The sequence below is a fragment of the Pleomorphomonas sp. T1.2MG-36 genome, assembly GCF_950100655.1.
GTDB lineage: Bacteria > Pseudomonadota > Alphaproteobacteria > Rhizobiales > Pleomorphomonadaceae > Pleomorphomonas.
The window spans coordinates 115,344-173,014 of sequence record NZ_CATNLY010000012.1 but is presented as its reverse complement, the minus strand read 5'-3'; the positions used below and the strand labels follow the sequence as shown (position 1 = coordinate 173,014).

Here is a 57,671-nt window from a genome sequence, read left to right as displayed (position 1 = left end):
CTGGAGCGCCACGACGACGAAGACGGCACGCTGCGCCTCACGGTGCGGGTTGCCGACAAGTCGATGACGGCCTTTCACCAGCGATACGGCGAACGCATCCTGCATCCGGTTCCGGAAAACTGATATCTACTGGATAAGTTTATCAACCCGGCTGGATTAGTGGGCGTTCATCGGGTTGCCTGAAGTGCCACCGCCGAATCGACAGAAAGTGGAGATTATGAACCTACCGTCCAGGCGAGCCTTTCTCGCCGCGCTTCCCCTTGCACTCGCCGCCTGCGTTTCCGCCCCAGGAACACCGGCGATGCCGCCGCTGATCGACCCGACCAAGCCGAAGCGCTATCCTCGGCCGTCCGCCGAGTATCTGGCGATGTATGGTGAAGTTCGGGATGGCGGATTCACCGTTCCGGCCGTCGACCTGACGCAGGTCAATCCGGCCTTCCTGCGCCGGGAAGTCGGTTACGACACCGATGAGCCGGCTGGCACCATCATCGTCGATACTCCGGCGCGTTATCTCTACCTTGTGCTCGGTGACGGCAGGGCCATGCGCTACGGCATCGGTGTCGGTCGCGAGGGCTTCGCCTGGTCGGGCAGCGCCGTCATCCGCCGCAAGGCGAAGTGGCCGTCATGGCACCCGCCGGTGGAGATGCAGGCGCGCGATCCAAAGGCCAAGAAGTGGGCCGGTGGCATGCCCGGCGGTCCGGACAATCCGCTCGGCGCCCGTGCGCACTACCTTTATCAGGGCAACGTCGACACGCTCTACCGCATTCATGGCACGGTGGAGCCCTGGACGATCGGCAGCAACGTCTCTTCCGGTTGCATTCGCCTCATCAATCAGGACGTCATGGACCTGTTCGAACGCGTGCCGGTCGGCACCGTCGTCAAGGTTTTGGAGCGTCCGGCGGCGCCCGCCGTCTGAGTCCCGCGCCGCCCCGCAACGGATGCGGGGCGGCCGTCCGCACATGGTCGTAGTGCTGTTTCTTCAAGGGTTTGAATTCCTTCGCAGCCGAAATAGGGGGAAGACAAATTAACCTTGCCGCGCCATAGTACCCGTGCGTCGAGCCATCATGGCGAGCGGGCGGGCGGGGAAGAAAGCGCCGACCGATTCGCCTCTGGTTCCGTTCCGGGCTGGCAATGCCGGCTGCGCCATCGACGGAACCGGGCCGACGGCGGACAAGTCGGGAGGACAGCATGATTGACAATTCTCACACTAATCGGCGGTTGGCGCGCGAAGCGATGGCGTTCGTGCTGGCCGGAGGGCGGGGCAGTCGCCTCAAGGAGCTCACCGATCGCAGGGCCAAGCCGGCGGTCTACTTCGGCGGCAAGAGCCGCATCATCGATTTCGCGCTGTCCAACGCGCTCAACTCGGGTATTCGCCGCATCTCCGTGGCGACCCAGTACAAGGCGCACAGCCTCATCCGGCACCTGCAATACGGCTGGAACTTCTTCCGCCAGGAACGCAACGAGAGCTTCGACATCCTCCCCGCCTCGCAGCGTGTCGCCGAGGACAAGTGGTACGTCGGCACCGCTGACGCGGTCACGCAGAACATCGACATCATCGAAGCGCACCACATCGAATACATCATCATCCTGGCCGGCGACCACATCTACAAGCAGGACTACGAGATCATGCTCGACCAGCATGTCTCGTCCGGCGCCGACGTCACCGTCGGCTGCATCGAAGTGCCCCGCATGGACGCCACCGGCTTCGGTGTGATGGCCATCGACGAGAGCGCCCGGATCATCGCTTTCGTCGAGAAGCCCGCCGATCCGCCGCCCATGCCCGGTCGTCCGGATCTGGCGCTGGCCTCCATGGGCATCTATGTTTTCAAGACCAGCTTCCTGATCGACCTGCTGCGCCAGGATCAGGACGATCCGAACTCCAGCCACGATTTCGGCAAGGATATCATCCCGGCCATCGTGAAGGGTGGAAAGGCGATCGCCCACAAGTTCTCGGACAGCTGCGTCCGCTCGTCGTCGGAGGCCGAACCCTACTGGCGCGATGTGGGAACGATCGACGCCTTCTGGGAGGCCAACATCGACCTTACCGACTTCGTTCCGTCGCTTGACCTCTACGACACGAAATGGCCGATCTGGACCTATACCGAGCTGACGCCGCCCGCCAAGTTCATTCACGATGAAGATGGCCGGCGTGGCGCGGCCACCAGTTCGCTGGTGTCGGGTGGCTGCATCATCTCCGGTTCCCGCGTCGACAAGTCCTTGCTGTTCACGGGCGTGCATGCCCACTCCTATTCCGAAGTGGAGCATTGCGTCATATTGCCCTACGTGTCGGTCTACCGGGGGGCTCGCCTTACCAAGTGCGTCGTCGACAAGGGCGTGACCATTCCGCCCGGTCTCGTCGTCGGCGAGGATCCGGAGCTGGATGCCAGCCGCTTCCGTCGTAGTGAAGGCGGCGTCTGCCTGATTACCCAGGACATGATCGATCGGCTGCAGCTCTGACTGTGGCGTTGAAAATACGTCGGGGGCGTGGCAAAACCCGCGCCCGATCCATTCTCGGGATTGGCGCCGCTGCCGGCAAAACCGCTGAAGGCGGCGCCTCCGTGTGAAAGGATCGGTCGCAATTCCCTCTCCCGCGCGCGGACGATATCGAACGTCAGTCGACCGGTGCTCGATCCTTCAGTCCCGAGTTTCCCATGTCTTTGGCTGGGATGAGAAAATCGTGATGACTTCAACGAGCGGATGCGTCAGCATCCTCGCGAGTTGGCATAACCTGTCGGGGTGATCAAGTGCGCGTCCTTTTCGTTGCCTCCGAATGCTATCCGCTGATCAAGACGGGCGGTCTCGCCGATGTCGCGGGGGCTCTTCCGCTGGCGCTCGCCCGCCTCGACTGTGATGTCCGCGTGCTCATGCCTGCCTATCCCGGCGTGGTCGGCCATCTTCGGGGCGTCGAGGAAGTCGCAACCTATCCGGATGTGTTCGGCGGGCCGGGACGCCTGCTGGCGGGCGAGACGGCGGACGGCTTGAAGGTGCTGGCCCTTGATGTCGCTCACCTCTACGACCGCCCCGGCAATCCCTATCTCGGAGCGGACGGCAACGATTGGTGGGACAATACCCGCCGCTTCGCCGCGCTGTCGGCGATTGGCGCCGCCGTCGGCCGCTCGGGTGTGGGCGACTGGAAGCCGGCCGTCGTCCATTGTCACGATTGGCAGGCCGGCCTCGTTGCCCCCTATCTTCTGGCCGGCCCCGCCGAGGGGCGGCCGAAGACCGTTTTCACCATTCACAACGTCGCTTTCCAGGGCATCTGCGGTCGTGCCGATTTCGACACCTTCGGATTGCCGTCGAGCTTCTACACGCCGGCCGGCCTTGAGTATTATGGCTACTGCTCTTTCCTGAAAGGTGGGCTCGTGTTCTCGGATCGGCTGACGACCGTCAGCCCCACCTATGCGCGCGAGCTGCGTACGCAGGAGTTCGGCTTCGGCATGGAAGGCGTGCTCAACGAGCGCGCCAACGTGCTGAGCGGCATCGTCAACGGGATCGACACGAAGAGTTGGGATCCGGCGAACGATCCGCTGATCGCTTCCAACTACAGCGCGCGCAAAATGGCCGGCAAGGCGATCTGCAAGACGGAGCTGCAAACCCGCATGGGGTTGCGCGTCGATCCGGATGCGCCGCTGATGATCGTGGTGAGCCGGCTCACCGGCCAGAAGGGCCTGGACATGCTGCTGCCCAACCTTGAGGGCATTGTGCGGCGCGGTGGGCAGCTCGCCATCCTTGGTGCGGGCGAACAAGGCATGGAACGCGCCTTCGTCGAAGCGGCCGCCGCCAATCCGGGCGCCGTCGCCGTTCACATCGGCTATAGCGAGCCGCTCAGCCACGCCATGCAGGCCGGTGCCGACGCGATCCTCGTTCCGTCGCGCTTCGAACCGTGCGGCCTTACCCAGCTCTATGGTCTGCGATACGGGACCATCCCGGTGGTGGCGCGGACGGGCGGGCTCGCCGATACGGTGATCGACGCCAACGACGCTTCGGTGCGGGCGGGAAGCGCGACGGGCATTCAGTTTGCTCCGGTCTCGGCCGCCGGCCTCGGGTTTGCCATCGAGCGTCTGTTCGATCTCTTCCACAACAAGAAGGTCTGGCGAGCGCTGCAGGCGCGGGCGATGGCTCATCCAGTCGGTTGGGAGGATTCGGCGCCTGACTATGTCGCGCTCTACCGCGAGCTGACGGCCGTGGGCGTCTGAAGTCCGATGACGCTGTCGATTCGGTCCGGGCGACCGTATCCCTTGGGTGCACAATTCGACGGGAATGGCGTCAACTTCGCCATCTTCTCGGCCAATGCGACACGCGTCGATGTCTGTCTCTTCGAGCCGCTCACTGGTTTCGAGCATGCGCGCCTGACGTTGCCCGAATGCACCGACGAGGTGTTCCATGGTTACGTTTCGGGGATAGGGGTCGGCACCGCCTACGGCTTCCGCGTTCACGGGCCCTACGATCCGGAGCGTGGCCACCGGTTCAATCCGCACAAGCTGGTGATCGACCCCTACGCCAAGGTCCTGACGGGTCGACTTCGCTCGAACGACCTGATGGCCGGCTATCAGCCGGTGACGCTCGACGATGCCAGCTTCGACACCCGCGACAGCGCCCGGGTGGTGCCGAAGGCGCTGGTCACCGATTCCAAGGTGCCGCCCTGCGTCAGCTTCCGGCCGGCGCGCCCGTGGCGCGACACCGTGATCTACGAGGCCCACGTGCGTGGGCTGACCATGCAGATGCCGAGATTGCCGCGTGCCAAGGCCGGCACCTACGAAGGGCTCGGCGCGCCAGAGACCATCGAGCATCTCACGAAGCTCGGCATCACGGCCATCGAGCTGATGCCCATCCAGGCCTTTCTCGATGACGGCTTTTTGACCCGCAAGGGGCTGGTCAACTACTGGGGCTACTCGCCGCTTTGCTATTTTGCGCCCGAACCACGCTACGATCACAGTGCTCGGGACGTATCGGTCATCGGCCGCGTGCGGGACATGGTGCGTGCCCTGCACGAGGCCGGCATCGAGGTTCTTCTCGACGTCGTCTACAATCACACCGGCGAGGTCGACCAGTTCGGACCGACCCTCAGCTTCCGCGGCATCGACAACGCCAGCTATTACCGGCTCAATCCCGATCGGCCCCGCTGGTACATCAACGATACTGGTACCGGCAACACGCTGAACGCCGGCCATCCGCGCGTGACGCAGATGATTCTCGATTCGCTCCGTTACTGGGTCGAGGCGATCGGCGTCGACGGTTTTCGTTTCGATCTCGCCACTTCGGTGGGGCGCGAACCGCATGGGTTCGATCCCGAGGGCAGCTTCCTGACGGCTTTGAGGCAGGACCCGCTGCTGTCGACCGTGAAGCTGATCGCCGAACCGTGGGACATCGGCCCCGGCGGCTACCAGCTCGGCAATTTCCCCCCGGGTTTTTCCGAGTGGAACGATCGCTTCCGCGACACGGTGCGCGCCTTCTGGCGCGGTGACGAACTGGTGGCGCCGGAGCTGGCGGCGCGGCTGCTGGGCTCGCCCGACCGTTTCGACCGCTCCAACCGGCGTCCGTCGGCGTCCGTCAACTTCATCACGGCGCATGACGGCTTCACGCTGAGAGATCTGGTTTCCTACGCGTCCAAGCACAACGAGGCCAACCTCGAGGACAACCGGGACGGTCACTCCGACAACCACTCGGCCAACTACGGTGTCGAGGGGCCATCTGCCGATCCGGGCATCGTCGCCACGCGCAAGCGGCAGATGCGCAACATGCTGGCGACGCTGCTTCTGTCGCAGGGCACGCCGATGTTGCTGGCCGGCGACGAGTTGGCCAACAGCCAGTTTGGCAACAACAACGCCTACTGCCAGGATAATCCGGTCGGCTGGGTGACATGGGGGCAGGCCGACGACGCGGAACTGGCGAACTTCGTGGCCTATGTCGTCCGTCTGAGGCAATCCCATCCGGTGTTCCGGCAGACTCGCTTCCTGCATGGAACGCCAAGGGCGCAGGACAACCTTTCCGATGTCGAATGGATTGCCGTTTCCGGGCGCCCGATGACGAGTGGCGACTGGAACAGCCATGAGTGCAAGGCGTTCGGCGTATTGTTGCGCGACTCGGCATTGCCGCACGCCGAGGCTGACGGCGAGGCTGTCTATCTCATGTTGAACGCGCACCGCGCCAATCGCCGCTTCCACCTGCCTCCGACGCGCGACGAGCACAGCTGGAAGCCCGTCCTGACGTCCGACATGCCGACCGGGCGCCCCGCCGCCGCGACGCCGCGTCGCGCCTGGCAGGCGGTGGAAGTGCCGGGTCGCACCTTCCTCGCTTTCGTGGAGGTAAGGGCTTGAGTAATTGGTATAGAATGACATTGCCTCTCGGGGAGTGACAGGGAATGCAGATCAAGACAATCGCCACCAAGCCGATCGACGGCCAGAAGCCTGGGACCTCGGGCCTCCGCAAGAAGACCAGGGTCTTCATGCAGCCGGGCTATCTCGAAAACTACGTCGAAGCGATTTTTGCCGGGGTCGGCGGCGTCACCGGCAAGGTGCTGGTGATCGGCGGCGACGGCCGGTTCTTCAACGACAAGGCCATCCAGGTCATCATCAAGATGGCGGTCGCCCATGGCGCCAAGAAGCTGGTGATCGGCAAGGGCGGCCTGTTCTCGACGCCAGCCGCCTCCAACGTCATTCGCAAGCTCGGCGCCTTCGGCGGCATCGTTCTGTCGGCCAGCCACAACCCGGGCGGTGAAGAGGGCGACTTCGGCATCAAGTTCAATGGCTCGAACGGCGGGCCGGCACCCGAGACCGTCACCGATGCCATTTTCGCGGCGACCAAGACCGTCACCGAGTATCGCGTCGCCGACATCGCCGACATCGATCTCGATCGACTCGGCATCTCCACGGCGGGCGAGACGGAGATCGAAGTGGTCGATCCGGTCGCCGACTACGTCGAGTTGATGGAGAAGCTGTTCGACTTCGACAAGATCGCCGCGCTGATCAAGTCGGGCTTCACGTTGCGCTTCGACGCCATGCACGCCGCCACCGGCCCCTATGCCAAGGCGATCCTCGAGGGCAAGCTCGGCGCTGCGCCGGGCAGCGTCATCAATGCCGTGCCGCTGCCCGACTTCGGCGGTGGTCACCCCGATCCGAACCCGATCTACGCCAAGGATCTCTACGACTTCATGGCATCGCCCGGCGCGACCGATTTTGGTGCGGCCTCGGATGGTGACGGCGATCGCAATATCGTCATCGGCAGGGGCGCCGTGGTGACGCCGTCGGACAGCCTGGCGCTGCTTGCCGCCAACGCGCATCTCGCCAAGGGCTATGCCAAAGGGCTCGCCGGTGTCGCCCGTTCCATGCCGACGTCCTGCGCCGTCGACCGTGTCGCCGCCAAGAAGGGGCTTGATTGCTACGAGACGCCGACCGGCTGGAAGTTCTTCGGCAATCTTCTCGACGCGGGCAAGGTGACGCTGTGCGGCGAGGAGAGCGCCGGTACCGGTTCCGACCATGTGCGCGAGAAGGACGGTCTGTGGGCGGTGCTCCTGTGGCTCAATATTCTCGCCGTGCGTGGCGAGAGCCTGAAGGCCATCCAGGAGAAGCACTGGGCCGAATACGGCCGCACCTTCTACACGCGACACGACTATGAGGCAGTGGATACGGCTGCTGCCGAAGGGCTGGTGAGCAGGCTGCGCGACATGATGCCGACATTGCCCGGCACCAAGGTGGCCGGCCTGGAGGTGGCGAGCGCCGACGACTTTGCCTACAACGACCCGGTCGACGGCTCTGTGACCAAGAAGCAGGGCCTTCGTATTCTGTTCAAGGGCGGCGAACGCGTGGTGTTCCGCCTGTCGGGCACCGGTACCGAGGGGGCGACGTTGCGCGTCTACCTTGAAAGCTTCGAGCCGGATGTGAGCAAGCATGGCCTCGATGCGCAGGTCGCGCTGGCCAAGGTGATCGAAGCGGCCGACAAGCTGGCCGAAATCAAGGCTCGCACCGGCCGGCAGGCCCCGGATGTCATCACCTGAGGGATGGCATTTTCTAGTGAGTGCATTTTCGGCGAACTGTGTTTGCCCGAAATGCTCCGAGACGAAGCCCGGGGCCGTAGCTCCGGGCTTTTTCGTCAGTGCGACAGGAAGACGCCGTCGGTCGTTGTCGTTGTCGTCGTCGAGCCATTGGGAATGGCCGTCGCATGGGGGGACAGATTCCAGGTCGTCTGGTTCAGGATCAGGGAGTCGGCGACGATCGTGACCTTGTCGAGCGAGGCCGTCATGCCCGAGTTCATGGTCAGTTGACGGGTCGTCAGGTGGATGAGGCCCGACAGTTCATGCCCGGGGCTGTCGTTCCACGGCCATTGCGACACGCCGCTGTTGGAGGGGTTCTCGTACATCAGGATGTTGGCATAAGTGCCGCTCGTCGGCGCGGTGAGATAGGTACCGGCTCCGGAGTTGAACTGGAACTTCGACTTGTCTGCGAAATAGAAGGTGACGCCGGTTCCCTTCAGCGTTCCCTGGATATTCCAGTCGCCACCCTTGATGATGTAGAGGCCGGGGCTGAACGTCGAGACGGTCTTGGAGCTGTTGAAGTTGACGCCACCGCAATGGACCCCCGGCTCGAACGAATAGGTGGCGGTGTCGATGTTGCGGCTGTTGAAGTTGCAGGCGCCGACCGTGACGGCCGGCAGGGTTGCGGCGTAGGGATCGTTCGCCGGCGAGCAGCTCTTTTCGAGGTTGGGGTGGGTGCCGCCATTGTCGATGATGCTGGCGCTCTTGATGCAGATCTTCTTCGAGTTGATCGTCGTTCCGGAGTTGAATATTGCCGCGCCGCTCGCGCTCGACTGCACGTGAATTTCACAAGCCGTGGCAAGGACCGTGGCTCCGGAGTTGACCAGCAGTGCCTGCGAGTTCTTCGAGGTGAGCAGGATGCAAACCGTGCCGGCCGGCGCAGTCGCCGTGGTCGTCTTCGGCGTGGCCTTGGCGGTAACGCCGACCGACATTTCGTTCTTGCCGATGATCCCCATGAAGGAGAGCGGCACGGTGATGGTTGCCGTGCCGGAAACGCTGCCATCGGCGTTGCGGGTGAAGCTGGATCCGAGATTCTCCTCGGCGACGCCGGTATCCGTCAGATTGACGGCAAGGGTTGCCCGACCGGCTTCCACATAGCCAGAGCCGGTCGTCAGCGCGGCGCGGATGGTTGCCTGGTCGAGGGCGCCTTGCAGGATTTCCCTTGCGCGCAGCGTTTGGGCCAGATCGACGGCGGCGCCGACCGCTACCAGGAGCGCCACCAGGGCGATCGCCATGACAATGCCAATGGAGCCGCGGATGTCCGCGACGAATGCACCCGGATCGAGACGCTTAGCGGACCGGTCGCAAGTGCGGTGGCCAGACATCATTCAACCTCATGCAGGTCTCGGCTGCGGTATGTAGTTTACGCAACCCCTAGGATATCGTTGCTGATCTCGCGGATAAAACCGCACGGAGCAGCCTTTTGTGACATCTTGAACGTTACGATATGAATAACTCGCCAGCCAAACTCCTAAAATTCTACACAATTGCGAATAAACAGGAAACGCTCGGCGGGGAGGGCGCGATGCTCGCATTTCTCGACCGCCTTTTTGCCCTCCTGCCTAATTCTTGGGTGACAAAGCGTTTTTCACGGCATTAAAAGGGCGCACCAAGCGAATGCCGCTGGAGGGAAGATTGCCGCTGGAAACCGTGACCACGATTGCCGGGCTCCGCGATCGGCTGAAGCCGGCGCGGCGGGCGGGGAAAAGCGTCGGTCTGGTGCCGACCATGGGCTATCTTCATCGCGGCCACGCCAGCCTCGTCGACCGGGCAAGGGCCGAGAATGACGTCGTCGTGACGTCGGTGTTCGTCAATCCGTTGCAGTTCGGGCCCAACGAGGACTTTGCTCGTTACCCGCGCGACCTCGATGCCGACCGCAAGCTGCTCGCCGCCCACGGCGCCGACATCGTGTTCGCGCCGTCGGTCGAGGAAATGTACGCGCGTCCTATCGTCACCCACATAGAAGTGGAAAGTCTCTCGGCTTGCATGGAGGGGGAGCGCCGGCCCGGCCATTTCCGTGGTGTCGCGACCGTGGTCGGCAAGCTGTTCAATATCGTCCAGCCGGACCGTGCCTATTTCGGCGAGAAGGACTATCAGCAGCTTCAGGTGATCCGGCGCATGGTCGCCGATCTTTCCTTCCAGCTGGACATCGTCGGCGTGCCGACGGTGCGCGATGCCGACGGTGTCGCGCTGTCGTCACGCAACGTCTATCTGTCGGCGGACGAACGCGCCGCCGCGCCCGTTCTCAGTCGCTCGCTCGCCGCGGCCGCCAAGGCCATTGGCACCGGTCTCGCGGACCCAGGCAAGATCGAGGCGATCATTCGCGGGGTTCTCGACGCCGAACCGCTCGCCGAGCCTGACCTCATCGCCATCGCCGCGGCGGACACGCTTGAGCCGATCGACCCCAAGACTCCGCCTCCGGCGATTGCACTGATGATCGCCGTTCGTATCGGTCGCACGCGCCTCATCGATCAGCGCGTTGTCGCCGTTTCCTGAAGAGACACAGCCCGGACCCCGTTCCCGGAGGTTTTGAGATGAGTGCTCCCGTCCGCTCCCGCCGTACCTCGGTCGCCGATATCAAGGCCCTCAAGGGTGTGCGGCCCATCGTCAGCCTGACCGCCTATACGGCGCCGATGGCCGCGCTGCTGGACCCGCATGTCGATTTCTTGCTGATCGGCGACTCGCTCGGCATGGTGGTCTACGGTTTCGACACCACGCTACCGGTGACCCTCGATCTGATGATCGCCCACGGCGCCGCCGTGGTCCGCGGCTCGACGACGTCGCTGGTGGTCGTCGACATGCCCTTCGGCTCCTACCAGGAAGGGCGCGAGCAGGCATTTCGTTCGGCGTCGCGCGTTCTCGCCGAGACGGGCGCCCAGGCGGTGAAGCTCGAAGGTGGCGAGGAGATGGGCGAGACCATCCGCTTCCTCACCGAGCGCGGCGTGCCGGTGCTCGGCCACATCGGCCTGACGCCGCAAATGGTCAACGTCTACGGCGGCTACAAGACGCAGGGGCGCAACCAGTTTCAGGCCGCCAAGATCAAGGCGGACGCCCGCACGGTGGCCGAAGCCGGCGCCTTCGCTTTCGTGATCGAGGGAACGATGGAGCCGCTTGCCCGCGAGATCACCACGGAGGCACCGATTCCTGTGATCGGCATCGGTGCATCGCCCCAGTGCGACGGCCAGATCCTGGTCAGCGAGGACATGCTCGGCCTCTACAACGAGTTCATCCCTCGTCACGTCAAGCGTTTCGCCGATCTCGGAGCCGAAGTGTCCAAGGCGGCGGCCGCCTACGCCGAAGAGGTCAAGGCGCGCAGCTTCCCTGGCCCGGAGCACACCTTCCAGCCCAAGGCCTGAGCCGGATTGGACAAAGTGATGAGCTTCACCCCCGACCTTGCGGGGCGGGGTGGAGTCTCATGTGCGTCCATCATTGACGCAACGTGGCGGCGCGCCGCGTGTCAGACTCCGTAAAAACGCGAAATCATGAGCGTCTACGTGGAAACGCGTGGCGATGCCGTCGCCTTTTTCAGAATTCGCCGGTGAGGTTTTTGATCTGTGTTGAGTAGGTGTTCCAGATCTTCTTAAGTAACCTGATGCTTGGACAAAAAATAATCTATTTGCTCATTTCGTAGGCGATGTTTCGATTATCATTTGCGCATGTGTAGTTCGTGTTCATTTCAAGGCGCTTTACGATTGACCATCGGCATAATTTGTAATCTAGTAATTGAGAAGCCTGTCGGTTTGGCGGGCGTGGAGCGGCTTCCAACGGTTTCTATGCCTCCGCTTTGCTGGCGAAGGATCGATCGACGGGAGTTGCTTCAGGAACGGGCTTGGCGGATTGGGTGCGCTCCGGCGCTCTGGCAATCGAGGCGGGTGTCGAAAAAAACAAAAGCACCTACACGCCGGGTCTCTTTGGTCATCAGGGGAGACATTCATGCGTTCCAACACACTCAAGACTCTTCTGCTCGGTGCCGCTTTCGTGGGGAGCGGCGTTCTTGCCGCTTCGGCCGGTACCCTTGATGAGGTCAAGGCCAAGGGTTTCGTGCAGTGCGGCGTCAATGGCACCGGCCTTGCCGGCTTTGGCGCGCCCGATGACGCCGGCAACTGGAAGGGCCTCGATGTCGATGCCTGCCGTGCCGTCGCCGCCGCCGTCTTCGGCGATCCGTCCAAGGTGAAGTTCACCGGCCTTTCCGCCAAGGAACGCTTCACGGCCCTGCAGTCGAAGGAAATCGACGTGCTGGCCCGCAACTCGACCAACACCATGAGCCGCGACACGCAGCTCGGCATCACCTTCACCGGCACCAACTACTACGACGGCCAGGGCTTCATGGTGAAGAAGGCGCTCGGCGTCTCCTCTGCCAAGGATCTCAATGGCGCCTCGGTCTGCGTGCAGTCCGGCACCACGACCGAACTGAACCTTGCCGACTACTTCAAGTCGAACGGCTTGACCTTCAACGCCGTGGTGTTCGAAAAGCAGGAAGAGGCCGATGCGGCCTATGACGCCGGCCGGTGCGACGCCTATACCACCGACGCCTCCGGCCTCTATTCGATCCGTCTCAAGATGACCAACCCGGACGACAGCATCGTGCTGCCGGAAATCATCTCCAAGGAGCCGCTCGGGCCGGCCGTTCGCCAGGGCGACGACCAGTGGGAGTCCATCGTCCGCTGGAGCCACTACGCCATGTTGATCGCCGAGGAATTCGGCGTGACCCAGGCCAATGTCGACGAAATGAAGAAGTCGGAAAACCCCGAGGTGCAGCGTCTTCTCGGCGTTGGCGAGGGCGTCGACTTCGGAACGCCGATTGGCCTCAACAAGGACTGGGCCTACAACATCATCAAGGGTATCGGCAATTACGGCGAGTCCTTCGAGCGCAATGTCGGCGAGGGTTCGCCGCTCAAGATCGCTCGCGGCCTGAACGCTCTTTGGACGAAGGGCGGCCTGCAGTACGCTCCGCCGATCCGCTGATCGGGTAGGCGAGGGGAAGCGCCCGGAGTGGGCGCTTCCCATCTTTCGTATCAATGGGATGCGTCGGCTCATGCCGCGCCTGGCATGGTCGTCTTCGGCCGGCGAGGCGGAGGTGTGCCTGCTCGACCGCTCGACCAATCGTGGCACGACCGCGGGCGGCGCTCCTTGCGTGTGATAAAAAGTGCTTTCGGCGCCTGCCTGGCGCCCACTCTCGAGGCCTGACATGACGCTCCGAGACAAGACGGCTGGCGAACCGCCTCGATCCTGGGTTCGTGCCGTTCTTTACGATGAGACGATCCGTGGCTGGGTGTTCCAGGGGCTGGTGCTGTTGGCCCTGATCCTGTTCGCCATATGGGTGGTTCACAATACGGCCGCCAACTTGCGGGCCGCCAACATCCCGTTCGGCTTCGATTTCCTCAACATGCGGGCCGGCTTCGACATCTCGCAGAAGCCCATCGACTACACGCTGGACTCCTCGCACGCCCAAGCCTTCAAGGTCGGTCTTCTCAACACGATCATCGTGTCGGTGCTCGGTATCGTCTTTGCGACGATCATCGGCTTCGTCGTCGGCATTTCCCGCTTGTCCAGCAACTGGATGCTGGCGAGAGCCGCCACGGTCTATGTCGAAACGCTGCGCAACATCCCGCTGCTTCTCCAGCTTCTGTTCTGGTACAAGGCGGTGCTCTCGGTCCTGCCGGGGCCGCGGCAAGGCTATATGCTGCCGTTATCGACCAATCTCTCCAATCGCGGCCTGACCATGCCGCGGCCGATCGTCGGCGAGAGTTTTGACGTCGTCATGTGGGGCCTCCTGGCGGCTGTCGGCATAGCTTGGGCCTTGGCGCGCTGGGCCCGGCGCCGACAGGCGGCGACCGGTCGGCCCTTCCCGGTCTTCCGGGCTTCGCTTGGTATCGTCATCGGGCTGCCGTTGGTTGTTTTCCTCGCTCTCGGCGCGCCGCTTTCGTTCGAACTTCCCGAACTCAAGGGCTTCAACTTCGTCGGTGGCATGGTTGTCCACCCCGAACTGATCGCCATGCTGCTCGGCATCTCGCTCTACACCGCGTCCTTCATCGCCGAGACGGTGCGCGCCGGCATCCTCGCCGTGTCCTCCGGGCAGACCGAGGCGGCGGAGTCCCTCGGTCTTCGCAACCGGCAGACGATGCGCCTCATCGTCGTTCCCCAGGCCATGCGGGTCATCATCCCGCCGCTTACCAGCCAGTACCTCAACCTCACCAAGAACTCGTCGCTTGCGCTCGCCATCGGCTATCCGGATCTGGTGGCGGTGTTCGCCGGTTCCACGCTCAACATCACCGGCCACGCCATCGAGGTCATCGCCATCACCATGGCGGTCTATCTCGCCCTGAGCCTCATCACCGCTGCACTGATGAACTGGTTCAATGCCCGCGTGGCGCTGGTGGAACGCTGAGGGAGACGGTCATGAGCCGCATCGAAACAGATACCGTCTTCGTCCGCCGCGACTTCCTGGAGCCCGAAGCGCCGCCGGCGTCGCTTGGCGGTTTCCCCGGCTGGGCACGCAAGCACCTTTTCTCCTCGCCCCTCAACATCGTCATCAGCCTGTCGATGCTGCTTCTGTTGGCCTGGCTGCTGCCGCCGCTCATCCGCTGGCTGTTCGTCGACGCGGTCTGGACGGGCACCAACCGCGAGGCCTGCCTGCCGAAGGATGGCGAGACGGTGGGGGCCTGCTGGGCCTTCGTCAACGCCAAGCTGGCCCAGTTCACGTTTGGCTCCTACCCCGCCGATCAGCGGTGGCGACCGTCGTTGGTGATGATCGGCTTCTTCCTCGGTCTCGCCTGGGTGGCAATCCCCAGGATGCCGCGCCGACGCGAAGGCGTGTGGCTGATGCTGACCGCCTTCCCGGTTGCCACCTTCTGGCTGCTCTACGGTGGACTCGGGCTGCCGGTCGTCGAGACGTCCAACTGGGGCGGCCTTTTGGTGACGCTGGTCGTGGCGATCACCGGCATCGTCGCTTCTCTGCCGCTCGGCATCCTGCTGGCGCTCGGTCGGCGATCGAAACTGCCCTTCATCAAGATCGTGTCGGTGGTGTTCATCGAGGTCTGGCGCGGCGTCCCGCTCATCACTGTGCTGTTCATGGCGTCGGTGATGCTGCCGCTGTTCCTGCCCACCGGCGTCAACTTCGACAAGCTTCTGCGCGCCCTGATCGGCGTCGCCCTGTTCACCGGCGCCTACATGGCCGAAACCATTCGCGGCGGCCTTCAAGCCATACCCAAGGGGCAATATGAAGGCGCCGCCTCGCTCGGCCTGGGCTACTGGCAGTCGATGCGCCTGATCATTCTGCCGCAGGCCCTCAAGATCGTCATTCCCGGCATCGTCAACAGCTTCATCTCGCTGTTCAAGGACACCTCGCTGGTGATGATCATCGGCCTTTACGATCTCCTCGGATCGATCCAGCGGAACTTTTCCGACGCAAACTGGTCGACGCCGTCGATCGCCCCGACGGGCCTGATCTTCGCGGCTGCCGTTTTCTGGGTTTTCTGTTTCTCGATGTCACGCTATTCCATGTACATGGAGAGAAAGCTCAACACCGGACGCAAGCGATAGCCGGCCATCTTTTTCGCCGCCCGCCTGCCGCCAAAGGGACCTATTCATGGCCGACACTGCCTTAGCCTCCACGCCTGCTTCCGAGACCGCCGTTGAAATGATCGGCGTCAACAAATGGTTTGGCGAATTCCATGTGCTGCGCGACGTCAATCTCTCCGTCAAGCGCGGCGAGCGCATTGTCATCTGCGGCCCGTCCGGTTCGGGCAAGTCGACGACCATCCGCTGCATCAATCGCCTGGAGGAGCACCAGAAGGGCAAGATCACCGTCGATGGCATCGAGCTCACCAACGACCTCAAGCGCATCGACGAAGTCCGGCGTGAAGTGGGCATGGTGTTCCAGCACTTCAACCTGTTTCCCCACTTGACCATTCTCGAAAACTGCACGCTGGCGCCGATCTGGGTGCGCAAGATGCCGAAGAAGGAAGCGGAGGAGGTGGCGATGCACTTCCTCACCCGCGTCAAGATTCCCGAGCAGGCGCACAAGTACCCCGGCCAGTTGTCGGGCGGCCAGCAGCAGCGTGTCGCCATCGCCCGCTCGCTGTGCATGCGGCCGAAGATCATGCTGTTCGACGAGCCGACCTCGGCCCTCGACCCCGAGATGGTCAAGGAGGTGCTCGACACCATGGTCGGCCTCGCCGAGGAAGGCATGACCATGATCTGCGTGACCCATGAGATGGGCTTCGCCCGTCAGGTCGCCAACCGCGTCATCTTTATGGACCAGGGGCAGATCGTCGAGCAGAACGAGCCCGAGGAGTTCTTCTCCAATCCCAAGCACGAGCGCACCAAGCTGTTCCTCGGCCAGATTCTGCACTGATTTTTCGGCGGGCGTCGGCGGCTTTTTCGCTCCGGCGCCCGTTTCGTATCCTGATTCTTCACTTTAAAAAGTCGTGCGACAGGTTTGGTTTATCATACTATTTTCTGTCCGATCCTCCGTGGTTTCCGACTGGAAAACCCGCGATCGGCCGGTCTGTTTCCGGAAATGGGCCTTCCTAAAGGCCGCAAGTCGTGCCAGACAAAACGTCTGCGACAGAAGCCGGCTTTCTGCCGGCGCCAACAGGGAAGGGCTGAGCGTTGGCTGAGGGGCGTCTGACGACCCATGTGCTCGACACGGCGGCCGGCCGCCCGGCTGCCGGCTTGAGGATAGAGCTCTGGGCGGTTCGTCCGGATGGTGCTCGCGACCTTGTTCGCGAGGCGATCACCAACAATGACGGTCGTATCGATGGCGCGCTGCTCTCCGGCGCCACGTTCGTCATTGGCACCTACGAATTGGTCTTTCACGCCGGCGACTACCTGCGCGCGGCTGGCCATGCCCTTGCCGATCCTGCTTTTCTTGACATCGTCCCCATCCGTTTCGGTATCGCCGACGCCTCGGCCCACTATCATGTGCCGCTGCTGATCTCGCCTTACGGATATTCAACCTATCGCGGGAGCTGAGCCCATGCGCGACTCCATCCGCATCGTCCGTCGGGGGCGGATCGTCGAAATCGACGATATCGGGCCGACAGAGACGTTGCTTGACTACCTGCGCCTCCGGGAACGCGCCACCGGCACCAAGGAGGGCTGCAACGAGGGCGATTGCGGCGCCTGCACCGTCGTTATCGGGGACTGGAAGGATGGCCGGGTCGTCTATCGTCCGGTCAATTCGTGCATCCAGTTCCTCGGTGCGATGGACGGCAAGGAAATCGTCACCGTCGAGGACATCGCCTGGCCAGACGGCCGGCTGCATCCCGTGCAGCAGGCGATCGTCGATGCCCATGGCTCACAGTGCGGCTTCTGCACGCCCGGCATCGTCATGAGCCTTTTTGCGCTCTACCATCAGGAGGGCCGCGACGGCCCGCTGCCGCGCGACGAGATCGTCACCGCGCTCGCTGGCAATCTCTGCCGCTGCACCGGTTACCGCCCCATCGTCGATGCCGCGCTTGCCGCCATGGCTGACCCGCCGGCCGATCGCTTCGTCGAGGCCATGCCGCAGACCGCCGGTCTCCTGCAGTTTCTCGCCGATGGCCAAGACGTGTTCATCGGTTCCAACAACGCCTTCTTTGCTGCGCCGGCCAGCCTCTCGGCGCTGGCGCAACTGGTCGTGAAATACCCCGAGGCGACGCTTCTCGCCGGTGGCACCGACGTCGGGCTCAAGGTCACCAAGGGCATGCGCCCGATCTCGCAGGTGATCCATGTCGGCCGCGTTTCGGCGCTCCGGCAGATCGAGGATGTCGGCGACGCACTGATTCTCGGCGCCGGCGTGACCTACGAGGACGCTGCCGGCGTCTTCGCCGATCTCGATCCCGACCTCGGCGAGCTCATCCGTCGCGTCGGCTCGCGGCAGGTGCGCGCGGTCGGTACCATCGGCGGCAACATTGCCAACGGTTCGCCGATCGGCGACATGCCGCCGGCGCTAATCGCCCTTGGCGCCACGCTGGAACTGGCCCATGGCGAGGATGGCCGGGCGTTGCCGCTCGAGGACTATTTCATCGCCTATGGCAAGCAGGACCGTCAGCCGGGTGAGTTCGTTGCCGGCCTCCTCGTGCCCAAGCTGGCGCCGAACCAAGTGTTTCGCGCCTACAAGATTTCCAAACGCTTCGACGAGGACATCTCGGCGGTGATGGGAGCATTCCGCTTCACCATCGACGATGGCGTCATCACCGAAGCGCGCATCGCCTTTGGCGGCATGGCGGCGACGCCCAGGCGCGCCCTCAACGCCGAGGCGCGCCTGACCGGCGCTCAGCCGGCGCGGGCGGCGAGCTGGGGGGCGGCCATCGAGGCTCTTGGCGAGGACTATGCGCCGATTTCGGACATGCGCGCCTCGTCGGCCTACCGCATGGAAACGGCGAAGGCGTTGCTTGCCAAGGCACTGGTCGAATGTGCCGGCGCGCCGACGAGCCGCACCCGCGTCATCGGCCGCCGCGAGGCCCCGGAATCGGAGGTTGCCTGATGAACGCGCCGGAGTCCGAGATTCCCGAGGCGGCCGTCGAACGAGTCGTCCATCGCTCGACCGCCCATGACAGCGCCGTGCTGCATGTCACCGGTCGCGCCATCTATATCGACGACATGGTCGAGCCGACCGGTACGTTGCACCTTGCGCCGGGCTTCTGCCCGGACATGGCGCGCGGCCGCATCCGCGACATCGATCTGTCCCGCGTCCGGCAGGCGCCGGGCGTCGTCGCCGTGCTGACGGCGGCAGATATTCCCGGCCGCAACGACTGGTCGACGTCGATCGGCGGCGACCCGATCCTCGCCGACAAGGAGGTGGAGTTCTGGGGCGAGGTACTGTTCTGCGTCGTGGCCGAGACGCGCGACGCTGCCCGCCGGGCGACGCGGCTGGCTCTGTTCGAGGGCGAGGCGGAGCCGCCGGTGCTGACGGTCGAGGAGGCGAAGGCCAAGGGGCTGCGCGTGCTCGATGACTACGGCTATGGCCGTGGCGACGTCGCGCGCTCCTTCGCCAGCGCCCAGCGGCGATTCGACGGCGTCATCCGCAACGGCGGGCAGGAGCATTTCTACCTCGAAGGGCAGGTCGCCCTGGCGATTCCCGGCGAGACGGGCGACGTGCACGTCTATTCGTCGACCCAGCACCCGTCCGAGGTCCAGCATTGCGTCGCCCACATGCTCGGCCTGCCGAGCGCCATGGTGACGGTGGAAGTCCGGCGCATGGGCGGCGGCTTCGGCGGCAAGGAAAGCCAGGCGAGCCAGTGGGCGTGTCTTGCCGCGCTGGGTGCGAGGGTTACGGGGCGGCCGTGCAAGCTCCGGCTCGACCGCGACGACGACATGGTGATGACCGGCAAGCGGCATGACATGACGACGGCCTTCTCCGTCGCCTACGACAGCTCGGGCAAGATCCTGGCCGCCGACATCGATTTCATGGCCCGCTGCGGCTACTCGGCCGACCTCTCGGGGGGCGTCAACGACCGCACGCTGTTCCACGCCGACAATGCCTATTTCTATCCCAACGTCGCGCTGAAGTCGGAGCGGCTGAAGACCAACACGGTGACCAACACCGCCTTCCGCGGTTTCGGCGGCCCGCAGGGCGTCCTCGCCGCCGAGCGCATCATGGACACGCTCGCCATCGTCACCGGCATCGATCCGCTGGAGATCCGAAAGCGCAACTTCTACGGCCCCGGCCGCGATGTGACTCCCTACGGCCAGAAGGTCGAGGACAACATCCTGCCCGAACTGGTGGCCGATCTCGAGCGCTCCTGCGATTACTCCAAGCGCCGGCAGGAATGCCGCGCCTTCAACTCGAAGAATCGCATTCTTCGCAAGGGCATCGCGCTGACGCCGCTCAAGTTCGGCATCGCCTTCACGCTGACCCATCTCAACCAGGCGGGAGCATTGGTGCACGTGTACGCCGACGGTTCGGTCCATCTGAACCATGGCGGCACCGAGATGGGGCAGGGGCTCAACACCAAGGTGGCGCAGGTGGCGGCCGAAGCGTTCGGCATACCGCTCGACCGGGTGCGTATCACGGCCACCAACACGTCCAAGGTGCCGAACACGTCGGCGACGGCCGCCTCGTCCGGCTCAGATCTCAACGGCATGGCGGCGCTCGCCGCCTGCGACGAGATCAAGCAGCGGATGATCGCCCATCTGACGGCGACAACCAATGCGCCGCCGGAGAGCGTGGTGTTTGCCGACGGCCGTGTTAGTCATGCCGGCGGCTCGCTGTCCTTCGCCGATCTGGCCAAGTCCTGCTACGAGGGCCGCGTCCAGCTTTCCGCTTCCGGGTTCTATTCCACGCCCAAGATCCACTGGGATCGCCAGAAGGCGGAGGGGCGTCCGTTCCTGTATTTCGCCTACGGAGCTGCCTGCGCCGAGGTGACCATCGACACCATGACGGGCGAGATGAAGGTCGATCGGGTGGACATCCTCCACGACTGCGGCCGATCTCTCAATCCGGCGATCGACATCGGTCAGATCGAGGGCGCCTTCGTCCAGGGCATGGGCTGGCTGACCACCGAGGAACTGGTGTGGGACGACAAAGGCCGGCTCGCGACGCATGCGCCGTCCACCTACAAGATCCCGACGGCCGGCGACGTGCCGACCGTCTTCAACACCCGCCTCTGGGAAGGCGCCAACCGCGAAGAGACCATCCATTCCTCCAAGGCGGTTGGCGAGCCACCGCTGATGCTGGCTTGCTCGGTGTTTTCGGCTGTCTTCGACGCGGTCGCCAGCCTGAAGCCCGGCGCGGTTCCGCCACTTGACGCGCCGACGACGCCCGAGGCGATCATGCGGGCCGTGTCGGTCATGCGGCGGGGCGAGGCATGAAAGAGATCTTCGCCCCGCTTCATCGTCTCCTGACCCGTGACGGCGTCGCGGCTCTGGTGACGGTTGTCGGGGCGAAAGGGTCGACGCCGCGCGAAGCCGGCGCTCGCATGGTGGTGTCGATCGCTGGCGCGATCTCCGGTACCGTCGGCGGCGGCAGGCTGGAACTCGATGCGATGGAGCGCGCCATCGCAGCCCTGCATGCGGGGCAAGACGGCAGCGAGCGTCTCGATCTGGCCCTTGGTCCCTCCATTGGCCAGTGTTGCGGCGGCGCCGTCAGCGTGATGATCGAGACCTTCACGATTGCCCGGCTGGCCGCTGTCGCGGAACTCGCGAGGGCCGAGACAGCGGGGCCTTTCCAGACGACCGGCCGTTGCGTCGGCAGCGCCCCGATCGAGCGGGCCGTGATCGGGGCCGAGCGACGCGAGCCGACAGCCATCATCGACGATGGCCGGATCGACGAGAGTTTTGGCGAGCCCTTGCGCGAGTTGCTGCTGTTCGGCGCCGGACACGTGGGGAGGGCCGTGGTGCTGGCGCTGGCGCCGCTGCCGTTCCATGTCCGCTGGATCGACGAACGGCCGCACGCTTTTCCCAATCTGCCGCTTGCCCGGCTCGACCAGGTGGTCGCCGGCACGCCGGCGGCGGAGCTCAAGGCCGCTCCCGCCGATGCCTTCGTGTTGATCATGACCCACGACCACGGCCTCGATCTCGATATTCTGCACGCGGCCTTGTCGGAGGACCGATTCCCCTACGTCGGATTGATCGGCTCGCGCACCAAGCGTGCTCGCTTCGAGCACCGCCTCGCCGAACTCGGCCATCCGGAAACTCATATCAGGGCTTTCACCTGCCCGATCGGTGTACCGGGGATAACCTCGAAAGAACCCGAGCATATCGCCGTTTCCGTTGTGGCAGAGCTGTTGATTGTCGACGAGAAACTGCGTAGGACCCCCGACAGGACGTTCGTTGCCGGAGGGGCGGTCGTTAGCTCAGAAATTAAGCAGCCTGCCCATTTATTCGGACATTCCGGCTGAATCTTTTGGCGCGTCCGATGGGCGAAATCGTGCTTCTATGCTGCACAGAAAATAGACAAAGCGCGGTGAAACGGGGACGACGGCTCTGATGGGCGAAGGGACTGGGGACAGCACCGGAAAAATGCTCCGCCGGGTGGGGGGTGACACGCCGCTTCTTGAGGTCCGTCACGTTACCAAACGTTTTGGCAACTTTACCGCCAACGATGGCGTATCCCTGAAGATCATGCCCGGCGAAATCCATGCGCTGCTCGGCGAGAACGGCGCGGGAAAGTCGACGCTGGTCAAGATCATCTACGGTTCGCTGCAGCCCAACAGCGGCGCAATTCTGTGGAAGGGGCAGCCGGTGACGGTGGGCTCTCCGGCCGAGGCCCGTTCGCTCGGCGTCGGCATGGTGTTCCAGCATTTCTCCCTGTTCGAGGCGCTGACGGTGGCCGAGAACATCGCCCTGGCGCTTCCCAATTGCAGGGCGACGGGCGAACTTGCCGACACCATCGCCCGCGTTTCCAGCAATTACGGCCTGCCGCTCGACCCGAACGCCCATATCGCCGACCTGTCGGTGGGCGAAAGGCAGCGCGTCGAGATCGTTCGCTGCCTTTTGCAAAATCCCGAACTGATCATCATGGACGAGCCGACGTCGGTGCTGACGCCTCAGGAGGCCGACCAGCTGTTCGTGACGCTGCGGCGCCTTGCCGAGGAAGGTTGCGCCATTCTCTACATCTCGCACCGCCTGGAGGAGGTGAGGGCGCTCTGCCACCACGCCACCATCATGCGCCGCGCCAAGGTGGTGGCCGAGGCGGACCCGGCCAACGAGACGGTGAACACGCTCGCTCAGCTGATGGTCGGCAACGAGATCACGCGCGTGACCCGCGAGAAGGGCAAGCTCGGACCGGAAGCCATCCTGCTCAAGGGCTTGACGCAGATCTCGCAGGAAGCCTTCGGCGTGTCGCTTCAGGGCATCAACCTGTCGGTTCGTGCCGGCGAGATCGTCGCCATCGCCGGTATCGCCGGCAATGGTCAGAAGGAACTGTTCGACGCGCTGTCGGGCGAGGAACTGCTCGACAAGGAAGACATGGTCATCTTCGCCGGCGAAGCGGCCGGGCTGATGGACATCAACGAGCGGCGCCTGCTCGGCGCGGCCTTCGTGCCGGAGGAACGCCTCGGCCATGGTGCCGTCCCAGCACTGAAGCTGTCCGAAAATGTCGTGCTCACCCGGCATGGTACCGGCGAAGGCATCGCCCGGCGCGGGTTCACCCGCTTCGGCAAGGCCGGTCGCATCGTCGAGACGGTCACCAGTCTGTTCGACGTCCGCAAGGGCGTGGTCGACCCCGAGGCTCGGTCGCTGTCGGGCGGCAACCTGCAGAAGTTCGTCGTCGGGCGCGAGGTGGAGCGTACGCCGAGGATCCTGATCGTCGCCCAGCCCACCTGGGGTGTGGATGCCGGCGCGGCGGCCGTGATCCGGCAGTCGCTGATCGATCTGTCGCGCAAGGGCGCCGCCATTCTGGTCATTTCGCAGGATCTCGACGAAATCTTCGAGATCGCCGATCGCATCGCGGTCATGTCGCGCGGTTATCTGTCGCGGGCGGAAGATGCCGATACGCTGACGCCGGAAAAGGTCGGCCTGCTGATGGCCGGCGGCGCCGAGAAAAAGGGAGCGGCGGCGGCATGATGCGCCTGGAACTGGTCAAGCGGACCGAGAAGAGCCGGCTGATGAGCGTGTTGTCACCTGTCGTCGCCGTGGCGCTGACGGTGGTGTTCGCCGGGATCGTTTTTGCCGCGCAGGGGCATAGCCCCCTTACGGGCATTTGGTATTTCTTCCTGGAGCCCATCACCTCGCTCTGGGGCCTCGAGCAGTTGATCACCAAGGCCACGCCGCTCGTCATCATCGCGCTCGGCCTTTCCGTCTGTTACCTCTCCAACAACTGGAATATCGGCGCCGAGGGGCAGCTCACCATCGGTGCCATCGTCGGATCGATCCTGCCGATCCTGTTTCCGAATTTCGTCAGTCCGGTGGTTCTGCCGCTGATGCTGTTGATGGCGATGGCCGGCGGCGCGCTGTTCGCGCTGATTCCCGCCAAGCTCAAGACCGTCTTCGGAACCAACGAGATCCTGACCAGCCTGATGCTGGTCTACTGCTCGAACCTGTTCCTGGACTGGATGGTCCGTGGCCCCTGGCGCAGCCCGCAAGGCTACAACTTCCCGATCACCATCGACTTCCACGAGTGGGCGGTGCTGAATGCCGTCGACGTCGGAGGCATCTATCTCAATCTCTCCGCGCCGATCGCTCTGCTCCTCGTCGTCGTCCTGGCGGTGGTGATGCGCTCGACGCTGAAGGGGTTCGAAATTCGCGTTCTGGGGCAGAGCCCGCGCGCGGGCTCCTTCGCCGGCTTCTCCAACCGCCGCATGACGGCTTTCGCCTTCGCCCTGTCGGGCGCGCTGGCCGGCCTTGCCGGCATAATGGTGGTGATGAGCGAGATCGGCAAACTGCAGCCGGTGATTTCGCCGGGTTACGGCTTCACGGCAATCATCGTCGCCTTTCTCGGTCGCCTCAATCCGGTGGGCATCCTGATCGCGGGCCTCGTCATCGCCTCTTCCTATCTTGGCGGCGAGGCCATTCAGACCTCCTTGCAGATGTCGTCCAAGCTCGCCACCGTCATCCAGGGCGTGCTGCTGTTCTTCGTGCTGGCTGCCGATACCCTGATCCTCTACAAGGTGCGCTTGGTCACCGGTCGCGAGGGGGAGGGCGCCCATGCTTGAGGCCATCATCCTCACCATCATCACGGCGGCGACGCCGCTCCTGCTGGCCGCAATCGGCGAACTGGTGGTGGAGAAATCCGGCGTCCTGAACCTCGGGGTCGAGGGCATGATGGTGATGGGAGCCGTCGCCGGCTTCGCCGTGACCATTTCCACCGGCAGCCCTCTGCTCGGCATCGTCGGCGGCGCCATTGCCGGCATGCTGGTTTCGCTTATCTTTGCCTTCGTGACGCTGACGCTGGTTGCCAACCAGGTGGCGTCCGGCCTCGCGCTGACGCTGTTCGGCCTCGGCCTCTCGGGGCTGATGGGCGAAAGCTTCGTCGGCCAGCCCGGCATCAAGCTCCAGAGTCTCGACGTCCCCGGCCTCACCACCTTGCCGTTCGTCGGCAAGATCCTGTTCGGGCAGGATATTCTCGTCTACCTGTCCTTTGCGGCGGTGTTCGCCGTCTTCTGGTTCCTCAACCGCACGCGCGCCGGCCTGATCCTGCGCGCCGTCGGCGACAACCACACCTCGGCCCACGCCCTCGGCTATTCGGTGATCGGCGTGCGGTATCTCGCGGTCCTCTTCGGCGGTGCCATGGCCGGTCTCGGGGGCGCCTATCTGTCGGTCGCCTATACCCCGCTGTGGGTGGAGAACATGACCGCCGGCCGCGGCTGGATCGCGCTGGCTCTGGTGGTGTTTGCCTCCTGGATGCCTTGGCGGGCCGCCATCGGCGCCTACCTGTTCGGCGCGGTGACGGTGTTGCAGTTCCATGCCCAGGCGCTCGGCCTCGGCTTCCCGTCCCAGTTCCTGGCCATGCTGCCCTACCTTGCCACGGTGATCGTGCTGGTTGCCATTTCCGGCAATCGGCGAGCCACGCTGTTCAATACGCCCAGCAGCCTGGGCAAGCCCTTCGTACCCGACCGCTGAGGCGGGAGAGGTTTGCGACAAGCGTCGGCGATACGGTCGGCCGACGCCCTCATTCAAGACCGTGACAGACCGTGGGAAAACCCACACCAGGGGAGAATGAACATGAAGAAACTCGCGCTTCTTGCCGGTACGGCCCTGGCGCTCGCCGTCGGCGCCGTCTCCGGCGCTTCGGCCGCCGACAAGCTGAAGGCCTGCTGGGTCTACACCGGCCCGATCGGCGATTTCGGCTACTCCTACCAGCACGATCAGGGCCGCCTCGCCGTCGAGAAGGAACTTGGTGACAAGGTCGAGACCGCCTACGTCGAGAACGTCGCCGAGGGTCCGGATGCCGAGCGCGTCTTCGAACGCTTCGCCCGCGAAGGCTGCGGCATCGTCTTCGGCACCTCCTTCGGCTTCATGGATGCTGAACTCAAGGTGGCCAAGAAGTTCCCGGACGTGAAGTTCGAGCATGCCACCGGCTACAAGAGCGCGCCCAACATGGGTCTCTACAACGCTCGCTTCTATGAGGGCCGCTACATCCTCGGCCAGATCGCTGCCAAGGAATCGAAGAAGGGCCTCGCCGGCTACATCGTCTCATTCCCGATCCCCGAAGTGGTGATGGGCATCAACGCCTTCATGCTCGGCGCGCAGTCGATCAATCCCGACTTCAAGGTCAAGATCATTTGGGTGAACTCCTGGTTCGACCCGGGCAAGGAAGCCGACGCCGCCAAGGCGCTGTTCGACCAGGGTGCCGACATCATGGTCCAGCATACCGATTCGACGGCCGCCATGCAGGTCGCCGAAGAGCGCGGCCTGAAGGGCTTCGGCCAGTCGTCCGACATGATCAAGTTCGCGCCGAAGGCGCAGATGACCGCCATCGTCGATGATTGGGGTCCGCACTACATCAAGTCGGTCAAGGCCGTTCTCGACGGCACCTGGAAGGCCGATGACGTGTGGGAAGGCATCAAGGACGGCACCGTCCATATGGCCGAGTACGCCAACATGGCCGACGAAACCAAGAAGCTTGCCGAGGAAACGCAGGCCAAGATCGCTGGCGGCTGGAACCCCTTCACCGGCCCGATTGTCGATCAGGATGGCAAGGAGCGCTATGCGGCTGGCGTCGTTGCTCCGGATGGCGACCTCCTGGGCATGAACTGGTACGTCAAGGGCGTCGACGACAAGCTGCCGCAGTAAGCCGCAGCTTCTTCCGTTCCCTTCACATTGATCATGAGGCCGCCTCCGGGCGGCCTCTCTGTTTTGTGGAGGGCCGCCAACCTGCCGGAAATATTGGCATTTCAGTTCGCCTGCCGACTTGCGCAAGCCCGCTTGTCGGAGCTAGATTACGGCTAAATGCGTATGGATGCGCCATGCCTAGATGCTAGGCCGGCGAAGTCCGCAACGAGGCGCCGGGCCCTACATGCTGAGCTTCGCCATTGAGTGGCTTCATATTCTGGTTCGCTGGTTCCATCTCGTGGTCGGCATCGGATGGATCGGCACCAGTTTCTTCTTCATTGCTCTCGACCTCAGCCTGCGCAAGCGGGCGAAGATGAACCCCGGCGTCTACGGCACGGCCTGGCTCGTGCATGGGGGTGGTTTCTATAACGTCGAGAAATACGCGGTGGCGCCCGAAGAGCTGCCGGAAGATCTCGTCTGGTACAGGTGGGAGGCCTACCTCACCTTCGTCTCCGGCTTTCTGCTCCTGACGACGGTCTACTATTTCAACGCCCGGGCCTATCTGATCGATCCCTCCGTGGCCGATCTCGCGCCATGGCAGGCGATCGTCATTTCGGTGCTGTCGCTGCTGGTTGGCTGGCTGGCCTATGACGGCCTCATGAAGCACACGACCAACGATCATCCCGGCCTTGTCGTCTTCTGCGTCTTCCTGATGATCGTCGGCTTCGCCGCGCTGTTCAGCAACGTATTCTCAGGGCGTGGCGCCTTCATCCACGTCGGCGCTCTGGTCGGTACCATGATGGCGGCCAACGTGTTCCGGGTGATCATCCCCAACCAGAAGAAGATCGCCGCCGCGTTGATGGCGGGCGAGAGGCCGGACCCGGCGCTGGGATTGCAGGGACGGCAACGTTCGATACACAACAACTACCTGACGCTGCCGGTGCTGCTGATGATGGTGTCCAACCATTATCCGCTGCTCACCGGCCATCCGCACGGCTGGCTTCTGGTGGCGCTGATTCTCGTCATCGGCGGCACGGTGCGACACCTTCTCAACCGCCACGAGGCAGGCGATCCATTCCGGAAATACTGGTGGGCCCTGCCCGGGGCGGCCGTCGCCCTCGCTCTGGCCGTCATCGCCACGGCGCCTTTGCCGCGCTCCGCCAGTGTGGCGGATGCCTCGGCCGTCACCGATGCCGACGTGCTTCGCCTCACCGCAACGCACTGCGTGATGTGCCATTCCGCCAAGCCAACCCATGAGGGATTCACCGAGCCGCCAAAGGGCCTCGTCTTCACCGATGTCGATCACATTCGCCGCTACGCGCCGCTCATCAAGATGCAGGCGGTCGATTCGGAAGTCATGCCGCTCGGCAACGAAACGGGCATGACGCGCGAGGAGCGCGACGCGCTGGGGGGCTGGATCGCTGCCAACGGCGGCTGACGGCCGGCGAATCGGCTTACCTGTCCGTGCCGATGGTTTGCGTGGCGTACATGCCGGTGGTGCGGAACTCGGTTGGGCTGGCCCCGAAGAAGCGGCGGAACACCTTCGAGAAGTAGTTGGGGTCGGAGAATCCGGTCAGGGTCGCGACTTCCTTCACCGAGATCTCCGTATTGACGGCCAGTAGCTTGGCAGCGCGGCGCATTCGTTCGGCGAGGACGTATTCCGATGGTGGCCGCCCCTCGGTGGCGGTGAAGACGCGGCTGAAATGAGCGCGGCTGAGGCCTGCGACGCCGGCCAGCTCATCGACCGACAAGTCGCTCTGCAGATTGTTGAGGATGTGCCGGATCACCGGCGCCATCGGGCTTGCCTGGGTTGCGTCCGAATAGGTGCCGGCGAAGACGTCGTCGTAAAGCGCCATGGCGGCGCGGTAGGCTAGGGCCGATGCGGCGCCCGGCGTTTCGCCTTCGCCTTCCATCATCCGGAGGCAGCAGTCGGCCAGCGTCTCCACCGTGCGCGGCTTCAGGTGAAGCACGGGCCCGGTTACGGCCATGACCGATCTGTGCAGTCTCAGCGCCTCCTCGCCGTTCATGGAAATCCAGAAGAATTCCCAGCGTCCGCCGTCCTCCAGCCAGTAGCGATGGTTATGCGGCACGAGCACCAGCATCGCCTCGCCCTCGCCGATGCGATAGTGCTTGTCCTCGTAGCGCAAATTTCCATGCCCCGAAATTGTGTGCTGGAGAACCGTGAATGGCGTCTGCCCGCGTTTGCGTCCGTCCCAGGAATATTCCTTTGAAGTTTGAATATCATAGCCGGTACTGGTCGGCATCGTGTGGAGCAGATTGCGCCCCCGCGGCAATGACATTGTCGTCATTCCCGGGCCGTTTTGTCGCAGTTTGTCGAGCACGGAATTACCCATCGAAGCACAATCCTCGTCTGGCCTTAGCAGCCATATTACGTCTTAATGCAGCCAACAAGAAGAACGGAACGGACGGACCCAGGGACTTCCCCCAGGACAAGATATGAGGCGCAACACGACAGTGTCTGTTGTGCAGCGGCATTGTATTGTCTGGAAGTATCCTTTCCCCGATCGATTTAGGCGAGTGAACGAGGACAGCATGGCAGCCTTCAAAGTTGCGATCATCGGCGCTGGAAGCGTCGGCTTCACCAAGAAGCTCTTTACCGACATTCTGTGCGTACCGGAGTTTGCCGATGTCGAGTTCGCGCTGACCGACATTTCCGAGCACAATCTGACGATGATCGCGACGATCCTGAGAAAGATCGTCGAAGTCAACAAGCTCCCGGCCAAGGTTACCGCGACCACCGACCGCCGCAAGGCTCTCGAAGGGGCGCGCTATGTGATTTCCTGCGTCCGCGTCGGCGGTCTCGACGCCTATCAGGACGATATCCGCATTCCCCTCAAGTACGGTGTCGACCAGTGCGTCGGCGACACGATCTGCGCCGGCGGCATCCTCTACGGGCAGCGCAATATCCCGGCGATCCTCGATTTCTGCAAGGATATCCGCGAAGTTGCCGAGCCCGGCGCCAAGTTCTTGAATTACGCCAACCCCATGGCCATGAACACCTGGGCGGCCATCGAATATGGCAAGGTCGACACCATTGGCCTTTGTCATGGCGTGCAACATGGCGGCGAGCAGATCGCCGACATCTTCGGCGTCGGTCACGACGAGGTGGACTACATCTGCTCGGGCATCAACCATCAGACCTGGTACGTCGACGTCCGCGTCCGTGGCCGCAAGGTGTCCAAGGACGAGATCGTCGCCGCCTTCGAGGCGCATCCCGTCTTCTCCAAGCAGGAGAAGGTCCGCATCGACGTGCTGAAGCGCTTCGGCGTCTACTCCACTGAAAGTAACGGCCATCTGTCCGAGTACCTGCCGTGGTACCGCAAGCGGCCCGGCGAGATCATGAACTGGATCGACATGTCCGACTGGATTCATGGCGAGACGGGCGGCTATCTGCGTTTCACCACCGAACAGCGCAACTGGTTCGAGACGGAGTTCCCCGAGTTCCTGAAGGAAGCCGAGGAAAAGATCGATCCGAAGCGGCGTTCGAGCGAGCACGCCAGCCACATCATCGAAGCTCTGGAAACCGGCCGGATCTATCGCGGTCACTTCAATCAGAAGAACCGCGGCGTCATCACCAACCTGCCGGACGATTGCATCATCGAGTCGCCGGGCTTTGTCGATCGCTTCGGCATCAACATGGTGGCCGGCATCACGTTGCCGGAAGCCTGTGCGGCGACCTGCCTGTCGTCGATCAATGTGCAGCGCATGTCGGTCCATGCGGCGGTGACGGGCGACGTCGATCTGTTGAAGCTCGCCGTGCTGCACGATCCGCTGGTCGGCGCCATCTGCACGCCTGACGAAGTATGGGCGATGGTGGACGAAATGCTGGTCGCCCAGGCGCGCTGGTTGCCGCAATATGCCCATGCCATCGACGCGGCCAAGGAGAGGGTCGCCAAGTCGACCGTCAAGACCCGCGACTGGCAGGGAGCGGCCCGTCGCGAGGCGCGCGGCATCGACGAAATTCGCGAAGAGAAGGCGCGCACCAAGGTCTGAGCGACCGCACGCCTTCAACAATTGTCCGGCGTGGGCAACCGCGCCGGACGCGGCAGGCACCATGGGCCGCCGCATTGGGGAAGCCGACCAGCCATATGAGGAAGCCGGTCGGCTTGGGAAGAGAAGCGGGGGGATGCGTTCCGACGCTGCCCATCGCATTGGTCGTCCGCCGGCTTCCGCCGGTGGCCGGTTTTCCGAGGGAGGACATGACGGAATGACTTATCGGATGAAATTCACGTCGGCTTTGATGCTCGGCGCGTCGTTCTTTGCGACGGCCGCGTTTGCATCTGAGCTGACTGCCGTGCCGCAGGCACCGGTATTCCAGGGGCAAGGCAAGGTCAACTACGTCGGGCGCAGCGACCTCTACGAGTACAAGGCTCTGCCGTCCTATAGTGAGCCCGAGTACATCACCAAGAACTTCGTCGACAAGGGACGCCTTCCGCCGGTCAAGGACCGTCTGCCGAAAGAGCCGCTCGTCTTCAAGACAAGCAACATGCCCGACGGCATCGGTGTCTACGGCGATGCGCTTCGCCATGTCATTGGCGGTCGTCCCGAGGGCTGGAACTACCAGGCCGGACAGGTGCAGGGCTGGGGTGGTATCGACATCGGCATGTACGAGTGTCTGACGCGTACCGCGCAGCTGTTCCAGATCAAGGCCGAGGACATGGAGCCGCTTCCGAACCTCGCCAAGAGCTGGGAGTGGTCCGAAGACGGTCACAAGCTGACCATGCACCTCATCGAGGGTGCCAAGTGGTCGGATGGCGTGCCCTTCACCTCCGAAGACGTCATGTTCTACTGGGAGGACAACGTCCTCGATCCGAACGTTTCGCCGACCAACGGCGCCACGGCCGAAACCTTCGGCGCGGGCACGACGCTGAAGGCGATCGACGACTACACGATCGAGTGGACGTTCAAGGACGCCTTCCCCAAGCAGTACCTTTACAACATGGCCTACGGCACATTTTGCCCCGGCCCCGCTCACATGCTGAAGCCGCAGCATCCCAAGTATTCCAAGAATACCTATGAGCAGTACAAGAACGCCTTCCCGCCGGATTTCCTGAATTGGCCGGTGATGGGTGCGTGGTCGCCGGTTCTTTACCGTCCGGATGACATCATCGTCCTGCGTCGCAATCCCTACTACTGGAAGGTCGACGAGAAGGGCAATCAGCTGCCGTATCTCGACGAAGTCCACTTCAAGCTGTCGACCTGGGCGGACCGCGACGTGCAGGCCGTGGCCGGCTCCGGCGACATCTCCAACCTCGAGCAGCCCGAGAACTTCGTCGAGTCGCTCAAGCGCGCCGCCCAGCCTACCGCTCCGGCTCGCCTCGAGTTCGGCCCGCGTCTCATCGGCTACAACCTCTACATGAACTTCTCGGCCAACGGCTGGGGTGGTCCGGATGAACGTGGCCAGGCAGTGCGCGATCTGAACCGCAACGAGCACTTCCGCAAGGCCGTGACCATGGGTCTCGACCGGCAGAAGCTCGGCGAGGCGCTGGTGAAGGGGCCGTTCACGGCCATCTATCCGGGCGGCATCTCGTCAGGTTCGAGCTTCTATGACCGCGAGAGCACCTTCTACTATCCCTTCGATCTCGACGGGGCCAAGAAGGAGCTTGAGGCTGCCGGTCTCAAGGACACCGACGGCAACGGCGTCGTGAACTACACGGACGGCCCGATGAAGGGCAAGGACGTCGAGATCACGCTGCTGGTCAGCGCCGACTACTCCACCGACAAGAACCTCGCCGAAGGCGTGATCGGTCAGATGGAGAAGCTCGGTCTGCGCGTCGTCCTGAACGCCCTCGACGGCAAGCAGCGCGACAACGCCAACTACGGCGGCAAGTTCGACTGGACGATCAACCGGCATGGTCCGGAACTGACGGCCGTCGTGCAGAACACCGAGCAACTCGCGCCTGTCGGCCCGAAGACCTCGTGGTTCCATCGCGCCCCGGAAAGCGGACAGCTTGATCTGATGCCCTTCGAGCAGCAGCTCGTCGACATCGTCAACAAGTTCATCGCCACCCAGGACGTGACCGAACGCGCCAACCTGATGAAAGAGTACAACAAGGTCGCGACGACCAACGTGAACAGCGTCGGCCTGACCGAGTACCCCGGTGCTCTGATCATCAACAAGCGCTTTGCCAACGTTCCCCCGGGAACCCCGATCTTCATGTTCAACTGGGCTGAAGACACGGTTCTCCGTGAACGCCTCTACGTCCCCGCCGACAAGCAGGGCGACTACGAGCTGGCCAAGGACTCCCTGCCCGGTAAGCCGGGTGAGAAGGGCCCCGCCGAGTAATCTTCCCACTCGAACGGTCCGAGCATTCGCCGACCAGATGAATATCTGGTCGGCACCAAGAGAGTGCTTCAGAGTCCTTGGCTGAGCAGCCGATTGTCGATTGGGTCAACCCGATCGGCGGATGCTGCAGCGTCCCGGCGGTGCCCCCCGCCGCCGGGACACTTCTTCCGAGACCTCCGCAGAATTGTCCGGGAGTCCGAGGGAGCCTAAGATCTCCAGCCATCACCGGCCGCCGGCCGATGGCGATCCAAGCCAGCCCGTTTTGCGAGAGACGGGTCCTTCAAAATCCATGACAAAGAGTCAGGAAGTCTCAGATCCATGTTCCGCTTCTTGCTCATCCGCATCGCCTCGGCGATCCCGGTTCTCTTCATCCTGAGCGTGGTCACGTTCGCCATCATCCAGGCCCCTCCCGGCGACTACAGCGACTTCATCCGATCGCAGCTGATCAACCAGGGTGGCGCCTCCTTCGAGGAAGCCGACGCGCAGGCCAAGGCCTACGCCGTCGCCCACGGCCTCGATAAGCCGATCCCGGTCCAGTACGTCAACTGGATCGTCGGCATGGTCACGGAAGGCGATTTCGGCCGCAGCTTCTTCTACAATCGCCCCGTGGCCGATGTCGTGGCCGAGCGCTTGCCCCGAACGCTGTTGCTGGCGCTGACGTGCCATCTGTTGGCCTCCGTCATAGGCATATCCTTCGGCATCATCGCGGCGACCAAGCAGTATTCCTGGATCGACAGTCTCCTGTCGTTCATATCCTTCCTCGGGATGACGGTTCCACGATTCCTGATGGCGCTGGTTATCGTCTACATCATGGTGTTCCATTTCAACGTCAATGAGATCAACAGCTTCTTCTCGCCGAGATACGGCGGCGCGCCTTGGTCATGGGGCAAGTTCGTCAATCTCGTGCAGCATGTCTGGCCGGTTGTGGCGATAGCCACCTTTGGCGGCCTCGCCTACAACATGCGGGTGATGCGCGGTAACCTGCTCGACACGCTCAACGCCCAGTATGTCGAGACGGCGAGGGCCAAGGGCCTATCGGAAGGCGCCGTGATCCTGCGCCACGCCGTGCCCAATGCGCTGCATCCCCTCGTCATGTACCAGGGCGTGGTGCTGCCCTACATGCTGACCGGCGAGATCGAAACCGCCATCATCTTCGCCCTTCCCACCGTCGGGCCGGCCATTGTCGGATCGATGGCCGTTGGCGACGTCTACGTCACGGCCACCTTCATGCTCGTGCTTTCCGCCACCTTGATCATCGGCAACATCATCGCCGATATCCTGCTCGCCCTTCTCGACCCCCGCATCCGCCTTGGTGGAGGAGCCAACTGATGCTTGTTCCTGGCGAAACCACCCTGAACGGCACCGGCGAAATCGTCGAGAAGCACGGCAGCGAAAGTTATGTCGCCCTGGTCTGGCGGCGCCTCAAGCGCTCCTGGACCGGCATGGCCGGCCTTGTCATGGTCATCCTGCTGGTGTTCATCGCCTTGTTCGCCGACTTTTTGTCGCCGGTCGATCCGAAGTTCACAGACGTCGGCTACTCGCAACCGGAGACCATCTCCTTCACCGACAAGGACGGCGGTTGGGCGTTCGCACCCCGCATCTATCCGATGGTCGAGGGAGCCGAGCTCGACCCGATCACCTACCAGCCGCTGATCGGACCCGACTATGACAATCCGCGCTACCTCGGCTTCTTCGTCAAGGGTGCGCCATATCGGCTGTTGTGGCTGATCCCGGCGGAGCGGCATCTGTTCGGCGCCGTGGACGGCAAGGCGGTCCATTTCCTCGGCACCGACAAGTTCGGCCGCGACGTGCTGTCGCGCGCCCTCTATGGCTCGCGCATATCGCTGATGATCGCGCTCACCGTGGTGTCGATCATCACCGTGGTCGGCACGACGGTCGGCATGGTTTCCGGTTATTTCGGCGGCCGTTTCGACATCTGGGTCCAGCGCTTCGTCGAACTGGTCCTGGCCTTTCCGCAGTTGCCGCTCTATCTCGCGCTCACTTCGCTGATTCCGGTGACGGCGCCCACCTCAGTGTTCCTCGCCTTCGTCATCTTCGTGATGTCGGCCCTCGGCTGGGCACAGCTCTCGCGTGAGGTGCGAGGCAAGACGCTGGCACTCGCCCGTATCGACTACGTCCGTGCGGCCATGGCCATCGGTGCCCGTGACCGGCGCATCATCTTCCAGCACATCTTCCCCAACGTGATGAGCCACGTCATCGTTGCCGTCACGTTGGCCATCCCCAACGTGGTGCTGCTGGAGAGCTTCCTCGGATTCCTCGGCTTTGCCGTGAAACCGCCGCTGATCTCCTGGGGTCTGATGCTTCAGGATACCTCCAACTACTCGGCCATCGGCTCGTATCCCTGGATACTTGCCCCCGTGGCCTTCGTCTTCGCAACCGTCTTCGCCTTCAACGCACTTGGCGACGGTCTGCGCGACGCCATCGATCCCTATTGAGGAAGCCGACCATGGACAGAGACGAAAACCTCGCTCCGGACGTTCGGCTCGATCATGACAGCCGCAAAGGGGAGCCCATTGTCGACTGCCGGAACGTCGCCGTCCGCTTCAAGGTGGAGGACGGTGAGGTGGAAGCGGTTCGCGGCGTGTCGATGCAGCTTTATCGCGGCGAGACCATCGCCGTGGTGGGAGAAAGCGGGTCGGGCAAGTCGGTGACTGCTCGTACCATCATGGGGCTTCTTTCGAAGCGTGCCAGGGTGGCGGCGGACTCCACGATCTGCCTGGATGGCGACGATATCCTGAAATGGTCGGCGCACCGGCGGCGCATGCTTCGCGGCAATCGGCTTTCCATGATTTTCCAGGAGCCGCTGTCCTCGCTGAATCCGGTCTACTCGATCGGCACGCAGATCGTGGAGGCCATTCGCATCCATCAGAAGCTGTCGAAGTCCAAGGCGCGCGCAAAGGCGATCGACCTTCTGCGAGAGGTGCACATTCCCGATCCGGAATCGCGGATCAACCAGTATCCGCACCAGCTGTCCGGTGGTCAGCGCCAGCGCGTGATGATCGCCATGGCGCTTGCCAACAACCCGGACATACTCATCGCCGACGAGCCGACCACGGCGCTCGACGTGACGGTGCAGGCGCAGATCCTTCAGCTCATCCGCGACCTGCAGCAGCGCCATGGCATGGCGGTGATCCTGATCACCCACGATCTCACCGTGGTGCGCAAGTTCTCCGACTACGTCTACGTTATGCAGAAGGGCGAGGTGAAGGAGCACAACACCACCGAGGCGCTGTTCGGCAATCCCCGCCATCCCTACACCCGTCATCTCCTTGGGTCGGAGCCGCGCGGTCATGCCAACCCGCTGCCGGCGGAGTCGCCGGTGATACTCGAGGGCAAGGACGTCCGCGTCGCCTTCATGCTGAAGAAGGGCGGCTTCTTCAATGCCGAGTTCCACGAGTTGGTCGCCGTCGACAATCTTAGCCTGACGCTGCGCCGTCACGAAACCCTTGGCATCGTCGGCGAGAGCGGCTCCGGCAAGACCACCTTCGGCCAGGCGCTGATCCGTCTGTCCGATCCGGACGGCGGCGAGATCTATTTCGATGGCAAGCCCATCCACGGCAAGAACCGGGAGGAGCTGAGGCCGCTCAGGTCGCGCATGCAGGTGGTGTTCCAGGATCCGTTCTCCTCGCTCAACCCGCGCATGTCGGTGTGCCAGATCATCGAGGAAGGCCTGATCGTCAACGGCATTGGCGCCAACCACGCCGAGCGTCTCGACCGGGTTCGCGAGGCCCTGAAGGCGGCCGGACTGCCGACCAACATCCTGTCGCGCTTTCCGCACGAGTTCTCGGGCGGCCAGAGGCAGCGCATCGCCATCGCCCGCGCCATCGCGCTCGAGCCGGAGTTCATCCTGCTCGATGAGCCGACGTCGGCGCTGGATCTGTCGGTGCAGGCCCAGATCATCGACCTGTTGCGCAAGCTGCAGGACGAGCGCGGGCTCAGCTATCTCTTCATTTCCCACGACCTCAAGGTCGTGCGGGCGCTCTGTCACCGCGTGATCGTCATGCAGCACGGACGGATCGTCGAGGAGGGGCCGGTCGAGGAGGTCCTGTTCAAGCCGAAGACCGCCTACACCGAAAAACTGGTGAAGGCGGCCTTCGAGGTGGCCGCATAGGCGGCGAGATTCCGGGCTCCGCTTTGCTCTCCCTATGGAGAGCACGACGGAGCCCGACCGGGGCGAGCCGTTGAGAGCGGTGGGCTCCCGAACGAGAAAACATCCAACCTGTCCCCGATGGCGGACCGGCAACGCCGGTTCGTGCGGGAAATCTGTTTGCCTGGAGGAAAGTGAAAAATGGTGGCCAATCCCAAGATCACCTTCATCGGTGCCGGTTCGACGGTGTTCATGAAGAACATCCTCGGCGACGTGCTGCACCGGCCGGCGCTCAAGGGCGCGACCATCGCCCTGATGGATGTCAACGAGAAGCGTCTCGCGGAAAGCGAAATGGTCGTCGGCCGTCTCGTCAAGCTGCTCGATGCGCCGGCAAAGGTCGAAACCTACAAGGACCGTCGCAAGGCGCTCGAAGGGGCTGATTTCGTCGTCGTCGCCTTCCAGATCGGCGGCTACAAGCCGGCCACGGTCACCGACTTCGAAGTGCCGAAGAAGTACGGCCTGCGCCAGACCATCGCCGACACGCTGGGTGTCGGCGGCATCATGCGCGGCGTGCGCACCGTGCCGCACCTCTGGGCGATCTGCGCCGACATGATGGAGGTCTGCCCGAACGCCGTGCTGCTCCAGTACGTCAATCCCATGGCGATCAACACCTGGGCGATTTCAGCCAAGTATCCGAAGATCCGTCAGGTCGGCCTCTGCCATTCGGTGCAGGGTACCGCCGAGGAGCTGGCGCGCGACCTGGATATTCCGATTTCGGAGATCCGCTACCGGGCGGCCGGCATCAACCACATGGCCTTCTACCTGAAGTTCGAGCATCGGCAGGCGGACGGCAGCTACCGCAACCTCTATCCCGATCTGGTGCGCGGCTACCGCGAGGGCCGCTATCCCAAGCCGTCGACCTGGAATCCGCGCTGCCCCAACAAGGTGCGCTACGAGATGCTGACGCGGCTCGGCTATTTCGTCACGGAAAGCTCCGAGCATTTCGCCGAGTATACGCCGTGGTTCATCAAGGAGGGCCGCGACGACCTGATCGAGAAGTTCGGCATCCCGCTCGACGAATACCCCAAGCGCTGCGTCGAGCAGATCGCCCGCTGGGAGAAGGATCTCGAGGCACTGAAGGCTTCCGACACCGTCGAGGTGAAAGAGAGCCACGAGTATGCCTCCCAGATCATCAACTCCGTCTGGACAGGCGAACCGTCGGTGATCTACGGCAACGTCCGCAACAACGGTTGCATCACTTCGCTGCCCGATTACTGCGCGGCCGAAGTGCCTTGTCTCGTCGATGCCTCGGGCATTCAGCCGACCTATGTCGGCGATCTGCCGCCGCAGCTCACGGCATTGATCCGCACCAACGTCAACGTCCAGGAACTGACGGTGGCGGCGCTGATGACCGAGAACCGCGAGCATCTCTACCACGCGGCCATGATGGATCCGCATACGGCCGCCGAGCTCGATCTCGATCAGATCTGGTCGCTGGTCGACGACCTCTGCCGCGCTCATGGCGACATGTTGCCTCTGTGGGCTCGTCTCGGCTGAGATCGGCCTGACGATCGGGGGCGGAAATCGCCCGCTCCCGAACCTCTTCCCGTCGCTCGCCCCAGTTCCTCCCGGAGCGGCGACGGCTCCAGCGACGCGGGATGCCGGCATCGTGGGATCGGCGTCCCGCGTCTTTTTTCTGCTCCGTCATCTCCTCCACCGATGTTTCCACACTGAGCCACGCGCCGTCCGGCAGCGCCTTCATCCCTTAGTCGGGTTCCGAGCCGCCTGCCGCTTGCCCGTATTGCCAACCCTTGAAAACAGGCACATTCTTGCCCTGTCGGTCGTCGGAGGAGGGATGACCGGCCCGAGAGTGAACGGTCCGCAGTCCCGGGAAACGGGGGGCTGCGGAATTGGATAGGCGAGAACATAACGGAAACATATCTGGAGGTCAGCCATGTCAGGACATACCGGAACAACCGCCGACGGCAGAGCAGCCGGCCCCCGTTGCGTTGCCATCGTGGGGCCTCACGGCAGCGGCAAGACGACGCTTCTCGAGGCGATCCTCGAGCGCACGGGGGCGATTCCGAAGGCCGGGAACGTGGCGGCGGGCAGCAGCGTTGGCGACCGCTCCAGGGAGGCTCGCGCCCATGGCATGGGCATAGACCTCAATGCCGCCGACGCCGAGTTCCTGGGCGACCGCTATACCTTCCTCGACTGCCCGGGATTTGTCGAATTCGCGTTTGAGATGCAGCCGGTCCTCGCCGTCGCCGATGTGGCGATAGTGGTCTGCGAGGCAGATGAGAAGAAGATTCCGGCCCTGCAACTCGTGCTCCGCCAGCTCGAAGTCGCAGGCGTTCCGCACGCGCTGTTCATCAACAAGATCGACAAGGCCGACGCGACGCTGCGCGACACACTGAAGCTGATGCAGTCGGCGTCGGCGACACCCCTGGTGCTGCGCCAGATTCCGATCTGGAAGGATGGCACCGCCATCGGCACCATCGAGCTGGCCCTTGAGCGGGCGCTGGTCTATCGCGAGCACGCGGAGAGCCAGGAAGTCCCCATTCCCTCCGATCATCAGGCCGACGAGCTAGCCGCCCGCTACGAGATGCTGGAGCGCCTCGCCGACTACGATGACGATCTGATGGAGGAGCTGCTGTCCGATGTCGCGCCCAACCGCGACCAGATATTCCAGGATATGCGCAAGGAAATGCGGTCCGGCCAGATCACGCCGGTGTTCATTGGCTCGGCCGAGCGCGGCAACGGTATCACCCGGCTTTTGAAGGCCTTGCGCCACGATGCCGCCGGCATCGAAGACACGCGCAACCGTCTGGGACTTGCCGCCGGCGCCGAGGCTATCGTTCAGGTCGCCAAGACCGTACAGACCTCTCATGCCGGCAAGCTCTCCATCGTCCGCGTCCTGTCCGGCAAGCTGACCGACGGTTTGGCACTGACCGCCGCCGACGGGGCCGTTGGCCGTGTGTCGGGGCTCTATGCACTGGGTACCGGAACGCCGACCAAACTGGCGGAGGCCGGTGCCGGCGCGGTGGTTGGAATCGGCAAGGTCGATCCCGCCGAGACCGGCTTGACGCTCTCCTCCGGCAAGACGCCGCCGAAAGAGCTGGCGCCACTCGTCCCGCCGCCGCCGGTACTTTCCATGGTGGTGGCGCCGAAGGAAGCCAAGGACGACGTCAAGCTGTCGACGGCGTTGAGCCGCCTTGCCGAGGAAGACCCGTCTCTTGTGGTTGTCCAGGACGCCGATACGGCGGAAACGCGCATCGAGGGGCAGGGGGAAATGCACCTTCGCGTGCAGCTCGAACGCCTGCAAAACCGGTTCGGCGTCGCAGTGGTGACGCGCGACCCCATCATTCCCTATCGCGAGACCATCAAGTCGGCGACCACGGTGCGCGGTCGTCACAAGAAGCAGTCGGGCGGCCACGGCCAGTTCGGCGACTGCGTGCTGACCATCGAGCCGCAGGAACGCGGCAAGGGCTTCGCCTTCGCCGAAGTGGTCACCGGCGGCGCCGTGCCGAAGAACTTCTTCCCCGCCATCGAGGAGGGGGTCGTCGACAGTCTGAAGCGCGGTGCGCTCGGCTTCCCGCTGGTCGACATCAAGGTGACGCTGTCGGACGGTTCGTTCCACCCCGTGGACAGTTCCGACATGGCCTTCAAGACCGCGGCCGGCATCGGCATGCGCGAAGGCTTGCCGCAGTGCTCGCCGGTGCTGCTGGAGCCGATCCTCAAGGTGAAGTTCTACGGGCCGAGCGAGTTCACGGCTCGCATCAACCAGATCGTCACCGGCCGGCGCGGCCAGCTCCTCGGCTTCGACGGGCGCGATGGCTGGCAGGGCTGGGACGTGACGGAAGCGCTGATCCCGCAGGCCGAAATGGGCATGCTGATCGTCGAACTCAGATCCGCGACGGCCGGCGTCGGCACCTTTGAGGCGACGTTCGACCATCTGCAGGAGATCACCGGGCCGGTGGCGCAGAAGGTGGTCGACAAGCGCAAGGCCGAACTCGCCGCCGCGTGAGCCAGCATCGGGTTCTGTAACGAAACGGGGGCGCCAAGGCGCCCCCGAAGTCTTTGAGCCGGACGAGCTTGTCTCAACCGGCCTTCAGGCCGTGGGCACGAAAGATCGAGCGGACCTCTTCGACCAGCTCGCGCGACGGCGGCTCGGTCTCGGCAAGCTTGTACTCGCGGCCGCATTCCTTCCACTTGAACTCGCCAAGCTTGTGGAAGGGCAACACGTCGACGCGTTCGACGACGCCGAGCTCCTGAGCGAAAGCCGCCAGTGCCTCGATCTCGTCCAGCTTGTCGGTCAGGCCCGGCACCAGCACGTAGCGCAACCAGATCTTCTTGCCCTTGGCAGAAAGCCGGCGGGCAAAATCGAGCGTCGGCTGCAGCTGGGCGCCGGTCACCTCGAAGTAGGTTTCCTCGGTGAAGGCCTTGATGTCGAGCAGCACGAGGTCGATGTCTTCGAGCATCTCGTCGGAGACGCGCTTGCCCAGGAAACCCGAGGTGTCGAGCGCGGTATGCAAGCCCATCGCCTTGGCGGCGTGGAAGATTTCGGCCGTGAACTCCACCTGCGTCAGCGGCTCGCCGCCCGTGATGGTGATACCGCCCTTGGCGCGCTTCAGGAAGTTTGAATAGCTGGCCATCTCGGCAACGATCTCGTTGACCGAGGTCTCCTTGCCCTTGCGCATGTGCCAGGTGTCGGGGTTGTGGCAGTAGAGGCAGCGGAGCGGGCAACCGGAGACGAACAGCACGTAGCGGATGCCGGGGCCGTCCACGGCGCCGCCGGCTTCCTTCGAATGAACGAAGCCGTGGGCGACCGGCCGGCGGGCTGGGTGGACATGCCCGCCGTCGGCGTGGACTCCCGGGGCGCCGCCATGGGCGTCCCGGAGGTCGAGGAGGTTAGTTTGATGCGCCATGGAAGGTCCGGCTGATGACATCAAGCTGCTGCTCGCGCGTCAGCTTGATGAAGTTCACCGCGTAGCCCGACACGCGGATGGTCAGCTGCGGATAGAGCTCGGGATGCTCCATGGCATCGACCAGCGTCTCGCGGTCGAACACGTTGACGTTGATGTGGTGGCCGCCCTGCAGGAAGTAGCCGCTGAGCAGGCTGTCGAGGTTATTCACCCGATCCTCTGCGGTCGAGCCGAGAGCCGACGGCACGATCGAGAAGGTGTAGCTGATGCCGTCCTGCGCGTGGGCGTAGGGCAGCTTGGCAACCGAGGCCATGGAGGCGACGGCACCGTTCTTGTCGCGGCCGTGCATCGGGTTGGCACCCGGCGCGAAGGGCTGGCCGGCCTTGCGGCCGTCGGGGGTGTTGCCCGTCTTCTTGCCGTAGACGACGTTGGAGGTGATCGTCAGGATCGACTGCGTCGGCATGGCGTTACGATAGGTCTTGTGCTTGCGGATGCAGCCCATGAACGTTTCGGTAAGCCAGACGGCGATGTCGTCGACACGGTCGTCGTTGTTGCCGAAGGCGGGATAGTCGCCCTCGATCTCGAAGTCGGTGGCAAGGCCACGCTCGTCGCGGATGATCTTGACCTTGGCGTACTTGATGGCGCTGAGGCTGTCGGCGGCGACCGACAGGCCGGCGATGCCGCAAGCCATGGTCCTCAGGATGTCGCGGTCGTGCAGCGCCATCTCGATCCGCTCGTACATGTACTTGTCATGCATGTAGTGGATGGAGTTGAGCGCGTTGACGTAGACGCGGGCAAGCCACTCCATCATCGGAAGGAGCTTGGCCTTGACGTCCTCGAACTCGAGGTAGTCGCCGACGACGGGGGCGAAAGTGGGGCCGACCTGAGCACCGCTCTTCTCGTCGCGGCCGCCGTTGATCGCGTAGAGCAGCGTCTTGGCGAGGTTGGCGCGAGCGCCGAAGAACTGCATCTGCTTGCCGATGCGCATGGCGGAGACGCAGCAGGCGATGCCGTAGTCGTCGCCCCAGTAGGGACGCATCAGGTCGTCGTTCTCATACTGGATCGACGAGGTCCTGATGGAGGTCTCGGCGCAGAAGTCGCGGAAGCCCTTCGGCAGATGCTCGGACCACAGCACGGTCAGGTTCGGCTCGGGGGCCGGGCCCAACGTGTTCAGCGTGTTCAGCATGCGGAAGGACGACTTGGTCACCAGCGGACGGCCGTCGATGGCCATGCCACCGATGGATTCGGTCACCCAGGTCGGATCGCCGGAGAACAGCTGGTCGTATTCCGGCGTCCTCAGGAAGCGGACGATGCGGAGCTTCATGACGAAGTGGTCGAACAACTCCTGCGCCTCGGCTTCGTTGAGTTCGCCCTCGACGATGTCGCGCTGGATGTAGATGTCGAGGAAGCTGGAGACGCGGCCGAGCGACATGGCGGCGCCGTTGGCTTCCTTCACCGCGGCGAGGTAGGCGAGATAGGTCCACTGCACCGCCTCGCGGCCGTTGACGGCCGGGCGGGTCAGGTCGAAGCCGTAGATCTCGCCGAGCTTGACGAGTTCCTTCAGCGCCTTGATCTGCTCGGCGGTCTCCTCGCGGGCACGCAGCACCTCCTCGTCGATGGTGGCGAGTTCGAAGCTCTTGAGCTGGGTCTGCTTGTCCTCGATCAGGCGATTGACGCCGTAGAGGGCGACGCGGCGATAGTCGCCGATGATGCGGCCACGGCCGTAGGCATCCGGCAGGCCGGTGATGACGCCGGACTTGCGGCAGGCCAGCATCTCGGGGGTGTAGACGTCGAAGACCGCGTCATTGTGCGTCTTGCGGAGCTTGGGGAACACCTTGTCGAGGGAAGCGTCGGCCTTGAAGCCGTAGGCCTCCAGGCCGTTCTTGACCATGCGATAGCCGCCGAAGGGCATGATGGCGCGCTTGAGCGGCGCATCGGTCTGCAGGCCGACGATCTGCTCGAGATCTTCGGCGATGTAGCCGGCCTTGTGCGAGGTGATGGAGGAGGGGGTGGAAACGTCGACGTCCAGCACGCCGCCCTTGTCGCGCTCGGCCTTGAGATGGGCCTTCAGCCTCTCCCAGAGATCGGCGGTGCGGGGCGTGATGCCGGCGAGGAAGCTGGCGTCGCCCTCGAAGGGGGTCACGTTGGCGATGATGAAGCTGCGAACGTCGATCTCACGCGTCCAGCTTCCGGGAAGAAAGCCGCGCCAGGGGTCCTGGGCGGAGAGCTCCGTATCGGTATCGAACGGTTCGCGCGCATAGACGTTCATGGCTTTCTCTCCAGTTTTATCACCAGCTCGATGGCCGGAAAGTTATGCGTCCGAGAACGTATAACATAAATCACTTACGTAGTCCTGCGAAATCAGGGATGATCTGCAAGCGCTTCGCACCCTTCATGTAATATATGAATGCAAAGGTTAAGTAAGTAATCCTGCGCTATTGCCTGGGTTCCAAGCCCGCCTTGCAACGGTGTCCGGTCAGCCCGCCATGATATGCATACGCCTGTTGGTTGCAGTCCGCCGAGGATGGTTCGGCACGGCGCTCAAGGCCCGCAAAAGCGGATAGAAAATTGAAACCTTTTAGAAATTGGCCAAATAGTGCTACTTTTGAAAACATGAAGAGAAACAGCCGATTTTGAGATCGGGAGAATGCCTCGCATTCCCATCCCGGCTGTCCTCGGCTTGTCTCAAGGGGATCTGTGGGCTGCAACCATAAAGAGAGGGGCCTCGAAGGGCCCCTCATGATCGTGTCGGTCCGTCTGTCTCAGCCATGCAGGCTTGCGGAGCAGCGTTGCACGACATGCAGCGCCGAGCGGGCGAACAATTCCAATTGGTTATCCGTTTCGGGCGGATCTGCCCTGCGCTTTGCGCGGCTCTGTGGCGGACAGAGGCGTCAGGCCACCGAGTGCCTTGCGATAGACCAGCCAATAGATGCCGCCGACGAACGCACCGCCACCGACGATATTGCCGAGCGTGGCGGGGATGATGTTGTGGACGATGGCCGTGAGGGTCAGCACCGACACGTCGACACCCTCGGGCGCATGGCCTGTCTGTACCAGAATCCAGGCGTAGGGTAGGATGAACATGTTGGCGACGCAGTGCTCGAAGCCGGCGGCGATGAAGGCCGTGACCGGCAGCACCATGCCGAACAGCTTGTCGGTTACCGACCTGCCGGCGTAGCTGAGCCAGACGGCGAGGCAGACCAGGATGTTGCAGAGCACGCCCTTGAAGAAGATGGTCACGGCATCCGGCGCCACCTTGCCGACGGCCAGCTTGATCATGCCATTGCCGAAGCCGTCGTTGTTGAGCGCCGCCGTGTGCGCCATGTAGACGAGGAAGACGAGGCCGAGCGCCCCCACGAGATTGCCGAGCCAGATGATCGCCCAGTTGCGCAGGACCTCGCGCGTGGCGAGCTGGCGATTGGCCCAGGCCATGACGATCAGGCAGTTGCCGGTGAACAGCTCGGCTCCTCCGATCATCACCAGCGCCAGGCCAAGGGTGAAGACGAGGCCGCCGAGAAGGCGCTGGGCGGCGAAGCCAAGCGTCGGGTCGGCCAGCACGATGCCGAAGAACAAAGCGCCGAGGCCGATCGATCCACCGGCCACCACGGCCAATGCCGCGCTGGCCAATGCCGGCATGCGAGCCTTCTTGATGCCGAGCTTCTCGACCTTGTCCTGGATTTCGGCTGGAGCATAGGCATCGAGGCCGAGGATGGTGTTGGCCTGTCCGGGCGCGTTGTCCGCCATTGAAGTATCTCCAGTTCAACTTATTCGGCGCCAGCGATACCGGCTGGCGTGCAAATGTAAAGAGGAGAGAATTACGCAGGTTTCTTCTGCTGATGACGCTGCGATCGTCCGTGCGCTGCTGGATCGCGCCCCGCTGACGATAAGGCGCGCACTCGGTACCTGCTCGCACTGCGCAAAACGGCGCCGAAAGCATCCGGCGCCGTGCTCATTGGTCCAGGTGGCATTTGCCCTGGCTCAGAAGGACGCCTCGCCGACGGTGACGATGCGCAAAAGATTGGTCGACCCCGGCACGCCTTCGCCGGCGGTCACCACCAGCGTGTCGCCGAAGGTGGCGATGCCGAGTTCGCGGGCCAGCGCGACGCCGCTGTTCACCTTGTCCTGGAAGCGGCGGAACAACTGGCTCGGGATCACCAGCACGCCGTAGGCGAGCATCAGCTTGCGCGTCTTGATGAGGTTCGGCGTCACGCAGAGCACCGGCACGCCCGGCCTCTCGCGTGTGACGCGCAGCGTGGTCGAACCCGTGGCGGTAAAGGTGATGATCGCCTTGGCGTCGAGCGCGCCGGCGATCTGCTTGGCGGCGTGAGTGATGGCGTCGGACGAGGTTTCCGGGCCGAAGGGCAGACGCTGCGCCTCGATGATCTGGCGGTAGAGCGGGTCATGCTCGACGCGCTGGGCGATGCTGTCCATGATGGAGACGGCGGCGACCGGATATGCGCCGGCGGCCGTCTCGGCCGAGAGCATCACCGCGTCGGCGCCGTCGAACACGGCAGTGGCGACGTCGGACGCCTCGGCTCGGGTCGGCGCGGGATTGGTGACCATCGACTCCAGCATCTGCGTGGCGACGATCACCGGCTTGCCGGCCTGGCGCGCCTCGCGGATGATGCGCTTCTGCAGCGTCGGCACGTCCTCCGGGCGCATCTCGACGCCGAGATCGCCGCGGGCAACCATGACGCCGTCGGCGAGATCGATGATGGCGTTCAGGGTGTCGATGGCCTGGGGTTTCTCGATCTTGGCCAGCAGGGCCGCCCGATCTCCGATCAGGTTCCTTGCCTCGACAAGGTCTTCCGGTCGCTGGACGAAGGAAAGCGCCACCCAATCCACGCCGAGATCGAGCGCGAAGGCGAGATCGGCCCGGTCCTTGGGCGTCAGCGCCGACAGCGGCAGCACGACGTCCGGCACGTTGACGCCCTTGCGGTTGGACAGCGCGCGACCGCTGACCACCGTGGTGATGGCATGGTCGTCGGCGCAGCTCACCACATGCAGACGGACGCGGCCGTCGTCGAGCAGTATGTCGGTGTCCGGCTTGAGGGCGGCGAAGATTTCCGGATGGGGCAGGCCGACGCGATTGGCGTCGCCGGGCTCGGTCGACAGGTCGAGACGGAAGGTCTGCCCTTCGACAAGGTCGACCGGGCCTTCGGCAAAGGTGGAGATGCGCAGCTTCGGCCCCTGGAGATCGGCCATCACCGCGATCGGTCGACCGGTTTCGGTCTCGACCTGCCGAAGCATGTCGAAGCGGGCGCGATGTTCCTCATGGGCGCCGTGGCTGAAGTTGAGCCGGAACACATCGGCGCCGGCCGCCACCAGGTCGCGGATCACGTCGATGGTCCCGGAGGCGGGACCGAGCGTGGCGACCACTTTGGTCTGGCGCTGGCGGATCTTGGGGTTGCTGCCCGTTCGAGAGGTTGCCGGCGCGCTCATGTCTGCTCCTTGACGTCTGTCGACCGTGAATCGTCTGGCCGGACGATCCCCTTCGGTTTGGCCCTTAAGGGAAAGTCCTCGCCAGCGTTGCCTTCGTATACACGCAAGGGTGCTTCGAGGGGAAGCGCCGCTTCCGTCGTGCCGTCGCAAGGCAGCCTTGCGGCCATACGCGGAAAGAAAAAAGACCCCGCCTTTGCGGGCGGGGTCCGGGATGCCGGGAAATCCGGTTGTCTCAGAGGGTCTTGGCGATGGCGACGGCGGTGTCGGCCATGCGGTTCGAGAAGCCCCACTCGTTGTCGTACCAGGAAAGGATACGGACGAGGGTGCCGTTCATGACCTTGGTCTGGTCGAGGTGGAAGATCGACGAATGCGGGTCGTGGTTGAAGTCCGACGACACGTTCGGCTGATCGGTGTAGCCGAGGACGCCCTTCAGCGGGCCGGAGGTCGCGGCGGCCTTGATGGCCTCGTTGATCTCGGCGACCGAGGTGGCGCGCTTGGCATTGAAGACCAGGTCGACGACCGACACGTTGGGGGTCGGCACGCGGATGGCGACGCCGTCGAGCTTGCCCTTGAGTTCCGGCAGCACCAGGCCGACGGCCTTGGCGGCGCCGGTGGAGGTCGGGATCATGGACAGGGCAGCGGCGCGGGCGCGGTAGAGGTCCTTGTGCAGCGTGTCGAGCGTCGGCTGGTCGCCCGTGTAGCTGTGGATCGTCGTCATGAAGCCGGTGTCGATGCCGATGACGTCGTTCAGAACCTTGGCGACCGGCGACAGGCAGTTGGTCGTGCACGAGGCGTTCGACAGGACGATGTGGTCCTTGGTGATCTTGTCGTGGTTGACGCCGTAGACGACGGTCAGGTCGGCGCCGTCGGCCGGGGCCGAGACCAGAACGCGCTTGGCGCCGGCCGTCAGATGCATCGACGCCTTGTCCTTGGCGGTGAAGATGCCGGTGCACTCAAGCGCCACGTCAACGCCCAGCTCGCCCCACGGCAGCGTGGTCGGGTCCTTGATGGCGGTGACCTTGATCTTGCCGGTGCCGACGTCGATCCAGTCGGCGCCAGTCGTCACTTCATGCGGGAAGCGGCCGTGAACGCTGTCGAAGCGGATCAGGTGGGCGTTGGTCTCGACCGGACCCAGGTCGTTGATGCCGACGACCTCGATGTCCTTGCGGCCGGACTCGACGATCGCGCGCAGAACGTTACGACCGATACGACCAAAGCCGTTGATGGCGACCTTTACTGCCATGTTCATCTCCCAGTTGGGCTGTTTATATTTCGAGAAGCCGGAGTCTCTTCGCTAAGAAGCTTGCGGTCTTCACAAAAATCGCTCCGGAAAGCCGGATGGCTCCCGTGTACGCCGATGACCTCCGGTTGTCACTTCAGAAGGTTTGAAGGCCTCCCAAAGCAAAACGGAGGCAGGTTGCCCCGCCTCCGTTCGCTGATAACCGGCCCTTATTCGGCTGCCTTCTTGCCCTTGGCAGGCTTGGCGGCCTCGGCGGGTTGGGCCTCAGCCGTTTCCGCCCGTTCGGTGGATTCGACGTAGGGCCGGCCGTAGAAGCTGTCGAGCAGGATCTGCTTCAGCTCCGAGATCAGCGGGAAGCGCGGATTGGCGCCCGTGCACTGATCGTCGAAGGCCTCGACGGCGATCTTGTCGACCTTGGCGAGGAAGTCGGTCTCCGACACGCCAGCGGCCTGGATGGACGCGGGAATGTCGAGCTGCTTCTTCAGGTCTTCAACCCAGGCGATCAGGTTGTCGACGCGCTGCTGCGTCCGCTCGCCACCCAGGTCCAGGTGCTGGGCGACTTCGCCATAACGAGCCCGGGCCTTCGGACGATCATACTGCGAGAAGGCCGTCTGCTTGGTCGGGTTGTTGTTGGCGTTGTAGCGGATCACGTTGGAGATCAGCAGCGCGTTGGACAGGCCGTGCGGCAGGTGGAAGGCCGCGCCGAGCTTGTGGGCCATGGAGTGGCAGACGCCCAGGAACGCGTTGGCGAAGGCGATGCCGGCGATGGTGGCGCCGTTATGCACCTTTTCGCGAGCGATCGGGTCGTTGGCGCCTTCCTTGTAGGCGGCCGGCAGATACTCCTTGAGCAGCTTCAGGGCCTGCAGGGCCTGCCCGTCGGAGTACTCGTTGGCCAGCACCGAGGCATAGGCTTCGAGAGCATGCGTGACGGCGTCGATACCACCGAAGGCGGTCAGCGACTTCGGCATGTGCATGACGAAGTTGGCGTCGATGATCGCCATGTTCGGCGTCAGCTCGTAGTCGGCCAGCGGATACTTCATGCCGGTGGAGTCGTCGGTGACGACGGCGAACGGCGTCACTTCCGAGCCCGTGCCGGAGGTGGTCGGAATGGCGACCAGCTCGGCCTTGATGCCCAGCTTGGGGAACTTGTAGATGCGCTTGCGGATGTCCATGAAGCGCAGCGCGAGATCCTCGAAGTGAACTTCCGGATGCTCGTACATCACCCACATGATCTTGGCCGCGTCCATGGCCGAACCACCGCCAAAGGCGACGATGACGTCCGGCTTGAAGGACATGGCGCGCTCGGTGCCCTTGCGGACGGCGGTGAGCGTCGGATCGGCCTCGACGTCATAGTAGGTCTCGACGTCCATGCCATGGGTCTTCAAGAGTTCGATGACGCCATCGGCATAGCCGTTCAGGAACAGGAAGCGATCGGTGACCACCAGCGCGCGCTTCTTGCCCTCGAGGTCCTTGAACGCTTCGGCGATGGCGCCGCGGCGGAAGTAGATGGACTTGGGGAGCTTGTGCCAGAGCATGTTTTCGGCTCGCTTCGCGACGGTCTTGCGGTTGATGAGGTGCTTCGGACCGACGTTGTCGGAGATCGAGTTGCCACCCCAGCTGCCGCAACCGAGCGTCAGAGAGGGCGCCAGGTTGAAGTTGTAGAGATCGCCGATGCCGCCGAGGGCGGACGGGGAGTTGATGAGGATACGGGCCGTCTTCATCTTGTCGCCGAAGGCGGCGACGCGCTCCTTGTGGCCGTCCTGGTCGGTGTAGAGCACCGAGGTATGGCCGATGCCACCAAGCGCGACCAGCGCGGCGGCGGCGTCGACGGCAGCCTCGAAGTCAGGCCGACGATAGAGAGCCAGCGTCGGCGACAGCTTCTCGTGAGCGAAGGGCTCGCTCTCCTCGACGCTGTCCACTTCGCCGATAAGGATCTTGGTGTCGGCGGGAACGGCGATGCCTGCGGACGCGGCGATCTTGACGGCCGACTGGCCGACGACGTCCGGAGACAGGTGGCCGCCGGGGAACACCACGTTGCGAACGGCGCCGAGTTCGTTGCCGCTCAGGATGTAGCCGCCATGGCTCTGGAAGCGCTCGCGCACCGCGTCATAGACGCTGTCGACGGCGATCACCGCCTGCTCGGAGGCGCAGATCATGCCGTTGTCGAAGGTCTTGGACATCAGGATCGAGGCAACGGCGCGCTTGATGTCGCCGTACTCGTCGATGACCACCGGCGCATTGCCGGCGCCGACGCCGATGGCGGGCTTGCCGGAGGAGTAGGCCGCCTTGACCATGGCCGGGCCACCGGTGGCCAGGATCAGGTTGACGTCGGGGTGACGCATCAGGGCGTTGGAGAGTTCGACGGACGGAGTGTCGATCCAGCCGATGATGTCGGCCGGGGCGCCTGCGGCGACGGCGGCGTCAAGCACCAGCTTGGCGGCGGCGCAGGTCGACTTCTTGGCGCGCGGGTGGGGGGAGAAGACGATGCCGTTGCGGGTCTTGAGCGAGATCAGCGCCTTGAAGATGGCGGTCGACGTCGGGTTGGTGGTCGGGACGATGCCGCAGATGAGGCCGATCGGCTCGGCGATGGTGATCGTGCCGCCGAGCTCGTCTTCCTCGAGCACGCCGCAGGTCTTCTCGTCCTTGTACTTGTTGTAGATGTATTCGGAAGCGAAGTGGTTCTTGATGACCTTGTCTTCCACCACGCCCATGCCGGTCTCCTCGGCCGCCTGCATGGCGAGCGGGATTCGGGCCGAGGCGGCGGCGAAGGCTGCCTGACGGAAGATCAGATCGACCTGCTCCTGGGAGAACGTCGCATAGATCTGCTGGGCGCGCTTGACGCGGGAAACCAGCGCGTCGAGGTCTGCCGGGCTGTTGATGGGCATGTTCTTCTCCTGTCTTCCAAGCATTCGTCCCGAAGGCATTTTGTTCGTTCTGCCGGCGGACGCCATCGTCTGGCGTTGGGCCGGCCGGGCTGTCTGACCCTTAGGGCGAGGCGGGTGCGGAGGCCTTTCGGCAGTCCGCTTTGTTTTGTCCCGTTGCATATGGGATCGTTTTCAGTCCGGTGGTCAAGTCTTGAACCGATTAAGTCCTCTGTGCGTAGTGGTACTACAGACCGGCCAAAATTCTTCTAAAAGGCGTTGATAGAAAAGGTGAAATCGACGAGTTCCGGGGCGTTTGGCCACGCTGTTCCCCGGGGCTGCTAAACCGTTCGAGAATCCTATCAGAAAAACTACTGATTTCAAATTGGTGCCGCTGAGCAAGCTTCATGTAATCCTTTTCAGTGGCTTTCAGGGCGGGGAGGACGCCATCGGAAAGTGCGGGCGAGGTCGTGGGACCTTTGAAAAATGGCAACTAGTATCAAGGACGTGGCGCAGCGGGCGGGAGTGTCGGTAGCCACCGTCTCGCGCGTCTTCGGCAACGGCCCGGTCAGCCCGGAACTGCGCGAGCGGGTGGAAAAAGCTATCGCGGCGACCGGCTATCGTCCCAACCTCTCGGCTCGCCGATTGCGCTCCCAGCATTCCCAGACCATTGGTCTGATGGTGGCCGATATCCGCAGTCCGTTCTTCACGGCATTGAGCCGGGTGGTCGAGGACGAAGCCTATCGCTCGGGCATGCGGGTGATCCTGTGCAACACCGACGAGAGCGCCGACCGCGAGGCGATGTATCTGCGCCTCATGGAGGAGGAGCGCGTCACCGGCCTGATCTGGGCTCCGACTCGCGGCAGCCTGGAGCGCCTGGCCGACGATGATCTGCCGTTTCCGGTGGTCCTGGTCGATCGCGGCGGGCCGATCGGCCGCCATGACAGCGTCGTTCTCGACAATCATCAGGCGACGGCGACTCTGGTTCGCCACCTGCATGCCATCGGGCGCAGCCGCGTCGTCGGTCTGTTCGGCAACACTTCGTCGACCGCCGTCGACCGCCACCTCGGCTATATTTCGACGACCGCGTCGCTCGGCCTGTCGTCGGAAGCCTTCTTCGTGGCTCCCAATGCCGATGCCGCCGAGCGCGAGATCCTCAAGGTGTTCTCCCGCCCCGACAGGCCGGACGGCGTCATCGCCTCCAGCAACCTGATGCTGCTGGGCGTCGTCAAGGCGATGCGGCGGCTGGATCTGAGAACGCCCGACGACGTTGCCATCGCCGGTTTCGACAACGAAACCTGGTCTGAGTTGGTCGGGCCGGGCCTCACGGTGATCGAGCAGCCGGTTGGCGACATCGGCCGCATGGCGATGACCTTGCTGTTCGATCGGCTGAAGACGCCCAAGGCTCCGGCGCGCAAGGTGATGCTGTCCGGCCGGCTGATTGTGCGCGGCTCGACGGCGCCGGTGACCGGCCTCGTCGACGAGCCGGTGGACTAAATCGCCTCGCGTCCTTCAGGACGTACGGCGATTTGGTTTCTTGTTGGCGCATCGGAACTCCCGAAAACCGGTTCCCAATTTTCGGTCCGATGCTTCAGTCCTCGTCGACCGGATGGAAGTGCACGTGGTCGTGCCGGTGCTGGTGTCTGTGTGCCACCGCCGGCTTCAGTCGGCCGTCTTCGAGCAGCACTACCCGCGTCGACAGCGTCGATAGGAAGTGCGCGTCGTGCGACACCAGGATCATCGCCACCGGCAGGTCGGCGAGGATGGCGGTGAGGCGATCGAGGTGGGCCTCGTCGAGCGCGTTGGTCGGCTCGTCGAGCAGCAGCACGTCCGGATCCATGGCGAGCACACCCGCCAGCGCCACCAGCCGCTTCTCGCCGCCGGACAGATGATGGGTGACGCGCCTTTCGAGCGACATGAGGTCGAGGTCGGCCAGCACGGCCCTGGCACGCTCGAGTGCCTGAGCCGGCGTGAATCCGAGATTGAGCGGGCCGAAGGCCACATCCTCGATGACGGTGGGTGCGAACAGCTGGTCGTCCGAATCCTGAAACAGGAAACCGATCCGCTGGCGCAGGTCGCGGAAATCATTCTCTTCGCGTCGAGGGCGGCCGAAGGCCACCAGTTCGCCGGCATGCAGCGCTTCCAGCCCGACGATGGCACGCAGCAGTGTGGTCTTGCCGGCTCCATTGGCACCGGCCAGCGCCAGCCGTTCGCCGCTTTCGAGACGCAGATCGACCCGGTCGAGCACCAGCCGGCCGTTGCGCCGGACACTGACGCCGGAGAGATCGAGAGGTATGGTCATCAAAGCCGATCCACGAGAAGGGCGCCGACGACGAGAAGGCCGGCCAGTCCGGCCGTCCCCAGGTCGACGATCCCGAAGCGTTCCAGCGTAACAAGCGGAAACCGCCCTGCGAAGCCCCGGCAGCGCATCGCCTCGTTCACCCGCTCGGCGCGCTCGACGGCCCGGACCAGCAACTGGCCGATGAAATGGCCGTAACTTCTCATGGTGTGGACGTTGGTCCCCGGTACGAAGCCGCGCAGACGCATGGCGTCGTGAAGGCGCCGTGCCTCGGCGCGCAGAAGCTCGATGTAGCGGATGGCAAACAGGAAGACCTGGACGAGACGCGCCGGAAGACCGAGGCGGCCGAGAGCATGCCCAAGACGGATGGGCGTCAGGCCCGAAACCAGCGGCAACACGACCAGCGCGGCCGCGCTGATGCGAAGAACCAGCGTGATCGCCCGTTCGAGACCGGGCAGGGACAGGCTGAGCGGGCCGATCTCGATGAACGGAGGGAGCCGTGTCAGCAGCGGCAACGCGATGAACAGGATCAGCAGAAAGCCTTCGATGTGCAGCAGGCGGCGGGCCGTCTGCCGCGCCGAAACGCCGGCAAGTCCGGTCAGCCCCAGGCCGAGAAGGAGCGCCAGGCCGAGCAGCGTCCATGACTTGAGGTTGACGAGCGCCAGAACGAGGATCACGGCGACAACGACGCGTGTCCGCGTGTCGAGCCGGTCCAGACATGAAGCGTGGGCGGTGGCGTCAGCCGCATCAACTGCCATGGCCGCTCCGGCGCGAACGGAACCACGCCCAAAGACCGGCGAGACCGACGATCCAGCCAAGGCCGCCGATCAGGTCGTTGAAGCGGACGCGTCCGTCGGCGGCGTCATAGGCCTCCATGAGCGGGCGGATCTGCCGCGCGACCGCCGCATCGACCGCTTTGGCGATCCGGGCATCAATGTCGTCCGGAAGAGCGGTTGTCGCCGATGAAGGCGCTTTGACCTCCCGTCCGGCGGCTGGCGTTCCGTCGGTCGAAATGTCGACACTGGCCAGGTGGCCGTCGCCGCCGGCCAGGGTCAATTTATAACGACCGGGCGTTGGCGGCGTGAAGCTGAACCCACCGTCCACTCCGGTCTTGAGGCGACTCACCTCCTTGCCGTCCGGCGTCGCCACCACCAGATCGGCGCCCTCCGGGCGCCCACCGCCGATATAGAAGCCGTAGCCGGCAATGGTTTCACCGGTCACCTGGGCGAACAGCTTGAGGCGATGCGCTTCGGCCGGCGAAGCGAGGCAGGCAAGGGCGACGAGAGCGGTAGCGAGGCTGCGGATCACGGGCTGGTTCCGATGAGGGGGGATGCTCCGATCATCTCCGGTTTCACCTTGAGAAGATAGAGCGTCACAAAAGCCGTCACCAAGGCTTCGATGGCGGAAAGCGGCAGATACGCCACCGCCATCACGCCGATGGCGGGTGCGAATGCCGGTTCCGACACGGCGATTTCCATACCGACCAGACTGGCGGTGACGAGAACCGAAAGCGCGGCCGCGAGGCCGGCGAGAGCTGCCGAGCGGGCAGGGTGACCGACACCGATGAACGGACGGACGGCCATGGCGAGCAGGACACCCGGCAAGGCCATGTTGAGGAGATCCACGCCGAGCACGGTCAGCCCGCCGAAGCCGAACAGCAGAGCCTGAAGCAGCAGGCCGACGAAGATGGCCGCAAACGCCTTCCAGCCGAGCATGAGTCCCATCAGCCCGCCGAGCAGCAGGTGAACGGAGGTTGGCCCGAGCGGGAAGGCCAGGGACGAGGCGATGAAAAACACGGCGGCAAGCAAGGCCGTTCGCGGGATGTCGCGATCGCCGAGCTGGCGAACGCCAAGCCAGAGGCCGCCCGCGCCGGCCAGCGTGCCGACGGCGAGAACCGGCAGCGACAGGACACCGTCGGGGATATGCGCCATGTCAGGCCTCGCGTCCGGTCGTCATTTCGTCCCGCCCATGTCGGTCGCCTTCACCCACATCAGCGCGCCGAGTTCGGTGGAGGCCGGCTTGCCGTCCGGGGATTGAGCCTCGGGACCATCGATCAACGCGGCGAATCCCCACCATCCCGCCCTCGGCATCGCGTAGGAAAAGACGCCCATGTCGTCGGCCTTGATGACTTGAGTGATGAAGGCCTCGTTGGGGGGCGTCACAGAGCCGTCGTTCACCCACTCCACCTCGACCTCCGCTCCCGGCACCGGCTGGCCGTCCTTGAGGACGACGCCCCGGAACAGGTTTCCGGTCCAGATACCGGTCGGCCGAACGAGCGGCTCGATCTCCACCGGCAAACCGACAAGGCGGTCCCAGCCGTCACCGGAGGCGTAGCCATCCACCACGACCTTGGCATAGTGGACGATGTACTTGTTCTCGGCCGGCTCCCAGTAGGGCTTGGGTTCGACGAACAGCACCTGGGCACCCGGCTCGGCGATGTCGCGCGCAAAGCGCCACGCCTGCTTGCCGTCGATCGGGGTTTCGACAAGGGTTCCCGAAAGATCCTCGATGCCATTTTCCGTGGCGACGCCGACGCGCGTCGGCTTGGCCATGTCCATGGTCGGGCCACGTTCCATCGGGTGGGTGAAGACGAGATCGACCGTGACCTTGCCACCATCGGGCAACACATCTTCCGATGGCAGGATTTCCTGGAAGTGGGCTAGCGCCGGGGCTGTGAGGGCGATCAGAGTGGCAGCGGCGATGAAGATGCGCATTGGTCTTTCCGTCTTGTGTTGGTATGACGAAAATACAAAATCATCATACTTGCGCAATACGGTAAAAGGCTAAGGTCGCCCTGTTCGACGCTTCGCTCAGCCGGATGCGTCGTGCGTGTGGCCATGCGGCGCGGCGCGTTCACCCTTTCCTTCGAGCGGCACGACCACGAGGCGACCGTAACGGACGCCGCGCTCGGCGGTGAGGTGCTCGGCAAAATGGCTGATCTCGCCCGCCCGCCCCCTGAGCAGCGTCACCTCCAGGCAGTTGGCCTCGTCGAGGTGGACGTGGGTCGTGGCGAGCGACAGGTCATGATGGTGGTGGTGGACCGCCGCGAGCCGTCGCGCCAGCTCGCGCTTTTCGTGATCGAAGGTGTAGACGACGGCGGCGACGCAATCGCGCTCGGGATCGACGGTCGTCGCCAGTTCCCCGAGCCCGGCGCGCGCCAGGTCGCGGATCGCCTCGGAGCGATTCTGATAGCCACGCCGGGCGATGAAGGCATCGATTTCCTCGACGAGGTCGTCGTCCAGTGTGATGGTTACCCGCTGCAAGGCGCTCTCCTGATTTCGGACCGGCAGGTGTCCGTCGTCGGGAAGGTAGCAGGAGCGGGCCGGGTAGGGATAGCCGGTCGTCCCCCTACACTCGGGCGAGTTCGCTGGCGAAGGACGAGTAGCTCGCCGAGGACAGCGGCAGGTAGGTCTTGTTCATGCGGCCGCAGATCGTCTTCAGTTTCTCGACGGCGGTGTGGCTGACGCAGTCGACCGGGAACATCACCACGTCGGCACGGCCGAGTACGCCGTCCAGCGCTTCGGCCGATTGTTCGGCGCCGCCGTCATGGTGGATCAGGGAACCGCGACAGCGTTCGACGAGATCGCGCATGCGCGACACGGTGCGTGGTCGCCCGCCGATATAGGCGATGCACCGTCCTTCGAGGTTGAACGGGCAGTCTTCGGCGCAGGCGCCGACTGGGCAGGGCGAAGCCTCGGCCAATCGGTCGGACAGGTCCTCGGCTCGCGCCTCCGCGGCGGCGAGGCGGCCAGTCAGGGCCTCCACTTCGGCGACGAGCCGGTCGTTGCGGCGAAGGGCGAGATCGAGCCGGCGGGCAAGGT

Annotated in this window: 44 protein-coding genes (2 of these 44 cut by a window edge); 29 read left to right on the top strand and 15 right to left on the bottom strand. The window is 63.9% G+C overall.

Annotated features, from left to right (window positions below; all coding sequences use genetic code 11):
* From hflX to QQZ18_RS07725, 6 genes are all read left to right on the top strand, one after another.
* Window positions 1–123: the 3' end of a GTPase HflX gene (hflX, locus tag QQZ18_RS07750; protein ID WP_446728619.1), read on the top strand. 1,278 nt of this gene lie to the left of the window's left edge; only the last 123 of its 1,401 coding nucleotides appear in the window; its start codon lies off the left edge, out of view; it ends in the stop codon at window positions 121–123.
* 178 nt (window positions 124–301) lie between these two features.
* Window positions 302–916: a L,D-transpeptidase gene (locus QQZ18_RS07745; protein ID WP_342398913.1), complete on the top strand. Its 615-nt coding sequence runs from the start codon at window positions 302–304 to the stop codon at window positions 914–916.
* Window positions 917–1,188: 272 nt separating this feature from the next.
* Entirely contained in the window at window positions 1,189–2,457 is a 1,269-nt protein-coding gene (gene glgC, locus QQZ18_RS07740) for a glucose-1-phosphate adenylyltransferase (protein ID WP_284539751.1), read from the top strand.
* A 287-nt stretch (window positions 2,458–2,744) separates the two neighbouring features.
* Window positions 2,745–4,196, top strand: coding sequence for a glycogen synthase GlgA (gene glgA / locus QQZ18_RS07735; protein WP_284539749.1), 1,452 nt, complete (start codon window positions 2,745–2,747; stop codon window positions 4,194–4,196).
* Window positions 4,197–4,202: 6 nt separating this feature from the next.
* A complete protein-coding gene (glgX, locus tag QQZ18_RS07730) occupies window positions 4,203–6,317 on the top strand; it encodes a glycogen debranching protein GlgX (protein WP_284539747.1) in 2,115 nt (704 codons plus the stop codon).
* 44 nt (window positions 6,318–6,361) lie between these two features.
* A complete protein-coding gene (locus QQZ18_RS07725; RefSeq protein ID WP_284539745.1) occupies window positions 6,362–7,993 on the top strand; it encodes an alpha-D-glucose phosphate-specific phosphoglucomutase in 1,632 nt (543 codons plus the stop codon).
* A 95-nt stretch (window positions 7,994–8,088) separates the two neighbouring features.
* Here QQZ18_RS07725 and QQZ18_RS07720 read toward each other — a convergent pair whose 3' ends face one another.
* On the bottom strand, window positions 8,089–9,354 hold the full coding sequence (locus tag QQZ18_RS07720; protein WP_284541009.1) for a TadE/TadG family type IV pilus assembly protein: 1,266 nt from the start codon (window positions 9,352–9,354) through the stop codon (window positions 8,089–8,091).
* A gap of 316 nt (window positions 9,355–9,670) precedes the next feature.
* Here QQZ18_RS07720 and panC point away from each other — a divergent pair, with 316 nt between their 5' ends.
* From panC to QQZ18_RS07645, 15 genes are all read left to right on the top strand, one after another.
* A complete protein-coding gene (panC, locus tag QQZ18_RS07715) occupies window positions 9,671–10,525 on the top strand; it encodes a pantoate--beta-alanine ligase (protein ID WP_284541008.1) in 855 nt (284 codons plus the stop codon).
* Window positions 10,526–10,563: 38 nt separating this feature from the next.
* Window positions 10,564–11,385, top strand: coding sequence for a 3-methyl-2-oxobutanoate hydroxymethyltransferase (gene panB, locus QQZ18_RS07710; RefSeq protein ID WP_284539743.1), 822 nt, complete (start codon window positions 10,564–10,566; stop codon window positions 11,383–11,385).
* 577 nt (window positions 11,386–11,962) lie between these two features.
* Window positions 11,963–12,994, top strand: a complete 1,032-nt coding sequence (locus QQZ18_RS07705) for an amino acid ABC transporter substrate-binding protein (RefSeq protein ID WP_284539741.1) — start codon at window positions 11,963–11,965, stop codon at window positions 12,992–12,994.
* 223 nt (window positions 12,995–13,217) lie between these two features.
* Window positions 13,218–14,417, top strand: a complete 1,200-nt coding sequence (locus QQZ18_RS07700) for an amino acid ABC transporter permease (RefSeq protein WP_284539739.1) — start codon at window positions 13,218–13,220, stop codon at window positions 14,415–14,417.
* An 11-nt stretch (window positions 14,418–14,428) separates the two neighbouring features.
* Window positions 14,429–15,571, top strand: a complete 1,143-nt coding sequence (locus QQZ18_RS07695) for an amino acid ABC transporter permease (protein WP_284539737.1) — start codon at window positions 14,429–14,431, stop codon at window positions 15,569–15,571.
* Window positions 15,572–15,617: 46 nt separating this feature from the next.
* A complete protein-coding gene (locus tag QQZ18_RS07690; protein ID WP_284539734.1) occupies window positions 15,618–16,385 on the top strand; it encodes an amino acid ABC transporter ATP-binding protein in 768 nt (255 codons plus the stop codon).
* Window positions 16,386–16,642: 257 nt separating this feature from the next.
* On the top strand, window positions 16,643–17,005 hold the full coding sequence (gene uraH / locus QQZ18_RS07685) for a hydroxyisourate hydrolase (RefSeq protein WP_284539732.1): 363 nt from the start codon (window positions 16,643–16,645) through the stop codon (window positions 17,003–17,005).
* 4 nt (window positions 17,006–17,009) lie between these two features.
* On the top strand, window positions 17,010–18,500 hold the full coding sequence (gene xdhA / locus QQZ18_RS07680) for a xanthine dehydrogenase small subunit (RefSeq protein ID WP_284539730.1): 1,491 nt from the start codon (window positions 17,010–17,012) through the stop codon (window positions 18,498–18,500).
* A complete protein-coding gene (gene xdhB / locus QQZ18_RS07675) occupies window positions 18,500–20,827 on the top strand; it encodes a xanthine dehydrogenase molybdopterin binding subunit (protein WP_284539728.1) in 2,328 nt (775 codons plus the stop codon). Before xdhA ends, xdhB begins: the two co-directional genes overlap by 1 nt.
* Window positions 20,824–21,855, top strand: coding sequence for a xanthine dehydrogenase accessory protein XdhC (gene xdhC, locus QQZ18_RS07670; protein ID WP_284539726.1), 1,032 nt, complete (start codon window positions 20,824–20,826; stop codon window positions 21,853–21,855). The genes xdhB and xdhC overlap by 4 nt, the downstream gene beginning before the upstream one ends.
* Window positions 21,856–21,976: 121 nt before the next feature.
* Window positions 21,977–23,521 carry an ABC transporter ATP-binding protein gene (locus tag QQZ18_RS07665; protein WP_284539724.1) on the top strand — a complete coding sequence of 515 codons (1,545 nt, stop codon included), beginning with the start codon at window positions 21,977–21,979 and terminating at the stop codon, window positions 23,519–23,521.
* On the top strand, window positions 23,521–24,609 hold the full coding sequence (locus tag QQZ18_RS07660) for an ABC transporter permease (RefSeq protein WP_284541007.1): 1,089 nt from the start codon (window positions 23,521–23,523) through the stop codon (window positions 24,607–24,609). The genes QQZ18_RS07665 and QQZ18_RS07660 overlap by 1 nt, the downstream gene beginning before the upstream one ends.
* A complete protein-coding gene (locus tag QQZ18_RS07655) occupies window positions 24,602–25,516 on the top strand; it encodes an ABC transporter permease (protein WP_284539722.1) in 915 nt (304 codons plus the stop codon). The genes QQZ18_RS07660 and QQZ18_RS07655 overlap by 8 nt, the downstream gene beginning before the upstream one ends.
* Before the next feature lie 102 nt (window positions 25,517–25,618).
* Window positions 25,619–26,689: a BMP family ABC transporter substrate-binding protein gene (locus QQZ18_RS07650; protein WP_284539720.1), complete on the top strand. Its 1,071-nt coding sequence runs from the start codon at window positions 25,619–25,621 to the stop codon at window positions 26,687–26,689.
* Window positions 26,690–26,912: 223 nt separating this feature from the next.
* Window positions 26,913–28,106, top strand: coding sequence for a urate hydroxylase PuuD (locus tag QQZ18_RS07645; RefSeq protein WP_284539718.1), 1,194 nt, complete (start codon window positions 26,913–26,915; stop codon window positions 28,104–28,106).
* Window positions 28,107–28,122: 16 nt separating this feature from the next.
* On the opposite strand, the gene QQZ18_RS07640 is transcribed toward QQZ18_RS07645, so the two are convergent.
* Window positions 28,123–29,022: an AraC family transcriptional regulator gene (locus QQZ18_RS07640; protein ID WP_284539715.1), complete on the bottom strand. Its 900-nt coding sequence runs from the start codon at window positions 29,020–29,022 to the stop codon at window positions 28,123–28,125.
* Window positions 29,023–29,221: 199 nt separating this feature from the next.
* On the opposite strand from QQZ18_RS07640, the gene melA (QQZ18_RS07635) reads away from it, so the two are divergent.
* The 7 genes from melA (QQZ18_RS07635) (at window position 29,222) to QQZ18_RS07605 (ending at window position 41,110) form a co-directional block, all read left to right on the top strand.
* A complete protein-coding gene (gene melA, locus QQZ18_RS07635; protein WP_284539713.1) occupies window positions 29,222–30,682 on the top strand; it encodes an alpha-glucosidase/alpha-galactosidase in 1,461 nt (486 codons plus the stop codon).
* A 226-nt stretch (window positions 30,683–30,908) separates the two neighbouring features.
* Entirely contained in the window at window positions 30,909–32,975 is a 2,067-nt protein-coding gene (locus QQZ18_RS07630; protein WP_284539711.1) for an ABC transporter substrate-binding protein, read from the top strand.
* A gap of 318 nt (window positions 32,976–33,293) precedes the next feature.
* Window positions 33,294–34,304: an ABC transporter permease gene (locus tag QQZ18_RS07625; RefSeq protein ID WP_284539709.1), complete on the top strand. Its 1,011-nt coding sequence runs from the start codon at window positions 33,294–33,296 to the stop codon at window positions 34,302–34,304.
* The gene (locus QQZ18_RS07620; protein ID WP_284539707.1) at window positions 34,304–35,431 is read left to right on the top strand and encodes an ABC transporter permease; all 1,128 of its coding nucleotides are present in this window, start codon (window positions 34,304–34,306) and stop codon (window positions 35,429–35,431) included. The genes QQZ18_RS07625 and QQZ18_RS07620 overlap by 1 nt, the downstream gene beginning before the upstream one ends.
* A gap of 11 nt (window positions 35,432–35,442) precedes the next feature.
* Complete coding sequence (locus QQZ18_RS07615) at window positions 35,443–37,107, top strand: ABC transporter ATP-binding protein (RefSeq protein WP_284539705.1); 1,665 nt, start codon at window positions 35,443–35,445, stop codon at window positions 37,105–37,107.
* A 177-nt stretch (window positions 37,108–37,284) separates the two neighbouring features.
* A complete protein-coding gene (melA, locus tag QQZ18_RS07610) occupies window positions 37,285–38,640 on the top strand; it encodes an alpha-glucosidase/alpha-galactosidase (protein WP_284539703.1) in 1,356 nt (451 codons plus the stop codon).
* Window positions 38,641–39,037: 397 nt separating this feature from the next.
* A complete protein-coding gene (locus QQZ18_RS07605) occupies window positions 39,038–41,110 on the top strand; it encodes an elongation factor G (protein WP_284539701.1) in 2,073 nt (690 codons plus the stop codon).
* A gap of 73 nt (window positions 41,111–41,183) precedes the next feature.
* On the opposite strand, the gene pflA is transcribed toward QQZ18_RS07605, so the two are convergent.
* From pflA to adhE, 6 genes are all read right to left on the bottom strand, one after another.
* Window positions 41,184–42,011 (bottom strand): pyruvate formate-lyase-activating protein, encoded by an 828-nt coding sequence (gene pflA / locus QQZ18_RS07600; protein ID WP_284539699.1) that lies wholly within the window; start codon window positions 42,009–42,011, stop codon window positions 41,184–41,186.
* On the bottom strand, window positions 41,995–44,277 hold the full coding sequence (pflB, locus tag QQZ18_RS07595) for a formate C-acetyltransferase (protein ID WP_284539697.1): 2,283 nt from the start codon (window positions 44,275–44,277) through the stop codon (window positions 41,995–41,997). Before pflB ends, pflA begins: the two co-directional genes overlap by 17 nt.
* Before the next feature lie 563 nt (window positions 44,278–44,840).
* Window positions 44,841–45,752: a formate/nitrite transporter family protein gene (locus QQZ18_RS07590; RefSeq protein ID WP_284539695.1), complete on the bottom strand. Its 912-nt coding sequence runs from the start codon at window positions 45,750–45,752 to the stop codon at window positions 44,841–44,843.
* Window positions 45,753–45,986: 234 nt separating this feature from the next.
* Window positions 45,987–47,450 carry a pyruvate kinase gene (gene pyk / locus QQZ18_RS07585; protein ID WP_284539692.1) on the bottom strand — a complete coding sequence of 488 codons (1,464 nt, stop codon included), beginning with the start codon at window positions 47,448–47,450 and terminating at the stop codon, window positions 45,987–45,989.
* A 232-nt stretch (window positions 47,451–47,682) separates the two neighbouring features.
* Entirely contained in the window at window positions 47,683–48,693 is a 1,011-nt protein-coding gene (gap, locus tag QQZ18_RS07580) for a type I glyceraldehyde-3-phosphate dehydrogenase (RefSeq protein WP_284539690.1), read from the bottom strand.
* A 206-nt stretch (window positions 48,694–48,899) separates the two neighbouring features.
* Window positions 48,900–51,575, bottom strand: coding sequence for a bifunctional acetaldehyde-CoA/alcohol dehydrogenase (gene adhE / locus QQZ18_RS07575; protein ID WP_284539687.1), 2,676 nt, complete (start codon window positions 51,573–51,575; stop codon window positions 48,900–48,902).
* A gap of 462 nt (window positions 51,576–52,037) precedes the next feature.
* Here adhE and QQZ18_RS07570 point away from each other — a divergent pair, with 462 nt between their 5' ends.
* On the top strand, window positions 52,038–53,048 hold the full coding sequence (locus QQZ18_RS07570; RefSeq protein WP_284539685.1) for a LacI family DNA-binding transcriptional regulator: 1,011 nt from the start codon (window positions 52,038–52,040) through the stop codon (window positions 53,046–53,048).
* A 94-nt stretch (window positions 53,049–53,142) separates the two neighbouring features.
* Here the strand turns inward: QQZ18_RS07570 and QQZ18_RS07565 are convergent, their stop codons facing one another.
* The 7 genes from QQZ18_RS07565 to QQZ18_RS07535 all read right to left on the bottom strand — a co-directional run.
* Complete coding sequence (locus QQZ18_RS07565) at window positions 53,143–53,853, bottom strand: energy-coupling factor ABC transporter ATP-binding protein (protein WP_284539682.1); 711 nt, start codon at window positions 53,851–53,853, stop codon at window positions 53,143–53,145.
* Entirely contained in the window at window positions 53,853–54,608 is a 756-nt protein-coding gene (cbiQ, locus tag QQZ18_RS07560) for a cobalt ECF transporter T component CbiQ (RefSeq protein WP_284539680.1), read from the bottom strand. Before cbiQ ends, QQZ18_RS07565 begins: the two co-directional genes overlap by 1 nt.
* On the bottom strand, window positions 54,598–55,158 hold the full coding sequence (locus QQZ18_RS07555; protein WP_284539677.1) for a cobalamin biosynthesis protein CbiM: 561 nt from the start codon (window positions 55,156–55,158) through the stop codon (window positions 54,598–54,600). Before QQZ18_RS07555 ends, cbiQ begins: the two co-directional genes overlap by 11 nt.
* Window positions 55,155–55,781: a cobalt transporter CbiM gene (gene cbiM / locus QQZ18_RS07550; protein WP_284539675.1), complete on the bottom strand. Its 627-nt coding sequence runs from the start codon at window positions 55,779–55,781 to the stop codon at window positions 55,155–55,157. The genes QQZ18_RS07555 and cbiM overlap by 4 nt, the downstream gene beginning before the upstream one ends.
* A gap of 21 nt (window positions 55,782–55,802) precedes the next feature.
* Window positions 55,803–56,564, bottom strand: a complete 762-nt coding sequence (locus tag QQZ18_RS07545) for a DUF4198 domain-containing protein (RefSeq protein WP_284539673.1) — start codon at window positions 56,562–56,564, stop codon at window positions 55,803–55,805.
* Between the two features lie 96 nt (window positions 56,565–56,660).
* Window positions 56,661–57,113 (bottom strand): nickel-responsive transcriptional regulator NikR, encoded by a 453-nt coding sequence (gene nikR, locus QQZ18_RS07540; protein WP_284539671.1) that lies wholly within the window; start codon window positions 57,111–57,113, stop codon window positions 56,661–56,663.
* An 85-nt stretch (window positions 57,114–57,198) separates the two neighbouring features.
* Window positions 57,199–57,671, bottom strand: partial view of a DUF2325 domain-containing protein gene (locus QQZ18_RS07535; protein WP_284539669.1) — the 3' end only. Its footprint extends 757 nt past the window's final position; only the last 473 of its 1,230 coding nucleotides appear in the window; its start codon lies beyond the right edge, outside the window; the stop codon is at window positions 57,199–57,201.

Coding starts and splice junctions, on each gene's coding strand:
- QQZ18_RS07700 (WP_284539739.1), top strand. CDS start 13,218: ATGACGCTCCGAGACAAGACGGCTGGCGAACCGCCTCGATCCTGGGTT.
- QQZ18_RS07640 (WP_284539715.1), bottom strand. CDS start 29,022: ATGGGTAATTCCGTGCTCGACAAACTGCGACAAAACGGCCCGGGAATG.
- QQZ18_RS07630 (WP_284539711.1), top strand. CDS start 30,909: ATGAAATTCACGTCGGCTTTGATGCTCGGCGCGTCGTTCTTTGCGACG.
- QQZ18_RS07645 (WP_284539718.1), top strand. CDS start 26,913: ATGCTGAGCTTCGCCATTGAGTGGCTTCATATTCTGGTTCGCTGGTTC.
- QQZ18_RS07720 (WP_284541009.1), bottom strand. CDS start 9,354: ATGTCTGGCCACCGCACTTGCGACCGGTCCGCTAAGCGTCTCGATCCG.
- xdhC (WP_284539726.1), top strand. CDS start 20,824: ATGAAAGAGATCTTCGCCCCGCTTCATCGTCTCCTGACCCGTGACGGC.
- glgX (WP_284539747.1), top strand. CDS start 4,203: ATGACGCTGTCGATTCGGTCCGGGCGACCGTATCCCTTGGGTGCACAA.
- glgC (WP_284539751.1), top strand. CDS start 1,189: ATGATTGACAATTCTCACACTAATCGGCGGTTGGCGCGCGAAGCGATG.
- QQZ18_RS07655 (WP_284539722.1), top strand. CDS start 24,602: ATGCTTGAGGCCATCATCCTCACCATCATCACGGCGGCGACGCCGCTC.
- pflA (WP_284539699.1), bottom strand. CDS start 42,011: ATGGCGCATCAAACTAACCTCCTCGACCTCCGGGACGCCCATGGCGGC.
- cbiQ (WP_284539680.1), bottom strand. CDS start 54,608: ATGGCAGTTGATGCGGCTGACGCCACCGCCCACGCTTCATGTCTGGAC.
- QQZ18_RS07615 (WP_284539705.1), top strand. CDS start 35,443: ATGGACAGAGACGAAAACCTCGCTCCGGACGTTCGGCTCGATCATGAC.
- xdhA (WP_284539730.1), top strand. CDS start 17,010: ATGCGCGACTCCATCCGCATCGTCCGTCGGGGGCGGATCGTCGAAATC.
- QQZ18_RS07660 (WP_284541007.1), top strand. CDS start 23,521: ATGCGCCTGGAACTGGTCAAGCGGACCGAGAAGAGCCGGCTGATGAGC.
- xdhB (WP_284539728.1), top strand. CDS start 18,500: ATGAACGCGCCGGAGTCCGAGATTCCCGAGGCGGCCGTCGAACGAGTC.
- QQZ18_RS07705 (WP_284539741.1), top strand. CDS start 11,963: ATGCGTTCCAACACACTCAAGACTCTTCTGCTCGGTGCCGCTTTCGTG.
- QQZ18_RS07545 (WP_284539673.1), bottom strand. CDS start 56,564: ATGCGCATCTTCATCGCCGCTGCCACTCTGATCGCCCTCACAGCCCCG.
- QQZ18_RS07605 (WP_284539701.1), top strand. CDS start 39,038: ATGTCAGGACATACCGGAACAACCGCCGACGGCAGAGCAGCCGGCCCC.
- pflB (WP_284539697.1), bottom strand. CDS start 44,277: ATGAACGTCTATGCGCGCGAACCGTTCGATACCGATACGGAGCTCTCC.
- QQZ18_RS07620 (WP_284539707.1), top strand. CDS start 34,304: ATGCTTGTTCCTGGCGAAACCACCCTGAACGGCACCGGCGAAATCGTC.
- cbiM (WP_284539675.1), bottom strand. CDS start 55,781: ATGGCGCATATCCCCGACGGTGTCCTGTCGCTGCCGGTTCTCGCCGTC.
- melA (WP_284539703.1), top strand. CDS start 37,285: ATGGTGGCCAATCCCAAGATCACCTTCATCGGTGCCGGTTCGACGGTG.
- QQZ18_RS07565 (WP_284539682.1), bottom strand. CDS start 53,853: ATGACCATACCTCTCGATCTCTCCGGCGTCAGTGTCCGGCGCAACGGC.
- QQZ18_RS07725 (WP_284539745.1), top strand. CDS start 6,362: ATGCAGATCAAGACAATCGCCACCAAGCCGATCGACGGCCAGAAGCCT.
- gap (WP_284539690.1), bottom strand. CDS start 48,693: ATGGCAGTAAAGGTCGCCATCAACGGCTTTGGTCGTATCGGTCGTAAC.
- QQZ18_RS07570 (WP_284539685.1), top strand. CDS start 52,038: ATGGCAACTAGTATCAAGGACGTGGCGCAGCGGGCGGGAGTGTCGGTA.
- panB (WP_284539743.1), top strand. CDS start 10,564: ATGAGTGCTCCCGTCCGCTCCCGCCGTACCTCGGTCGCCGATATCAAG.
- adhE (WP_284539687.1), bottom strand. CDS start 51,575: ATGCCCATCAACAGCCCGGCAGACCTCGACGCGCTGGTTTCCCGCGTC.
- pyk (WP_284539692.1), bottom strand. CDS start 47,450: ATGAGCGCGCCGGCAACCTCTCGAACGGGCAGCAACCCCAAGATCCGC.
- QQZ18_RS07625 (WP_284539709.1), top strand. CDS start 33,294: ATGTTCCGCTTCTTGCTCATCCGCATCGCCTCGGCGATCCCGGTTCTC.
- melA (WP_284539713.1), top strand. CDS start 29,222: ATGGCAGCCTTCAAAGTTGCGATCATCGGCGCTGGAAGCGTCGGCTTC.
- QQZ18_RS07665 (WP_284539724.1), top strand. CDS start 21,977: ATGCTCCGCCGGGTGGGGGGTGACACGCCGCTTCTTGAGGTCCGTCAC.
- QQZ18_RS07745 (WP_342398913.1), top strand. CDS start 302: ATGCCGCCGCTGATCGACCCGACCAAGCCGAAGCGCTATCCTCGGCCG.
- QQZ18_RS07650 (WP_284539720.1), top strand. CDS start 25,619: ATGAAGAAACTCGCGCTTCTTGCCGGTACGGCCCTGGCGCTCGCCGTC.
- QQZ18_RS07590 (WP_284539695.1), bottom strand. CDS start 45,752: ATGGCGGACAACGCGCCCGGACAGGCCAACACCATCCTCGGCCTCGAT.
- QQZ18_RS07690 (WP_284539734.1), top strand. CDS start 15,618: ATGGCCGACACTGCCTTAGCCTCCACGCCTGCTTCCGAGACCGCCGTT.
- QQZ18_RS07695 (WP_284539737.1), top strand. CDS start 14,429: ATGAGCCGCATCGAAACAGATACCGTCTTCGTCCGCCGCGACTTCCTG.